General features: G+C 55.1%; 51 protein-coding genes and 1 riboswitch (2 of these 52 only partly in view). Of the genes, 29 read left to right on the forward strand and 22 right to left on the reverse strand.

Annotated features, from left to right (window positions below):
- Positions 1 to 845 carry the 5' portion of an L-arabinose isomerase gene (araA, locus tag IYV58_RS04275; protein ID WP_195729444.1) on the reverse strand. The gene continues 658 nt to the left of window position 1, outside the view, so the window shows 845 of its 1503 coding nt (coding positions 1-845); it begins with the start codon at positions 843 to 845; its stop codon lies off the left edge, out of view.
- A 10-nt stretch (positions 846 to 855) separates the two neighbouring features.
- A complete protein-coding gene (gene araB / locus IYV58_RS04280) occupies positions 856 to 2565 on the reverse strand; it encodes a ribulokinase (RefSeq protein ID WP_004128862.1) in 1710 nt (569 codons plus the stop codon).
- A 337-nt stretch (positions 2566 to 2902) separates the two neighbouring features.
- Here araB and araC point away from each other — a divergent pair, with 337 nt between their 5' ends.
- Together araC and IYV58_RS04290 are read left to right on the forward strand one after the other, a co-directional pair.
- On the forward strand, positions 2903 to 3748 hold the full coding sequence (gene araC, locus IYV58_RS04285) for an arabinose operon transcriptional regulator AraC (protein WP_004128863.1): 846 nt from the start codon (positions 2903 to 2905) through the stop codon (positions 3746 to 3748).
- Between the two features lie 128 nt (positions 3749 to 3876).
- Positions 3877 to 4644: a DedA family protein gene (locus IYV58_RS04290; protein WP_004128864.1), complete on the forward strand. Its 768-nt coding sequence runs from the start codon at positions 3877 to 3879 to the stop codon at positions 4642 to 4644.
- On the opposite strand, the gene thiQ is transcribed toward IYV58_RS04290, so the two are convergent.
- The 4 genes from thiQ to sgrR all read right to left on the reverse strand — a co-directional run bounded on the left by thiQ (position 4631) and on the right by sgrR (position 9772).
- Positions 4631 to 5332 (reverse strand): thiamine ABC transporter ATP-binding protein ThiQ, encoded by a 702-nt coding sequence (gene thiQ / locus IYV58_RS04295; RefSeq protein WP_172879722.1) that lies wholly within the window; start codon positions 5330 to 5332, stop codon positions 4631 to 4633. The genes IYV58_RS04290 and thiQ overlap by 14 nt on opposite strands.
- The gene (gene thiP, locus IYV58_RS04300) at positions 5316 to 6926 is read right to left on the reverse strand and encodes a thiamine/thiamine pyrophosphate ABC transporter permease ThiP (RefSeq protein ID WP_004128869.1); all 1611 of its coding nucleotides are present in this window, start codon (positions 6924 to 6926) and stop codon (positions 5316 to 5318) included. The genes thiQ and thiP overlap by 17 nt, the downstream gene beginning before the upstream one ends.
- The gene (gene thiB / locus IYV58_RS04305) at positions 6902 to 7885 is read right to left on the reverse strand and encodes a thiamine ABC transporter substrate binding subunit (RefSeq protein WP_004128872.1); all 984 of its coding nucleotides are present in this window, start codon (positions 7883 to 7885) and stop codon (positions 6902 to 6904) included. The genes thiP and thiB overlap by 25 nt, the downstream gene beginning before the upstream one ends.
- A 31-nt stretch (positions 7886 to 7916) precedes the next feature.
- Positions 7917 to 8079: riboswitch (TPP riboswitch) on the reverse strand.
- A 37-nt stretch (positions 8080 to 8116) separates the two neighbouring features.
- On the reverse strand, positions 8117 to 9772 hold the full coding sequence (gene sgrR / locus IYV58_RS04310; protein WP_004128875.1) for an HTH-type transcriptional regulator SgrR: 1656 nt from the start codon (positions 9770 to 9772) through the stop codon (positions 8117 to 8119).
- Positions 9773 to 9859: 87 nt separating this feature from the next.
- Here sgrR and sgrT point away from each other — a divergent pair, with 87 nt between their 5' ends.
- Together sgrT and IYV58_RS04320 are read left to right on the forward strand one after the other, a co-directional pair.
- Positions 9860 to 10012 (forward strand): glucose uptake inhibitor SgrT, encoded by a 153-nt coding sequence (gene sgrT, locus IYV58_RS04315; protein ID WP_004128878.1) that lies wholly within the window; start codon positions 9860 to 9862, stop codon positions 10010 to 10012.
- A 231-nt stretch (positions 10013 to 10243) separates the two neighbouring features.
- The gene (locus IYV58_RS04320; protein WP_049123176.1) at positions 10244 to 11428 is read left to right on the forward strand and encodes a sugar efflux transporter; all 1185 of its coding nucleotides are present in this window, start codon (positions 10244 to 10246) and stop codon (positions 11426 to 11428) included.
- A gap of 46 nt (positions 11429 to 11474) precedes the next feature.
- Here IYV58_RS04320 and IYV58_RS04325 read toward each other — a convergent pair whose 3' ends face one another.
- Positions 11475 to 12785, reverse strand: a complete 1311-nt coding sequence (locus IYV58_RS04325) for an MFS transporter (RefSeq protein ID WP_004128885.1) — start codon at positions 12783 to 12785, stop codon at positions 11475 to 11477.
- A gap of 214 nt (positions 12786 to 12999) precedes the next feature.
- Here IYV58_RS04325 and IYV58_RS04330 point away from each other — a divergent pair, with 214 nt between their 5' ends.
- Complete coding sequence (locus IYV58_RS04330) at positions 13000 to 13896, forward strand: LysR family transcriptional regulator (RefSeq protein WP_004128887.1); 897 nt, start codon at positions 13000 to 13002, stop codon at positions 13894 to 13896.
- 38 nt (positions 13897 to 13934) lie between these two features.
- Here IYV58_RS04330 and aroD read toward each other — a convergent pair whose 3' ends face one another.
- The 9 genes from aroD to leuL form a co-directional block, all read right to left on the reverse strand.
- Positions 13935 to 14690 (reverse strand): type I 3-dehydroquinate dehydratase, encoded by a 756-nt coding sequence (aroD, locus tag IYV58_RS04335; protein WP_195729445.1) that lies wholly within the window; start codon positions 14688 to 14690, stop codon positions 13935 to 13937.
- 33 nt (positions 14691 to 14723) lie between these two features.
- Entirely contained in the window at positions 14724 to 15938 is a 1215-nt protein-coding gene (locus IYV58_RS04340) for an MFS transporter (RefSeq protein WP_139529291.1), read from the reverse strand.
- A gap of 11 nt (positions 15939 to 15949) precedes the next feature.
- The gene (locus tag IYV58_RS04345) at positions 15950 to 16813 is read right to left on the reverse strand and encodes a shikimate dehydrogenase (RefSeq protein WP_004128908.1); all 864 of its coding nucleotides are present in this window, start codon (positions 16811 to 16813) and stop codon (positions 15950 to 15952) included.
- Between the two features lie 10 nt (positions 16814 to 16823).
- Positions 16824 to 18857, reverse strand: a complete 2034-nt coding sequence (locus IYV58_RS04350) for an oxidoreductase (RefSeq protein WP_004128911.1) — start codon at positions 18855 to 18857, stop codon at positions 16824 to 16826.
- Positions 18858 to 19262: 405 nt separating this feature from the next.
- Positions 19263 to 19868 (reverse strand): 3-isopropylmalate dehydratase small subunit, encoded by a 606-nt coding sequence (gene leuD, locus IYV58_RS04355; RefSeq protein ID WP_112166662.1) that lies wholly within the window; start codon positions 19866 to 19868, stop codon positions 19263 to 19265.
- A 10-nt stretch (positions 19869 to 19878) separates the two neighbouring features.
- Entirely contained in the window at positions 19879 to 21279 is a 1401-nt protein-coding gene (leuC, locus tag IYV58_RS04360; RefSeq protein WP_004128917.1) for a 3-isopropylmalate dehydratase large subunit, read from the reverse strand.
- A 2-nt stretch (positions 21280 to 21281) separates the two neighbouring features.
- A complete protein-coding gene (leuB, locus tag IYV58_RS04365) occupies positions 21282 to 22373 on the reverse strand; it encodes a 3-isopropylmalate dehydrogenase (protein ID WP_142471709.1) in 1092 nt (363 codons plus the stop codon).
- Entirely contained in the window at positions 22373 to 23944 is a 1572-nt protein-coding gene (gene leuA / locus IYV58_RS04370) for a 2-isopropylmalate synthase (RefSeq protein ID WP_049114385.1), read from the reverse strand. The genes leuB and leuA overlap by 1 nt, the downstream gene beginning before the upstream one ends.
- Positions 23945 to 24039: 95 nt before the next feature.
- Entirely contained in the window at positions 24040 to 24126 is an 87-nt protein-coding gene (gene leuL, locus IYV58_RS28580; protein WP_009654551.1) for a leu operon leader peptide, read from the reverse strand.
- A 603-nt stretch (positions 24127 to 24729) separates the two neighbouring features.
- Here leuL and leuO point away from each other — a divergent pair.
- From leuO to mutT, 23 genes are all read left to right on the forward strand, one after another.
- Positions 24730 to 25698 carry a transcriptional regulator LeuO gene (gene leuO / locus IYV58_RS04380; protein ID WP_195729691.1) on the forward strand — a complete coding sequence of 323 codons (969 nt, stop codon included), beginning with the start codon at positions 24730 to 24732 and terminating at the stop codon, positions 25696 to 25698.
- A gap of 391 nt (positions 25699 to 26089) precedes the next feature.
- Positions 26090 to 27814, forward strand: a complete 1725-nt coding sequence (ilvI, locus tag IYV58_RS04385; RefSeq protein ID WP_004128929.1) for an acetolactate synthase 3 large subunit — start codon at positions 26090 to 26092, stop codon at positions 27812 to 27814.
- A gap of 2 nt (positions 27815 to 27816) precedes the next feature.
- Positions 27817 to 28308 carry an acetolactate synthase small subunit gene (gene ilvN, locus IYV58_RS04390; protein ID WP_004098573.1) on the forward strand — a complete coding sequence of 164 codons (492 nt, stop codon included), beginning with the start codon at positions 27817 to 27819 and terminating at the stop codon, positions 28306 to 28308.
- 180 nt (positions 28309 to 28488) lie between these two features.
- Positions 28489 to 29493, forward strand: coding sequence for a catabolite repressor/activator (cra, locus tag IYV58_RS04395; protein WP_004098577.1), 1005 nt, complete (start codon positions 28489 to 28491; stop codon positions 29491 to 29493).
- A 626-nt stretch (positions 29494 to 30119) separates the two neighbouring features.
- Positions 30120 to 30578 (forward strand): division/cell wall cluster transcriptional repressor MraZ, encoded by a 459-nt coding sequence (gene mraZ / locus IYV58_RS04400; RefSeq protein ID WP_195729446.1) that lies wholly within the window; start codon positions 30120 to 30122, stop codon positions 30576 to 30578.
- A gap of 1 nt (position 30579) precedes the next feature.
- Positions 30580 to 31521 (forward strand): 16S rRNA (cytosine(1402)-N(4))-methyltransferase RsmH, encoded by a 942-nt coding sequence (gene rsmH, locus IYV58_RS04405; protein ID WP_004128935.1) that lies wholly within the window; start codon positions 30580 to 30582, stop codon positions 31519 to 31521.
- Positions 31518 to 31883, forward strand: a complete 366-nt coding sequence (gene ftsL, locus IYV58_RS04410; protein ID WP_002888550.1) for a cell division protein FtsL — start codon at positions 31518 to 31520, stop codon at positions 31881 to 31883. The genes rsmH and ftsL overlap by 4 nt, the downstream gene beginning before the upstream one ends.
- 15 nt (positions 31884 to 31898) lie before the next feature.
- Complete coding sequence (locus IYV58_RS04415; protein WP_004098582.1) at positions 31899 to 33665, forward strand: peptidoglycan glycosyltransferase FtsI; 1767 nt, start codon at positions 31899 to 31901, stop codon at positions 33663 to 33665.
- A complete protein-coding gene (murE, locus tag IYV58_RS04420; protein ID WP_004128941.1) occupies positions 33652 to 35139 on the forward strand; it encodes a UDP-N-acetylmuramoyl-L-alanyl-D-glutamate--2,6-diaminopimelate ligase in 1488 nt (495 codons plus the stop codon). The genes IYV58_RS04415 and murE overlap by 14 nt, the downstream gene beginning before the upstream one ends.
- Positions 35136 to 36494 (forward strand): UDP-N-acetylmuramoyl-tripeptide--D-alanyl-D-alanine ligase, encoded by a 1359-nt coding sequence (gene murF / locus IYV58_RS04425; RefSeq protein WP_004128942.1) that lies wholly within the window; start codon positions 35136 to 35138, stop codon positions 36492 to 36494. The genes murE and murF overlap by 4 nt, the downstream gene beginning before the upstream one ends.
- The gene (gene mraY, locus IYV58_RS04430; protein ID WP_004098585.1) at positions 36488 to 37570 is read left to right on the forward strand and encodes a phospho-N-acetylmuramoyl-pentapeptide-transferase; all 1083 of its coding nucleotides are present in this window, start codon (positions 36488 to 36490) and stop codon (positions 37568 to 37570) included. The genes murF and mraY overlap by 7 nt, the downstream gene beginning before the upstream one ends.
- Before the next feature lie 2 nt (positions 37571 to 37572).
- A complete protein-coding gene (murD, locus tag IYV58_RS04435) occupies positions 37573 to 38889 on the forward strand; it encodes a UDP-N-acetylmuramoyl-L-alanine--D-glutamate ligase (protein ID WP_004128946.1) in 1317 nt (438 codons plus the stop codon).
- On the forward strand, positions 38889 to 40148 hold the full coding sequence (gene ftsW, locus IYV58_RS04440) for a cell division protein FtsW (RefSeq protein WP_004128950.1): 1260 nt from the start codon (positions 38889 to 38891) through the stop codon (positions 40146 to 40148). The genes murD and ftsW overlap by 1 nt, the downstream gene beginning before the upstream one ends.
- Complete coding sequence (gene murG / locus IYV58_RS04445) at positions 40145 to 41215, forward strand: undecaprenyldiphospho-muramoylpentapeptide beta-N-acetylglucosaminyltransferase (protein ID WP_032742037.1); 1071 nt, start codon at positions 40145 to 40147, stop codon at positions 41213 to 41215. Before ftsW ends, murG begins: the two co-directional genes overlap by 4 nt.
- A gap of 47 nt (positions 41216 to 41262) precedes the next feature.
- Positions 41263 to 42738, forward strand: coding sequence for a UDP-N-acetylmuramate--L-alanine ligase (gene murC / locus IYV58_RS04450; RefSeq protein ID WP_004128955.1), 1476 nt, complete (start codon positions 41263 to 41265; stop codon positions 42736 to 42738).
- Positions 42731 to 43651 carry a D-alanine--D-alanine ligase gene (locus tag IYV58_RS04455; RefSeq protein WP_004128959.1) on the forward strand — a complete coding sequence of 307 codons (921 nt, stop codon included), beginning with the start codon at positions 42731 to 42733 and terminating at the stop codon, positions 43649 to 43651. The genes murC and IYV58_RS04455 overlap by 8 nt, the downstream gene beginning before the upstream one ends.
- 1 nt (position 43652) lies before the next feature.
- Complete coding sequence (gene ftsQ / locus IYV58_RS04460; protein WP_004128960.1) at positions 43653 to 44486, forward strand: cell division protein FtsQ; 834 nt, start codon at positions 43653 to 43655, stop codon at positions 44484 to 44486.
- Entirely contained in the window at positions 44483 to 45739 is a 1257-nt protein-coding gene (gene ftsA / locus IYV58_RS04465; RefSeq protein ID WP_004098594.1) for a cell division protein FtsA, read from the forward strand. Before ftsQ ends, ftsA begins: the two co-directional genes overlap by 4 nt.
- A gap of 62 nt (positions 45740 to 45801) precedes the next feature.
- Positions 45802 to 46953 carry a cell division protein FtsZ gene (gene ftsZ / locus IYV58_RS04470; protein ID WP_004098597.1) on the forward strand — a complete coding sequence of 384 codons (1152 nt, stop codon included), beginning with the start codon at positions 45802 to 45804 and terminating at the stop codon, positions 46951 to 46953.
- A 100-nt stretch (positions 46954 to 47053) separates the two neighbouring features.
- Complete coding sequence (gene lpxC / locus IYV58_RS04475; protein ID WP_004098599.1) at positions 47054 to 47971, forward strand: UDP-3-O-acyl-N-acetylglucosamine deacetylase; 918 nt, start codon at positions 47054 to 47056, stop codon at positions 47969 to 47971.
- 247 nt (positions 47972 to 48218) lie between these two features.
- Positions 48219 to 48728, forward strand: coding sequence for a secA translation cis-regulator SecM (gene secM / locus IYV58_RS04480; protein ID WP_195729447.1), 510 nt, complete (start codon positions 48219 to 48221; stop codon positions 48726 to 48728).
- A 59-nt stretch (positions 48729 to 48787) separates the two neighbouring features.
- Complete coding sequence (secA, locus tag IYV58_RS04485) at positions 48788 to 51493, forward strand: preprotein translocase subunit SecA (RefSeq protein ID WP_195729448.1); 2706 nt, start codon at positions 48788 to 48790, stop codon at positions 51491 to 51493.
- 60 nt (positions 51494 to 51553) lie between these two features.
- Complete coding sequence (gene mutT, locus IYV58_RS04490; RefSeq protein ID WP_004128968.1) at positions 51554 to 51955, forward strand: 8-oxo-dGTP diphosphatase MutT; 402 nt, start codon at positions 51554 to 51556, stop codon at positions 51953 to 51955.
- A gap of 56 nt (positions 51956 to 52011) precedes the next feature.
- Here the strand turns inward: mutT and yacG are convergent, their stop codons facing one another.
- The 3 genes from yacG to coaE are packed head-to-tail and all read right to left on the reverse strand — an operon-like array spanning position 52012 to position 53579.
- Positions 52012 to 52206, reverse strand: coding sequence for a DNA gyrase inhibitor YacG (gene yacG / locus IYV58_RS04495; RefSeq protein ID WP_004128970.1), 195 nt, complete (start codon positions 52204 to 52206; stop codon positions 52012 to 52014).
- A 9-nt stretch (positions 52207 to 52215) separates the two neighbouring features.
- Positions 52216 to 52959 (reverse strand): cell division protein ZapD, encoded by a 744-nt coding sequence (zapD, locus tag IYV58_RS04500; RefSeq protein ID WP_004128972.1) that lies wholly within the window; start codon positions 52957 to 52959, stop codon positions 52216 to 52218.
- On the reverse strand, positions 52959 to 53579 hold the full coding sequence (gene coaE / locus IYV58_RS04505; protein WP_004128974.1) for a dephospho-CoA kinase: 621 nt from the start codon (positions 53577 to 53579) through the stop codon (positions 52959 to 52961). The genes zapD and coaE overlap by 1 nt, the downstream gene beginning before the upstream one ends.
- Before the next feature lie 347 nt (positions 53580 to 53926).
- On the opposite strand from coaE, the gene IYV58_RS04510 reads away from it, so the two are divergent.
- On the forward strand, positions 53927 to 54970 hold the full coding sequence (locus tag IYV58_RS04510) for a GMP reductase (RefSeq protein WP_004128976.1): 1044 nt from the start codon (positions 53927 to 53929) through the stop codon (positions 54968 to 54970).
- A gap of 29 nt (positions 54971 to 54999) precedes the next feature.
- Here IYV58_RS04510 and hofC read toward each other — a convergent pair whose 3' ends face one another.
- The 3 genes in view from hofC to ppdD are tightly spaced (at most 10 nt apart) and all read right to left on the reverse strand, a layout consistent with a single transcriptional unit that may run on beyond the window.
- On the reverse strand, positions 55000 to 56205 hold the full coding sequence (gene hofC, locus IYV58_RS04515) for a protein transport protein HofC (protein WP_195729449.1): 1206 nt from the start codon (positions 56203 to 56205) through the stop codon (positions 55000 to 55002).
- The gene (gspE, locus tag IYV58_RS04520; RefSeq protein WP_195729450.1) at positions 56195 to 57580 is read right to left on the reverse strand and encodes a type II secretion system protein GspE; all 1386 of its coding nucleotides are present in this window, start codon (positions 57578 to 57580) and stop codon (positions 56195 to 56197) included. The genes hofC and gspE overlap by 11 nt, the downstream gene beginning before the upstream one ends.
- A 10-nt stretch (positions 57581 to 57590) precedes the next feature.
- Positions 57591 to 57671, reverse strand: partial view of a prepilin peptidase-dependent pilin gene (gene ppdD, locus IYV58_RS04525; RefSeq protein ID WP_195729451.1) — the end only. 351 nt of this gene lie beyond the right edge of the window; the window shows 81 of its 432 coding nt (coding positions 352-432); its start codon lies beyond the right edge, outside the window — the gene reads right to left on this strand; it ends in the stop codon at positions 57591 to 57593.

A 57671-nucleotide genomic window follows, 5' to 3' on the forward strand; every position in this document is an offset into this window, starting at 1 on the left:
AAATCTTCAAAGGTGGTGGTAAACGCGTGGAAGCCGCCTTGTTCCAGGAAGTGCTTCATCCCCAGCTCAATGCGCGCGGCGTCGAGAAGGTTCTGCCGTTTATCGCCGTGGATTTGTACCGCGGGCGTCAGACGATAGCTGCTTTCATACTCATCAATCAGCGCGCTGATTTCGCCGTCGGTGACCGCATTGACGACCTGCACCAGATCGCCCACCGCCCAGGTGTTAACCGAGAAGCCAAACTTGATCTGCGCGGCGACTTTATCCCCGTCGGTAACCGCCACTTCGCGCATGTTATCGCCGAAGCGGCAGACTTTCAGGTGACGGGTATCCTGTTTAGAGACCGCCTGACGCATCCACGCGCCGATGCGCTGATGCGCTTCTTTATCCTGCCAGTGGCCGGTCACCACGCTGTGCTGCTGACGCATTCGGGCGCCGATGAAGCCAAACTCGCGGCCGCCGTGCGCGGTCTGGTTCAGGTTCATAAAGTCCATATCGATGCTGTCCCACGGCAGGGCCGCGTTGAACTGGGTATGGAACTGCATCAGCGGTTTATTCAGGATCGTGAGGCCGTTAATCCACATTTTCGCGGGCGAGAAAGTATGCAGCCACACCACCATCCCGGCGCACTTGTCATCGTAATTGGCGTCGCGGCAGATATGGGTAATCTCATCCGGGGTTGTACCCAGCGGTTTCAGCACCAGTTTGCACGGCAGCTTGGCTTCCGCATTCAGGCTGCTCACCACATGTTCTGCGTGCTTCGTAACCTGACGTAGCGCTTCAGGGCCATACAGATGCTGGCTACCGATGACGAACCACACTTCATAATTATTAAAAATAGTCATTTTTATATCCTTAATGGGTGAGAGCTGCCTGCGATTGCGGCGCGGTTTCCGCCTTTGCAGTCGAAGGGAGATAACGTTGTTCCGCGCTGAGCGACCACTGCTGGTAGCGCTGGTAGAGTTGTTCGAAGCGTTGCGCCTGGGCCGGACGGGGCTGCAGGGTACTTTCCACCTGGCTGGCCATGTTTTCCTGCGCGGCGGGTATATCGCGGTATACGCCCGCAGCGACGGCGGCGAAGATAGCCGCGCCCAGCGCGCAGCACTGATCGGAGGCGACGATTTGCAGCGGGCGATTTAGCACATCGCAACAGGCCTGCATGATCACCGGGTTTTTCCGCGCGATGCCGCCGAGCGCCATCACGTTATTGACCGGGATCCCCTGGTCGGTGAAGCACTCCATAATGGCGCGGGCGCCGAAGGCGGTGGCGGCAATCAGCCCGCCGAACAGCGCCGGGGCGTCGGTGGCGAGATTGAGATCGGTAATGACCCCTTTTAGACGCTGGTTGGCATTCGGCGTACGGCGGCCGTTAAACCAGTCCAGCACGACCGGCAGATGGTCAAGAGACGGATTTTTCGCCCAGGCGTCGGTCAGGGCAGGCAGCAGCTGTTTCTGGCTGGCTTTGATCTGCTCTTTGAGTTCCGGATGCGCTTGCGCCAGCTGCTCCAGTGGCCAGCCGAGGATGCGGCCAAACCAGGCGTAGATGTCGCCAAAAGCGGATTGCCCCGCTTCCATACCGATAAAGTCAGGCACAACGCTACCGTCGACCTGGCCGCAAATACCCTTCACCGTACGCTCGCCGACGCTCTGTTTATCGGCGATCAGAATGTCGCAGGTGGAGGTGCCGATCACTTTGACCAGCGCGTTTGGCTGTGCACCGGCGCCGACGGCGCCCATATGGCAGTCGAAAGCGCCGCCGGAGATGGCGACGGTTTGCGGCAGGCCCAGGCGCGCGGCCCACTCGGCGGTCAGGGTGCCCACCGGGACATCCGCAGTCCAGGTATCGCTGAACATCGGGTAGGCCAGGTTTTGGTTGATAATCGGGTCGAGTTCATCGAAGAAACCGGCTGGCGGCAGGCCGCCCCAGCTTTCGTGCCACAGCGATTTATGCCCGGCGCTGCAGCGGCCGCGACGAATATCCTGCGGGCGGGTGGTCCCGGAAAGCAGCGCGGGTACCCAATCGCATAGCTCAATCCACGACGCGGCGGCCTCGGCGATGGCGCTATCGTGGCGGGTAACGTGGAGGATTTTGGCCCAGAACCATTCACTGGAGTAGATACCGCCGATATAGCGGGAGTAGTCTTCTTTACCCGGCTGGTGGCACAGGCGGGTAATCTCCTCCGCTTCTTCCACCGAGGTGTGGTCTTTCCACAGGACGAACATGGCGTTGGGGTTGCTGGCGAATTCGTCGCGTAGCGCCAGGACGTTGCCGTCGGCGTCAATGGGCGCGGGAGTTGAGCCGGTGCTATCCACGCCGATACCCACCACGGCAGCGCGCTGTTCAGCGCTCAGTGAGGCAAGGACGCTTTTCAGCGCGGCTTCCATCGATTCAATATAGTCGCGCGGATGATGGCGGAACTGGTTGTTCGGGCCATCACAAAACAGCCCCTCCTGCCAGCGCGGATACCACTCGACGCTTGCGGCGAGCTCTTCGCCCGTTGCGCACTCTACCGCCAGGGCGCGTACTGAATCACTGCCAAAATCGAGGCCAATCGCAATTGCCATGCTGTTACTCCATGCTAAAAATCATTCATGGTGAAACAGTAGATATCTGGGCTGAAAACCGTCAGGCTGTATTCGCTAATCTTATGGACTATATTGCTGTGACGTCGCAAAGTGTGACGCCGTGCAAATATTCAATGTGGACTTTCCTGTCGTCTTTATAGACACTTCAGTTATGCGCTAAAAGCGCCTGAATTGTGCGCTGCGCTCAGTTTTAGCCGAGAGGTGGCGGGTTTTAATTCAATTTATAACCCGCGTCGCAGCACGCGCTGTCAGCCAGAGGATAAAATGCAAGGTATGGACAATTGGTGTCCTCAATGTCTCCAGGAGAGCAGAGTTTATGGCCGAAACGCAAAACGATCCTTTGTTGCCGGGTTACTCTTTTAACGCCCATCTGGTGACGGGCCTGACGCCGATTGACGCCGATGGGTATCTGGATTTCTTTATTGACCGTCCGCTGGGGATGAAAGGCTATATCCTGAACCTGACGATTCGTGGCGAAGGGGTGATCAATAACCACGGGGAGCAGTTTATCTGTCGGCCCGGCGACATGCTGCTATTTCCACCGGGAGAGATTCACCATTATGGCCGTCACCCCGATGCTCGCGAGTGGTATCACCAGTGGGTCTATTTCCGGCCGCGCGCCTACTGGCATGAATGGCTAAACTGGCCGACTATTTTCGCCCAGACCGGTTTTTTTCGTCCCGATGAGCAGTGGCAGACGCGCTTTGGCGAACTGTTCGGGCAGATTGTGGAAGCTGGGCAGGGGGCCGGGCGTTACTCTGAACTGCTAGCGATCAATCTCATGGAGCAACTGCTGCTCAGGCGCATGGAGGCCATCAACGAATCGCTGCATCCGCCGCTGGATAATCGGGTGCGCGATGCCTGCCAGTACATCAGCGACCATCTGGCGGACAGTCATTTTGATATCGCCAGCGTCGCCCAGCACGTGTGCCTGTCGCCGTCGCGCCTGTCGCATCTGTTCCGCCAGCAGCTGGGGATCAGCGTGCTGGGGTGGCGGGAGGATCAGCGCATTAGCCAGGCCAAGCTGCTGCTGAGCACCACGCGGATGCCGATCGCCACCGTTGGCCGTAACGTCGGTTTCGAGGATCAGCTCTACTTTTCGCGCGTATTTAAGAAATGTACCGGCGCCAGCCCGAGCGAGTTTCGCGCCGGGTGTGAATAAAAAGTAAAGAAAGTGAAATGATGGCCCGGATTATTAACACAGCCAGTAAACTATACAAACAAATGATGGCTTGACGAAGTATTTACGGCTCCGGAGAATCCGTGCTTCGTTTTTAAACCGGGTACATTATGCAAGCATTGCTGGAACACTTTATTACTCAATCCACGGTCTATTCCCTGATAGCCGTTCTGCTGGTTGCCTTCCTGGAGTCGTTGGCGCTGGTGGGGCTTATCTTACCGGGAACGGTGATGATGGCCGGATTGGGGGCGCTGATCGGCAGCGGCGAGGTTAACTTCTGGCAGGCGTGGCTGGCGGGGATTATCGGCTGTCTGCTCGGTGACTGGATTTCGTTCTGGCTGGGCTGGCGCTTCAAAAAGCCGCTACACCGCTGGTCTTTTTTAAAGAAAAATAAAGCGCTGCTGGATAAAACCGAGCATGCGCTGCACCAGCACAGCATGTTGACCATTCTGATTGGCCGATTTGTCGGGCCGACGCGCCCGCTGGTGCCGATGGTCGCCGGAATGCTCGATCTGCCGGTCGCGAAATTCATCCCGCCAAATATCATTGGCTGCCTGCTGTGGCCGCCGCTCTACTTCTTACCGGGGATCCTCGCCGGGGCGGCCATTGATATTCCGTCCGATGAGAATAGCGCCAGCTTTAAGTGGCTGTTGCTGGGCGCGGCGCTGCTGGCGTGGCTGGCGGCGTGGCTGTGCTGGCGGCTGTGGCGCAGCGCCAAAAATTCCGCCGATCGGTTAACCCGCTTTCTGCCGCGTTCGCGTCTGCTGTGGCTTGCTCCGCTTACGGTGTGCGCCGCCGGGGCCACGCTGGTTTTCACCTTCCGCCACCCGCTGATGCCAGTCTATCTGGAGATCCTACAGAAGGTTATTTTGCGCTAATTCCCAGCAGCGTCGAGGCGCTGCTGTTGCCGCTGAGCAGCGAGGCGGTGTCGCCATCCCAGGCGATTCGTCCCTCAGCCACAACCACCGACCGCGGCGCGATGCGCGCCGCATCTTCTACGCTGTGCGATACCATTAATAGCGTCAGCCGCTGCTGCTGGCAGACGTTGGCAACCAGCGCCAGCATCTCCTGCCTCAGCGCGGGATCGAGCGCCGAGAAAGGTTCATCCAGCAGCAGCACCGGCTGCTTGCGTACCAGACAGCGCGCTAGCGCCGCGCGCTGACGCTGGCCGCCGGAAAGCTCTCCCGGCAGCCGTTCTAGCATCGCGTCGATCCCCATCTGTCCGGCGATGACCCGCAAATGGGCGGTTTGTTCCGGGTTCAGCTTAAGCCCCGGATGCATTCCCAGAGCAATGTTCTGGCGGATTGTGAGGTGGTTAAACAGGTTATTTTCCTGAAACAGCATCGATACCGGACGACGCGCGGGCGGCGTGTGGGTATGAGGCTGGCCGTCGATGTCGATACTGCCGTTGGCGGGAGGCAAAAAACCGGCAATCAGGTTCAGCAGCGTGCTTTTCCCGGCCCCGCTGGGGCCAAGCACCGCGATGCGTTCTCCGCGTTCGACGGAAAGCGTAAAGCGCATCGGCAGATGCTGGTAAAGCCAGGTCACATCATTCAGTTTTAGCATCGCGCCCCGGAAGTTTTTCAATCACGCTAAAGAGTAAAAAGCACAGCAGCAGGAGCAGGAGGGCGGTTACGGCGCCGTCCTGGCTACGATAAGAACCGATCTGCTGATACAGGTAGAATGGCAGGGTACGAAAATCTTCGTTACCAAACAGCGCCACCACGCCGAAGTCGCCAATCGACAGCACGCAGGCGAAGGCCAGCGCCTGGGCCAGCGGGCGCTTTAACGCGCGAAGCTCAACCACCCTGAGACGGGTAAATCCGTGCATCCCCAGCGACTGGCAGAGGGTGCCGTAGCGGGCGGCGATATCGCGCATCGGGTTCTCCAGCACCTTCAGCGCGTAGGGGATCGCCATCAGCGCGTTGGTGAAAATCACGATACCGTCGGCGGACTCGGGCAGGCCCACACTGTTATTGAGCAGCAGGAAGAAGCCGGTGGCCAGCACGATGCCCGGCATAGCGAGGATCAGCATCCCGCTCAGCTCAAGCGCCTGCCCGGCCAGAGGGCGACGGCGGGCGCGAAGCTCGCGGCTGCTCCACAGCAGCATCATGGTCAGGATAACGCTCAAGAGCCCGGCGGCAACCGCGATGCGCAGCGATGTCCCCAGCGCCTGCCACAGCGCGGGCTGATGCAGCACGCGAAACAGATTGCTATTCAGACCGTCAAGTATCACCGCCAGCAGCGGCGGCAGCAGCAGCAAAAGCGCTGCGCCAATCAACGCCATGTCACACAACCGGCTGTACCGCCGGTCGTCGGGATCGCGCCAGCCGCGAATATGACTGGCCCCGATGGCGAGGGCTTTGCTCAGCCGTTGGCTAAGCAGCACCAGCCCAAGGCAGCAGATCATCTGGATCAGCGCCAGCATCGCCGCGCGGCCCGGGTCGTAGTCGAAATTAAGGGCCTGGTAAATCGCCAGTTCGATGGTGGTTGCCCGTGGGCCGCCGCCCAGCGACAGCACGGTTGCAAAGCTGGCGAAACAGAGCATAAAGATCAGCGCCGCGACCGGAGCAATTTGCCTGCGCAGCCACGGCCACTCGACCAGACGGAAGAAAACGTAGCCGCGCATGCCGAGCTGGGCGGCGATTTGCCGCTGCTCGCCGGGGATATTTTCCAGCGTTTGCAGCAGCAGGCGCGTGGCCATGGGCATATTAAAGAATACGTGCGCCAGCAGGATCCCCTGTAGCCCGTAAGGCGAGAACGACCACTGCCAGCCGAAAGCGTTAAATAATTCGGCCAGCCAGCCCTGACGGCCGTAGACGCTAAGGATGCCGAAGACCGCCACCAGCACCGGCAGAATTAAGGTCATTGCGCAAAGGCGCAGCAGCAGCGTTCGCCCGGGGAATCGACGCCGGTAGAGGGCGCGGGCGAGAAATATCGCCGGCAGCACCGAAAAAAGCGCCGAAAGAAAGGCCTGCCAGAAAGAGAAACGTACGACGTGCCAGAGATAGCTATCGCTGATCAGCACGCCCCAGGCCGCTTCCGGCGCGCTGAACCACAGCGCCAGAAAGGCGGCCAGCGCCACGACGACCAGAATGATGGCCGCCGTGACTCCCGGCAGTAGCCAGCCGAAAGCTAGCGGCTGACGGCGCGTTGCCATGCGCTGATCCAGTTCTGGCGTTCGGTAGCCACCTGCTGCGGGGTAAATTCGAGGGTCGTTTGTGGTTTCATCAGCGCGTCAAAGCCTGACGGAAGCGCAACCTGAGTGACCGGATACATCCAGTTGCCGGTCGGGATCGCGTTCTGGAAGCCAGGGGATACCATAAATTTGAGGAATTTTTCCGCCAGCTCCGGCTGTTTGCTGGCTGCAGTGCGGGCGGCAACCTCGACCTGCAGGTAGTGGCCTTCAGCAAAGTTTGCCGCGGCATAGTTCTCTTTCTTCTCTGCAATAATGTGATAAGCCGGGGAGGTGGTATAGCTCAGCACCAAATCGCTCTCGCCTTTCAGGAACAAGCCGTAGGCTTCGCTCCAGCCTTTGGTGACGGTGACGGTTTTCGCCGCTAGCTTCTGCCAGGCCTCCGGCGCTTTATCGCCGTAAACTTTTTGCATCCACAGCAGCAGCCCCAGTCCCGGCGTGCTGGTGCGCGGATCTTCATAAATCACCCGCCATTTCTGCTCGCCCTCAACCAGCTCTTTCAGGCTTTTCGGCGGATTTTTCAGCTTGTTTTTATCGTAAACAAAAGCGAAGTAGCCGTAATCGAACGGGACGAAGGTGTCGTTGTCCCAGCCGCCGGGCACGCTGACCGCGCTGGCCGGTACGCCGCTTTTGGCGAACAGGTTGCTCTGCGAGGCGGCTTCCAGCAGGTTGTTATCCAGCCCAAGCACCACGTCGGCTTTGCTGTTTTTGCCTTCCATGCGCAGACGATTGAGCAGCGAGACGCCGTCTTCCAGCGCCACGAACTTCAGTTCGCAGCCGCAGTCGGCTTCAAAGGCTTTTTTAACCGCCGGGCCGGGGCCCCAGTCGGCGGAGAACGAGTCGTAGGTATAAACGGTGAGCAGCGGTTTGGCAAAAACGGGCGCGGCGACCAGCGCCAACAGCGGGAGTAATTTTTTCAACACTTTGCACCTCAGAAAAAGGGGGGGCAAAGGATTTTGAGTGGGCCTCAAATCCCTTCGCCGGCGTTATCCGGATCAGGTTCGACGGGTATTTTCTCAGCCCATACGCTTTATCTTCGGGTTGCTTCTGCGCTAACCGCGCCTTGAGGCAACTTGAATGAGATTGCGTATGTTTATTAGCACCCCGTTGAGAACGGCAGTTAGTGTAATGATTTTGTCTGCGGACTGAAAGTATTACGGCTCCGGCGGCGCGAACCACGCGGATTTAAAGTCAAACCAGCCAAGCGTGTTCATGCGTACGCCGCGCATGCTGCGCTGTCCCTGGATCATCAGCCAGTGGTGAATGAGCGGCACTACGGTTTGATTGGCCAGCAGCTTCTGGCTCCAGGTGGCGGGGTTAAGCTCTCCCGCACGCCAGAGGCTTGCGTCCTCCTCCCAGTCGATGGGAATACAGTTGCGAATCAGCGGGACTTCATACAGCCAGGCAAACAGGGAAAAATCGATCGGCAGGGTAAAGTTGGCGCTGTTGAGCCACACGTCGCTGACCGCTTCACCGCGGTGCCACTCCTGGTATTCCAGTTCCTGAATTTCCAGCTTAACCTGATGCTCGGCCAGCAACGTCGCCATGATTCCGCCGATCACGCGATGTTCGACGTGGTCCTGGTAGTAGGTCAGCCTGACCGTTTCCAGGCCCGGCGGTTTTTCGCAGGCGTGGCTGCGCGCGTGATGCCAGCGGGGCAGCAGGCCATAGGCCGGGAACCAGTTACCCTGATAGTGCTCGCCGGCGTGGTAGAGCAGGCTGGCGGGCTGGAACAGATAACTCAGCCACTGGCGTACCGACGCGTTGGCGCCGAGCGGGCTGCGGGCATCGAACAGCAGGTAATAACAACCTTCTTCCAGACGGCTTTCTACCGCTTTCTCGCTTTGCGTGGTGCCCTGTAACGTTAACCCGCCGTTGGGCTCTTCGCTGATTTCCGGCAGGACCCAGACGTTCACTTCATCGATTAGCGCCCTGTAGCCGAAATAGTCGTCAAAGGCGTGAATTTTGAGCTGATTCTGGTTATTGCGCACCACCGAGTAGGGCCCGGTGCCGACGGGGATGCTGGAGAAATTATCCATCGACTGCCACTCGTGCGGCAGGATCATGGCCGGAACCTGGCTTAACAACCACGGCAACCAGCGGTCAGGTTGGGCGAGATGAATATCGAGGGTCCAGGCAGTAGGGGAGTCGATGCGCTCGATATGTGAGAACAGCGGCAGGGCGTTGCTGCGCTGCAGGGAGGTGATGACATCCTCCATCTCCAGTTCGCGTCCATGATGAAAATGAATCCCCGGACGCAGGAAAAAGCGCCAGTGGGTCGGGGTGATCTGCTGCCAATGGTGAGCAATATCGGCCTCCAGTTCCCCATTTTCCTCATTTACCCGAGTGAGAGCGCTAAAAATCTGCCGGGCGATGTGGGTTTCCGAGCGGCGCAGCGCGCTGCCGGGCAGCAAATTTTTCATCGGACGATAGTAGAGCACGCGCAGAATATGCCGTCCCTGACGAAAGCTGCGGCCCAAATGGGAAACCAGCATTTGTCGGACGGCGGCTTTATCGCCAACCAACTGCACCAGCTGATCGATTCTGTCCTGTTCCAGCAGGTCTTCCGCTCGCTGCTGCTGCAGCGCGAGGCCGGTATAGAGAAATGAGAGCTGGGAACGTTTGCCGCGTCCGGCTTCCGCCGCCCAGGTTAGCCAACCGCGCTCCTCCATCATGTTCAGTAAGGTTCGCATATGGCGGCGCGAGCAGCTCAGCATAGTGGCCAGATCGTTGAGCGTGGTCTCCTGCGACTTGCCGTCGCAGCACTGCCACAGGCGGATGAACTGCTGTTGTAAACGACCGGAAGACATAAAAGGGGAACTCCTGATAAAAACTCAGCAATTTATTACTCCCTATATTAAGGCAATAATCAACGCCGATGAAGCGAGGAGGTGGATATGATGAGGTCAACTGCAAAACAGTTCTACCAACGCTACTTTTCTGCGACGCAGGATGCGTCCTGGCTGGCCCGCCTGATGGCAGGAAGACAGCAGGAAATTCTCGGTGAACTGATGCAGTGGGGAGTTACGTCGCAGACCTCTGAACATTGACTTGCAGACATCATGTGTGACTGAGTATTGGTGTTATACTCGTCGTCTTTCAAGCTGCAGGTGCGTTGGCTGCGCCCGCTCGCCCAGGTCACATAGTTATCTATGTTCCCAGGGACTTACGTTCTGGCCGCCTGCCCGCAACTCGAAATCCATAGAGTATAGAATCACCCGCCAGCAGAAAACTTCTGCTGGCTTTTTTCGTTTTCTTCTTCGCGTGTTTAAGGATATTTCATGCTGTGGTTAATGACGATGGGGCGTCGGCTTAACGGCGTTTACGCCGCTTTTATGCTTGTCGCTTTCATGATGGGGATCGCAGGCGCGCTGCAGGCGCCGACGCTCAGCTTATTTCTTAGCCGCGAAGTCGGTGCGCAGCCTTTCTGGGTGGGGCTGTTCTATACCGTTAACGCCATTGCCGGGATTCTGGTCAGCCTGGCGCTGGCTAAACGCTCCGATAGTCGGGGCGATCGTCGACGGCTGATAATGTTTTGCTGCCTGATGGCGGTGGGAAACGCGCTGCTGTTTGCGTTCAATCGCCACTATCTGACGCTGATAACCTGCGGGGTTATGCTGGCCTCCGTGGCGAATGCCGCGATGCCGCAACTCTTCGCTCTGGCGCGGGAATATGCCGATAGCTCGGCGCGCGAAGTGGTGATGTTCAGTTCGATAATGCGCGCGCAGCTCTCGCTGGCGTGGGTCATTGGCCCACCGCTGGCGTTTATGCTGGCGCTGAATTATGGCTTCACCACCATGTTCTCCATTGCCGCCGGGATCTTTGTTATTAGCCTGGTGCTGATCGCTTTTAAGCTACCGTCGGTCGCCCGCGTTGAACAACCCTCGGAAGGGGCCGAAGTGTTGGTGCAGGCCGGAGGGTGGCACGATAAAAACGTACGGATGCTGTTTATCGCTTCCACGCTGATGTGGACCTGCAATACCATGTATATCATTGATATGCCTTTATGGATCAGCAGCGATCTTGGTCTTCCCGACAGCCTTGCTGGGATCCTGATGGGCACCGCTGCTGGGCTGGAGATCCCGGCGATGATTCTGGCGGGCTACTACGTTAAGCGCTGGGGCAAACGCAATATGATGGTGACGGCGGTTGCGGCGGGCGTGCTGTTTTATATTGGTCTGATTCTGTTTCACGACCGCGTTGCGCTGCTGATTTTACAGCTGTTTAATGCCGTCTTTATCGGCATTGTGGCCGGGATTGGCATGCTGTGGTTTCAGGATCTGATGCCAGGAAGGGCGGGGGCCGCGACGACGCTGTTTACCAACAGTATTTCCACCGGAGTCATTCTGGCCGGGGTCATTCAGGGGGCGCTGTCGCAAAGCTATGGGCACGCCAGCGTCTACTGGACGATTGCTGCGATTTCTCTGGTGACGCTGTTTATGACCAGCAGGGTGAAAGATATCTAAGCGTTTTCATTGCCCCGGTATCCTGCCGGGGCAATGTCTGGGGCGGTTATTTCAATTCAATTCTTTTTATATCGCCGATAATAAAAATATAAGCGATAACGCCAACCAGCGCGGTTAAACCGATATAAATCAGCGCGTAGAAAAAATTACCGGTCATGGATATGATGACCCCTATAATTAAAGGGGCAATAATTGATGCCATATTCGCACAGAAGTTAAAAATGCCACCGGTAAGCCCGGCCATATTTTTTGGGGCGATATCAGAGATAAGCGTCCAGCCCAGGCCAACCATCCCCTGACCAAAAAATGCGATCGACATAATAATAATCACCGCGGTATTGCTGTCGACCCAGTTTGCAAGGATGATGCTGCTCGAAAGTAGCAGCCCTGAAATAATCGGCAGCTTCCTGCTAATATTAACCGAACGGGTTTTCTTTAATATTCTATCGGATGTCCAGCCGCCGAAAAATATCCCGATAGCGGCGGCCAGGAACGGCCAGGAGGCGAAGAAACCCACGTGCAGCCACGGTAAGTGGCGCTCGTTGGCCAGATAAGTCGGGAACCATGTCAGGAAGAATACCAGCGTGGTGTTACCGGCAAATTGCCCAAGGCTAGCGCCAATGATTTGTCGGCAGCACAGTAAACGTTTCGCATCAGGCCAGTTGAAAGGGATGTTTTCATTGGCGGCAGCCGTATTTTCTACGCCGATATACTCCAGTTCTGCTTTATTTGCCGTTGTTGATTGATGCGGTTCGTGATAAAACCTCCACCATACAAAAGTAAACGCGATGCCCAGTCCGCCGGTCAGAATAAACAACGTTCGCCAGCCATGATGTTCAAGAATTAAAAAAAGTAGCGGGGAGAATGCGGCCAGACCAATATATTCACCGACGGTGTAAGTTGCCGTCGCGCGGGCGCGTTCATGCTGGGGAAACCATTTACTGACGACTCGGCTATTAACCGGGAAGCAGGGGGCTTCGCTGATACCTAAGCCTAAACGCAGCAGCAGCAGAGACTTTAGCCCGACAGAAAAGCTTTGTAATAAGGTAAAGGTTGACCAGAAGAAAATAGAAAGCGCGTAGGTCAGTTTATTACCAAAGCGATCTAAAAACATCCCGCCAGGAATTTGTGCCAGCGCGTAGGTCCAGGCGAAAGCAGAAAAAACGATCCCCATCATCGCTGGGTCAATATGTATTTCGCTTGTTAACTTGGGAGCAACAATACCTAAAATAGTACGATCGAGATAATTTATCATCGTCCCTATCGATAGTAACATTAAAATTACAATTCGCGTTTTAGTTCGCTTCTGCGTGGCCGACGGCAAAATCGGCCGTTCCTGAGCATCGATCGTCCTCATAGTAATTTCCTTTAAAGTTTAAAATATTTTTGCATGTATTTATGCATGCAGAAATATTCTAATTAAGTATTGACTCTATCGATGAGAAGTCACGCTTTGCTACGTAAACAATATTTGATATAACTCCGGTATTTCTCCCTTTTGGCTCATCATAGATGGCTTGTATGGTATATTAGGTCATTAGTTTTATTCTTATATTATACGAGCAAAAATAATGAACCTAAAGCAACTTTATTATTTTAAGCGGCTGGCAGAAACCGAGCACTACACTGAAGCAGCCTCCAGCCTTTTTATCACTCAACCCTCGCTGAGCCATGCCATATCTGAACTGGAGAAAGAGCTGGGCGTGGCGCTATTCGCCAGGCAAGGGCGCAATATCAAGATTACGCAGAACGGTAAGCGATTTCTTCCCTACGTGGAAGATGCGCTGGCCTCGTTAGAAAATGGCCGCATGACGTTGCAAAAAAATAGCGCAGAGAACAAAGAAAATATACGCATTGCGTTTATTTATACCATGGGGGAGTATGTTGTTCCGCAGTTAATTAATAAGTATTCACTTTCACCATCTCGTCACAATGTGACATTTTCCTTTACGCAGGGCACGTCGTTAACGCTTCTGCAGGAACTCAAGGCCGGGAAAAGCGATCTGGCTATTTGTTCTTATATTGCAGATGAACCAGATATCGATTTTATTCCTATTATTCAGCAAGAATTAGTGGTGGTGACGGCGAAAGATCATCCTCTGGCCAGACTCTATGAAAATGAAGTCGACCTGGTGGAGACAATCCACTATCCCTACATCTATTTTTCGGAAAATAGCGGTCTTCGCCCTTTTATTGATAACGTGTTTATGCAGCAAAAGCTGGTCCCGGATATTGCCTGCTACGTTGATGAGGATACGGCGATGGCGGGGCTGGTCAGTATTGATTATGGGATTGCGATTATGCCGCGAATTTCCGCACTCTCGTATTACAACGTGCATATCATGACGATCAAAAATGCGATTCCACCACGTTATATCTACCTGGCAACGATGAAAGAACGGGTACTTTCTCCCGCTATTCAGTCATTTAAAGATGTCATTATTAATGACAGCCAAAAAATCCGCTAGCAACATCGCCCGGAGGGTGACCCCCGGGCGATGTTTTATCAGGAAAGAATATCCATCAGTTCACGCAGTTGGGTAATGGCGATTTGCCCTGGCGCAGAAGCCTGGCCGACGGTACCGAAGGTCATTGCTGAACCGAACAAACGGCCGGTTACCCGGCTCACGCCGCCGGATTTACCCATCGACATGGTGATTAACGGCCGAGTCGCGTACTTCTCTTTCATCGTCAGGGTTGCCGAGAGCAGGGTCAGGACATCCTGCGGCGACTGCGGCATGACCGCGATCTTCGGCAGATCGGCGCCAAGATCCTGCATGCGGCGCAGGCGGTAGATGATATCTTCCTGAGCCGGCGTTTTATGGAAATCATGATTGCTCATGATAACTTTGACGCCCGCAGCGTGGGCATCGCTCACCAGCGAGCGAATTTGCGCTTCGTCGTTGAACAGCTCGATATCAATCACGTCGGTCAGACCGCTAACGGCCACCCGGCGATTTAGCTCAAAGTAGGCTTCATCGCTGATTTCCGTTTCGCCCCCCTCTTTTTTGCTGCGGAAGGTAAACAGCAGAGGCATCTCTTTCAGCAACTGGCGAATTTCGCCCAGCGCCAGCAGAACCTGCTCAGTTTCTCTGACCTGGGTGAAGTGATCGACGCGCCATTCGATAATATCGGCTCCGGCGGTAGCCAGCTCGCGTGCGTTAGTCTGCAGTTCGGCAAGCGTTTTGCCGATCAGCGGTACGCAGATTAAGGTTTCCCCTTCCTGGAAGGTGATGTTTTTTACTGTTATTGCTTGAGTCATGTTGGTATCCATTATTCTTTTTGTCATTGACCATCAGGCGGTTGCTGCAACATGGGATGTTCTTGCAGCGGCGCGAACCTGAAGCTGACGATAACCGATGTACAGGGCGATCACAAAGCCGACGATAGCGATCAGAAGATCAAACCACATAATGCTGGCGATACCCATCTTCGACAGTTTTGCGGTGATCAACGGGATCGTAAAGCTGGCCAGACTGCCTGCGGTATAAAAGATCCCGGTGGCTTTGCCTTTCCCGTTCGGGAAGCTCATGGCCATAATGGTCGCGCCTATCTGCAGTACGCCGCCGGCGGCGGAGAATCCGATGATAAAGGCGAAGCCGGTAACCACCATTGGCGTCGGGAACAGGCAAACGATCAGCAATGAAATCATCGACAGGAAGGTGTAGACGATCATGGCGACGGCTGAACTAAATACCTCTTTAACAAAGGCGGCGGTGACGAATACGCACGTCAGGGAACCCGCAGTATAGACGCTCAGCAGTTTAATGGCTGACTCATGCGGGATACCGGCAACGAACTCGCCGTACTGCGCTAGCCACTGGCTGACCAGATAAAACGTCGCCATACCGATATAGCCGTACAGGGTAAAGATAACCATATCCAGTTTGCTGGAGTCCGCCTGTGGGGCAGCGGCGGCGGCCGACGATTTTTCTGCGCTCTCTTTTTTCGCCCGATGGTCCGGGAACGGCATTTTTATCAGGTAGATAGCGCTCAGGAGCATCAATGCCGCGGCAATAATAAACGACCATCCGTACCACATATTCGCCCAAATCAGCAGGCTGATAATGAACGGCAGCAGGAACTGTCCGGCAGAGACGAAGGCTTTGATCAGCACATTTGCCCGGCTGGCGGAGTTAGGGAAAGACTCCATCAACGCCGGATAGGTTCCGGAATCGAGGAAGCTGTTTGCCAGACCGGCCATAATGCCGAAGAAGTAGGCCATATAAATGTTTTTCGTCAGTAAAATACCGAGGAAAAACACCAGATAGCTGGCGATGCCGAGATAGATAAAGGGTTTACGGCCAAAACGGTCGGACAGGAATCCTGTGACGATTGTGGCGAGCTTACCGATCCCGAGCGACGAAATGACGATGGAGACGCCGGCAGCGTCGGTTCCCCATTGCGTCTGTAAATTCGCCATATTGAGGGTAATTAATAATACCCCCATGCCATGGATCAGGTAGTTAAGATAGAGCCCAGCTGCCGTTGGGACATATGGATTTTTCATCGCGCCCATCCTTAGAACAGGATACTTTTGATGTGTTCAACCGGCATTTCTTTGCCTGTCCAGATTTCAAAAGCGCGCGCGCCTTGCCAGAGCATCATCCCCAGACCGTTGATGGTGCGGCAGCCTTTTTTCTCGGCCACTTCCAGCAGATAGGTTTTGCGCGGGTTATAGACCACGTCAGATACGATCAGGTCCGGGCGCAGGAAGCTGTCGTCAGGCAGCAGCATCTGGCCTTCAAACGGTTTCATGCCAACACCGGTCGCATTAGTAAGAATGACGCTGCTGTCGATCTCGGCGCGCAGTTTGTCATGATCGTCCAGATCAAACAGGTGGATCGCGCAGTTGGTGTTGTTACGGATTTTAGCGACGGTCTGTTCTGCGTTGGCGAAGAACTTATCTTTGCGGTTGAAGATGGAGATCTCTTTGACGCCGTCCAGCGCGGCCTGGACGCAGAGTGCGGTTGCTGCTCCGCCAGCGCCCAGCACGGTCATTTTTTTGCCGATAATGTCGATGCCCGCTTCTTTAAGAGCGCGCATATATCCGGTGCCATCGGTGATATGGCCGGTCAGTACGCCATTGTCGTTCACCACGGTATTCACCGCGCCAACCAGCTCTGCAGCCGGAGAGAGTTTGTCCAGATACTGGCAAATCTCCGTTTTGTTCGGCATCGAGACGTTACAGCCGCGCAGTTTTAACGCGCGAAAGCCCTGTACCACGTCTTTCAGCTCTTCGTTACCGACTTCGAACGCCAGGTAAACATAGTCCAGCCCCAGATGAGCAAAAGCTTCGTTATGCATGGTTGGCGACATGCTGTGACGAATCGGGGTCGCAATCAGGCCAATCAGCTCGGTATGTCCGGTAATACGTTCTGCCATGATAAAATCCTCAATATGTTAGAAATGGAATTTTTGTCGATTCGCGGTTGCCGAGAGCCCCCATATCTTCGAGGGTATCCAGCACGTTGCGCCCTTCGCGCACGCCATCAATAATTCGCCGGGCCATCAGGCTGTCGCCGATGTTCATTATTTTTACGTTATTGGCTCTGGCCCATTGCTCAATCTCATTGAGACCGGCGGTGTTGGCGCGCATTCCCAGACAGACGAAGCCGTAATCAAAAGGAATGTTGAAGGCGCCATCCGCATTTTTAACGGTGAAATGCGTTGGGGTGACGGCAACCAGCTGCGTACGCATGTGCTGTTCCACGTGATGTTCATCGAGCATGGTCAACATGGCATTTTTAGTAATGATGTCCAGGTCGCGTCCCGGCGCGTCCTGCATCTCGATAAGCACGGCGCTGGCACCGCGCGCGGAGAAGTATTCAATAACGTCCAGACCCACGGCGCCCGCGCCGACGACGGCGATGCGTTTACCCGTGGCATCGGCAAACTGGTCCAGATGATGAATCATGTTGGTAATGGAGAAGACGTTGCCGCCTTCGACGTCGATGTTCTCGCGCAGCCCTTCAATCGGCGGCAGCAGGGGAACTGAGCCGGTGGCGTTGACGATTAAATTCGGGCGCAAAGCGGAAACGGACGCCACGGTGGCGCGCTTGCCGACCTGAAGCATCAGGTTATCGAGGGAGGCGATACGGTTTTTCATAAACTGCGGAAAATCAGCGATACGCTTTTTCTCCGGCAGCAGGGAGATCTCGCTGGCCAGCCCGCCGATGCTGTGTTTCTCTTCCAGCAGCCAGGTATGGCAGCCGACTTCAGCTGCGGTGCAGGCGGCTTCCATCCCCGCCGTACCCGCGCCGATAACCACAACGTTGGTATCACGGATCACGCGCTGCTGTTTGTAAGCGTCGCCGTGGATGATGTCCGGGTTGATCGAACAGCGCAGAGGGCGCGAGCGGGCAATGCGGTGATCCGCGCAGCCAATGTTGCAGGAGATGCATTTCCGCATCAAACGTTCGTTACCGCTCTGAACTTTTTGCACCCACTCCGGCTCGGCGATCAGTCCGCGACCGATGGCAATCAGGTCGGCATCGCCGCTGGCGATAATATCTTCTGCGACTTTCGGGGTACGGATGTTGCCGGCAATCACCGTGGGTTTGTGGAACTTGTCACGTACCGCGCGGGAGAGGTAGCGCTTCCAGCCATCTTCCAGAGACATCTGGTCAATCTGGAAATTCAGGTTGTCGTTTTGCGCCGCGGAGACGTTGATAATATCCACTTTTTCCTGGCACAGTTCGAGGATCCGCAGTGAATCTTCAAGCGTATTCCCGCCCTCCAGGAAATCATCGGCGCTAATACGCAGGCTGACCGGGAAACGCGGACCTACGCAGGCGCGTACCTTATCGACGATTAAGGTTAATACTCTGGCGCGATTCTCTACGCTACCGCCAAATTCATCGGTGCGCTTATTAAACAGCGGTGATAAAAACTGGCTAATTAAATAAGAGTGGCCGGCGTGAATTTCCACGCAGTCGAATCCCGCGCGGCGTACGCGTTCCGCGGCATCACCAAATTTATCGACGGCATGATAAATCTCGTCGTGCGTCATCGGGCGGGGAATATTACCGTTCTTTTTGGATGGGGTGCTTGAAGAAGAAAGCGGCATTTCACCGTTCAGGCGATACGCATAGGCCGACGCGCCAGCGTGGTTTAATTGAATACTGACGCAGGCGCCGTGTTTATGTAAGGTTTCGGTTAATTTGAACAGGCGCGGAATATATTGATCGTTATCGATACGCAGCTGCGTTGTGCCGTTAGAGGCGAAAGGAAAATCGATACAAATATTCTCGATAGTGATGAGTCCTGTGCCGCCCCGCGCCCGTAGCTCATAGTAGTCAATCTGTTCCTGGGTGACTTCACCGTTCAGACTCGCCAGGTTGGTCCCCATTGGCGGCATGATGATGCGGTTTTTTATTGTCATCCCGTTAATGGTCAACGGGGAAAAAAGATGGGGATAGTGGCTCATATGCTCTCTCCACTGGATGCCCGATGGCCGCGATACGGCGATTCTGGCCTGTCCAAAGTTAATATTTCTCTGTGGGGAAAGATAACGAGGCGTTTAATAGAAAAATAATGCTTTTTTTTGCGCGGAGCTATAGCGGGATTCTATGGGATTAACAATCAATTTACATATTCATGGTTTTATCTTAAATATTTCAATCGATTTTTTACTTGTACTTGTGGAATGACACAAAAAGAGTGGGGGAATGATTGAATAGATGCCCAATTGATAATGATTTATATTTTTTACGGATAAAAATTTGTTCTGACAGGGCGACCAAAAATGATATATGTGCGCCAGATCTCATTTTTGCCCGATGAAAAAAAGCCCGAAGCGAAGTTCGGGCTGGGTTATTAGCTGCGGTTCGCCTTAATTCATAAAGGCCGGTAGTTTTTGCTCATAGGCTGAAATAGCTTCTTCGTGCTGCAGAGTCAGGCCGATGCTGTCCAGGCCGTTAAGCATGCAGTGACGGCGGAAAGCCTCAATTTTAAAGCTGTAGGATTTATCGCCAGCTTTAACCACCCCGGCTTCCAGATCGACTTCAAATTTAATGCCGGGCCGAGAGTGGACCAGATTAAACAGCTCATCGACCTGCGCTTCGCTCAGCGTGACCGGCAGCAGCTGATTGTTAAAGCTGTTGCCGTAGAAGATATCGGCGAAGCTGGGGGCGATAACGACTTTAAAGCCGTAATCGGTCAGCGCCCACGGCGCGTGCTCGCGCGAAGAGCCGCAGCCGAAGTTTTCCCGCGCCAGCAGGATAGAGGCGCCTTTATACTCCGGGAAGTTCAGCACGAATTCCGGATTAGGCTGTTCGCCTTTATCGTCCAGGAAGCGCCAGTCGTTAAACAGATGGGCGCCAAAACCGGTACGCGTAACTTTCTGCAGAAACTGCTTTGGAATGATTGCATCGGTATCGACGTTCGCGGCGTCCAGCGGAACCACCAGGCCGGTATGTTGGGTAAATTTCTCTGCCATGATGGTTTCCTTATTTCAAGCTACGGATATCGGCGAAATGACCGGTCACGGCCGCCGCGGCTGCCATTGCCGGACTAACCAGGTGAGTGCGTCCGCCGCGGCCCTGACGGCCTTCAAAGTTACGATTGCTGGTGGAGGCGCAGCGCTCGCCCGGATTAAGACGGTCGTTGTTCATCGCCAGGCACATGGAGCAGCCGGGTAAACGCCACTCAAAACCGGCTTCAATAAAGATTTTATCCAGGCCTTCTGCTTCAGCCTGCGCTTTCACCGGACCGGAACCCGGTACGACCAGCGCCTGAACGCCCGGCGCGACTTTGCGGCCTTTAGCGATCTCGGCCGCCGCGCGTAAGTCTTCGATACGTGAGTTGGTGCAGGAACCGATAAAGACTTTATCAATGGCGACTTCGGTTAACGGCACGCCAGATTTCAGCCCCATATAGGCCAGCGCTTTCTCGGCGCTCGCGCGTTCTACCGGGTCGGAGAATGAGGCCGGATCCGGAATGATGTCGGTAACGGAGATCACCTGGCCTGGGTTAGTGCCCCAGGTGACCTGCGGGGCAATCTCTTCCGCCTGCAGGGTGACAACGCTGTCAAACGTTGCGCCATCGTCGGTGGTCAGGGTTTTCCAGTAAGCGACGGCGTCGGCAAAATCTTCGCCTTTCGGCGCGTGCAGACGGCCTTTGACGTAATCAAATGTGGTCTGGTCCGGCGCCACCAGGCCCGCTTTAGCCCCCATTTCGATAGCCATATTACACAGGGTCATACGGCCTTCCATGCTTAAATCGCGAATGGCTTCACCGCAGAACTCCACGACGTGACCGGTCCCGCCAGCGCTGCCGGTTTTACCGATAATCGCCAGGACGATATCTTTGGCAGTGATACCCGGCGCGGCTTTGCCTTTGACTTCGATCTTCATGGTTTTAGCGCGACCCTGCTTCAGGGTCTGTGTCGCCAGAACGTGCTCGACTTCAGAGGTGCCTATACCGAAGGCCAGCGCGCCGAATGCGCCATGGGTTGCCGTGTGGGAGTCCCCGCAGACGATGGTCATACCCGGCAGGGTGACGCCCTGTTCCGGCCCCATCACGTGGACGATCCCCTGGAAAGGGTGGTTCAGGTCATACAGCTCAACGCCGAACTCTTTGCAGTTTTTAATTAACTCCTGCATCTGGATACGCGCCATCTCGCCGGACGCATTGATGTCTTTCGTCTGCGTCGAAACGTTGTGATCCATCGTGGCGAAGGTTTTACCCGGCTGACGCACCGGGCGTTTATGCGCGCGCAGGCCGTCAAACGCCTGCGGCGAGGTCACTTCGTGAACCAGATGACGGTCAATGTACAGCAGCGGGGTTTCGTTTTGCGCTTCATAAACTACGTGAGCATCAAACAACTTTTCGTATAACGTCTTCGCCATGATTACACCCCTTCAGCGACATAGCGGGCAATGATATCGCCCATTTCATCGGTACTGACCGCCGCCGCGCCGCGCGCTAAATCGCCGGTACGCACGCCTTCTTCTAATGCACGGTTGATCGCATTTTCAATCGCTGTTGCCGCGCTATCGGCATCCAGGCTGTAGCGCAGCAGCAGCGCCAGCGAGAGGATCTGCGCGATCGGGTTAGCGATGTTCTTACCGGCGATGTCCGGCGCGGAGCCGCCTGCGGGCTCATATAAGCCGAAGCCCTGCTCGTTGAGGCTGGCGGACGGCAGCATCCCCATTGAACCGGTGATCATGGCGCATTCGTCAGACAGAATGTCGCCGAAAAGGTTGGAACACAGCAGAACGTCGAACTGGGACGGATCTTTAATCATCTGCATGGTGGCGTTGTCGATATACATATGCGACAGCTCAACGTCAGGATACTGTTTGCTGATTTCGCTGACGATTTCACGCCACAGAATAGAAGACTGCAGCACGTTTGCTTTATCAATTGAGGTCACTTTGTGGCGACGCTTGCGGGCGGACTCGAAGGCGATATGGGCGATACGCTCAATCTCAAAGCGATGATACACCTCGGTATCAAACGCTTTCTCGTGCTGGCCGCTGCCTTCGCGGCCTTTCGGCTGGCCGAAGTAGATGCCGCCCGTCAGCTCGCGGACGCATAAAATATCAAAGCCGTTGGCGGCGATATCGGCGCGCAGCGGACAGAATTCTTCCAGACCCTGGTACAGCTTAGCCGGACGCAGGTTGCTGAATAATTTGAAGTGCTTACGCAGAGGCAGCAGCGCTCCGCGCTCCGGCTGTTCCGCGGGCGGCAGATGCTCCCATTTCGGTCCGCCAACGGAGCCGAACAGAATCGCGTCGGCCTGCTCGCAGGCTTCGACGGTAGTCTGCGGCAGCGGGGTGCCCTGACGGTCAATGGCGATACCGCCCACGTCATGCTGGCTGGTGGTAATGCTCATATCAAAACGGTGGCGAACGGCTTCCAGTACTTTCATCGCCTGGTTCATCACTTCCGGGCCAATACCATCACCTGGTAAAACAGCAATATGGTAATTCTTCGACATTACACGGTTTCCTTATTGTTCTCTTTATTCTGAGCTTTGCGTTGCAACTCTTTTTCGACTTCAGCGGCGCGCCAGATGTTGTTCAGGACGTGAACCATGGCTTTCGCGGACGATTCCACGATATCCGTCGCCAGACCAACGCCGTGGAAACGGCGGCCGTTGTAATTAGCCACGATGTCAACCTGACCCAGCGCGTCTTTACCCTGGCCTTTAGCATTCAGGTCATATTTAACCAGCTCAATCTCATAGCCGGTGATGCGGTTAATGGCTTGATAAATGGCGTCCACCGGTCCGTTACCGTTGGCGGCCTCAGACTTTGTCTCATCGCCGCAGGCCAGCTTCACGGACGCGGTTGCTATATCGCTGGAACCGGACTGCACGCTGAAGTAATCGAGGCGGAAATGCTCCGGTTCTTCCTGCTGTTTGTTAATGAAAGCTAACGCCTCCAGGTCATAGTCAAACACCTGGCCCTTCTTATCCGCCAGCTTCAGGAACGCATCATACAAATGGTCCATGTTGTAGTCGGTTTCTTTATAGCCCATCTCTTCCATACGATGTTTCACCGCAGCGCGACCGGAGCGGGAAGTCAGGTTCAGCTGTACCTGGTTCAGCCCGATAGATTCCGGCGTCATGATTTCGTAGTTTTCGCGATTCTTCAGCACGCCGTCCTGGTGAATACCGGAAGAGTGGGCAAAAGCGCCGGTTCCGACGATAGCTTTGTTGGCAGGGATCGGCATATTGCAGATCTGGCTCACGGTCTGGCTGGTACGCCAGATTTCCTGGTGATTAATGCGGGTGTGCACATTCATAATGTCTTTGCGCACTTTGATGGCCATGATCACCTCTTCCAGCGAGCAGTTACCGGCGCGTTCGCCGATACCGTTCATCGCACCTTCCACCTGACGAGCGCCTGCGTGGACCGCTGCGAGGGCGTTACCGACCGCGATACCCAGGTCGTCATGGGTATGGACGGAGATAATGGCTTTGTCGATATTGGGGACGTGTTCGTACAGACCGGTGATAATGTTGGCGAATTCGAAAGGCATGGTGTAGCCAACGGTATCCGGAATATTGATGGTCGTTGCGCCTGCATTAATGGCGGCTTCAACGACGCGAGCCAGATCGGCGATCGGCGTACGGCCAGCGTCTTCACAGGAAAACTCGACATCGTCAGTGTAGTTACGTGCGCGTTTCACCATATAGATCGCCCGTTCGATAACCTCGTCCAGGTTACTGCGCAGCTTGGTCGCGATATGCATCGGAGAGGTGGCAATAAAGGTGTGAATACGGAACGCCTCTGCGACTTTTAATGATTCCGCCGCGACGTCGATATCTTTTTCTACGCAGCGGGCCAGCGCGCAAACGCGGCTGTTTTTGATTGTGCGCGCAATGGTTTGTACGGACTCAAAGTCGCCAGGGGATGAGACAGGAAAACCAACTTCCATCACGTCAACGCCCATCCGCTCAAGGGCCATAGCAATCTGCAGTTTTTCTTTCACGCTCAGGCTGGCTTGTAACGCTTGTTCACCGTCGCGTAAGGTCGTATCGAAAATAATGACTTGCTGGCTCATGGTTTAGATCCTTGTTCTCTGTCCTGGCGCCTTGCTTGCGAGCATAAAAAAACCCGCGCATTGGCGCGGGTTTTATAGTCTTGCTGGAAGATGACTTAACGATGAACGTCGCCCAACAGCCTACCGCGCAAAATGGATGCGTTTAGTAGTAGTAGGCTGAGAAAGCGAATGCTGCGAATCATTGCGTCATGCTCCAGATGAAATCGTTATGCTTTTAGAGTTACTGGATATGGGGTTTGATGTCAACCCTTGGGTGAAGAAAAGGCCTTTTTACCTGAGAGATGAATTAGCTAATTGTGCTGACAATCGCGCTTTTTTACCGATGATCTTTTTTAGGGTGCCGCGGCATGTTGAGATAATTTCACCATTTGATAATTTTTATTTTCGCTGAAAGCCACAAGGATAGGGCGCTTGGCTGGAATCATATCTTAATGAAATGGCTGGGATTATTTGTTTGCTGAATGCGTCCAAGTTTGTAAGGGGGAATTATCAATGATAATGAAATGTGAATGTTAAGGGCAGCTTAAATCGATATTGTAATAGTGCTTAAATTATAATTAATCGCTGCTGTTATTGTTTATTTTTAATATTTATGGGTACACTTGGTTTTATCAAGTAAACAATATATTTAGGGGGGTTGCGGGTCCGTTCGGCTGCAGATTTTTCGTCGCCACTCATAACCTTGATATATTCCTAAAATTCATCTTTGCTCTTTTGCAAATGTCATATGCATGATAAATGATATTTCAGAATTAATTACTGCACTTTGGCAAAGGGAATTTAGCGTGACAGTGGAGTTAAATATGTTAAAAGAAGATACTGAATATAAACCAACCTCTGAGGTAGAAAACACCAAACCTCAGCTGCGGATGGTCGACCTCAATCTGCTAACCGTATTCGATGCGGTCATGCAGGAACAAAATATCACTCGTGCGGCACATTCCCTGGGAATGTCGCAGCCGGCGGTCAGCAATGCCGTATCAAGACTGAAAGTGATGTTTAATGATGAGCTGTTTGTTCGTTATGGACGCGGCATCCAGCCAACGGCACGTGCTTATCAGCTTTTTGGTTCTGTGCGGCAGGCATTGCAATTAGTGCAGAACGAATTGCCGGGCTCGGGCTTTGAGCCGCTTAGCAGCGAGCGGGTGTTTAATTTATGCGTTTGCAGCCCGCTGGATAACGCATTGACTTCGGTTATTTTCAATAAAGTTGGTGAGATTGCGCCCAACATTCATTTGGTCTTTAAATCGGCATTGAATCAAAACACGGAACATCAATTACGTTATCAGGAAATTGAATTCGTTATTGGCTATGAAGAGTTTCGTCGCCCTGAGTTTGCCTGCGTGCCTTTATTTAAAGATGAAATGGTGCTGGTGGCGAGCCGGAAACATCCGCGTATTTCTGGCCCAATGATGGAAAATGATATTTATCAGGAGGAGCACGCGGTTGTCGCTCTCGAACGATACGCTTCATTTAGCCAGCCATGGTATGACACTGCGGATAAACAATCGCGTATTGCTTATCAGGGGAACGCGATGGTTAGCGTATTAAATGTGGTTTCCCAGACCAACATGGTTGCTATCGCGCCACGCTGGTTAGCCAGCGAGTTTGCCGATAAGCTGGATTTGCAAATATTACCTTTGCCGCTGAAAGTGAATAGCCGTACCTGCTATCTTTCCTGGCATGAAGCGGCAGGCCGCGATAAAGGCCATCAGTGGATGGAAGAATTGCTGGTCAATATCTGCCAGCGATAAACGGTCGCAATACAAACGGGGGCTTCGGCTCCTGCTTTGTGTGACAAAAATCACTAAACGTAGAATTTTATTCTGTTTGCGATTGTCCGCTCCCGGCGCTGTCCGTTAAAAAATGGATGATTTGCTGTAGTTGGTTATTTTCCCCGAGTATTGACTATCATATTTTCTTATCTCCGAAGTTTTTCACCGTGTTTTACCTGCGAACCTTTCTTTTATCCTTTTAATGCCTCTTATGTGCCGACAGTCGCCAATTGCCTGCCCGTTAGCGAGCAGTTATGGTAACGCCATGCAGTCTATTCACCTCACTACGAAGCCATTGCGCTTCGTCATGTGCGAGCGCGCGGAAATCGGATTCCGCTGTCGTTAAAAACAATAAGCCGGGAGGCAAACCATGGAGATGTTGTCAGGAGCCGAGATGGTCGTCCAGTCGCTGGTCGATCAGGGCGTCAAGCAGGTATTCGGTTATCCCGGGGGCGCTGTCCTCGATATTTATGATGCGTTACACACCCTGGGCGGTATCGATCACGTTCTGGTCCGCCATGAGCAAGCTGCCGTTCACATGGCGGATGGCCTTGCCCGCGCAACCGGCGAAGTTGGAGTGGTGCTGGTCACCTCCGGTCCGGGGGCGACTAACGCGATAACCGGTATTGCGACGGCTTATATGGATTCCATTCCGTTGGTGATTCTTTCCGGTCAGGTCGCGACCTCCTTAATCGGCTACGATGCGTTCCAGGAATGCGACATGGTGGGTATCTCCCGACCGGTGGTCAAACACAGCTTCCTGGTTAAGCAAACCGAAGATATTCCTGGCGTGCTGAAAAAAGCCTTTTGGCTGGCGGCCAGCGGGCGTCCCGGCCCGGTTGTCGTCGATTTACCGAAAGATATCCTCAATCCGGCCAAAAAGCTGCCGTACGTTTGGCCGGATACGGTTAGCATGCGCTCGTATAACCCGACAACGTCGGGCCATAAAGGGCAAATTAAACGCGCGTTACAGACGCTGGTTTCGGCAAAAAAACCGGTGGTTTATGTCGGCGGCGGGGCGATTAACGCCCAATGTGAACCGCAGCTGTATACACTGGTTGAGAAGCTGAAGCTGCCGGTGGCGTCTTCGCTGATGGGGCTCGGCGCCTTTCCGGCATCGCATCAGCAGGCGCTGGGGATGCTGGGCATGCATGGCACTTATGAAGCCAACATGACCATGCACAATTCCGACGTGATTTTCGCCGTTGGCGTGCGCTTCGACGATCGTACGACGAATAATCTGGCCAGGTACTGTCCGAACGCGACGGTACTGCATATCGATATCGATCCCACTTCAATATCTAAGACGGTGCCTGCCGACGTGCCTATCGTTGGCGACGCCCGCCTGGTGCTGGAACAGATGCTGGAGCTGCTCGAACACGAGGAGACCCAGCAGCCGCTGGATGAAATCCGTGACTGGTGGCAGCAGATTGAACAGTGGCGCGCGCGTCACTGCCTGCAATACGACACGCAAAGCGGCAAGATTAAACCGCAGGCGGTAATTGAAACCATCTGGCGGCTGACTCACGGCGATGCGTACGTGACGTCAGATGTTGGTCAGCATCAGATGTTCGCGGCGCTTTATTATCCTTTCGACAAACCGCGGCGTTGGATTAACTCTGGTGGTCTGGGGACCATGGGATTTGGTCTTCCTGCCGCGCTGGGCGTGAAGATGGCGCTGCCGGAAGAAACGGTGATTTGCGTGACCGGCGACGGCAGTATCCAGATGAATATTCAGGAGCTTTCTACCGCGCTGCAGTACGAGCTGCCGGTACTGGTGCTGAACCTTAATAACCGCTATCTCGGGATGGTGAAGCAGTGGCAGGATATGCTCTATTCTGGCCGTCATTCGCAGTCCTATATGGAGTCATTGCCCGATTTTGCTCGCGTAGCGGAAGCCTACGGCCATGTGGGAATTCGTATTAGCGACCCGCAGGAGCTGGAAGCGAAGCTAGCCGAGGCGCTGGAGCAGGTGCGTAACAATCGACTGGTTTTTGTCGATGTCACGGTTGACGGCAGTGAGCATGTATACCCCATGCAGATTCGTGGCGGCGGTATGGACGAGATGTGGCTGAGCAAAACGGAGAGGACCTGATTATGCGCCGGATATTATCAGTATTACTGGAGAACGAATCGGGCGCTTTATCCCGCGTGATCGGCCTCTTTTCACAGCGCGGTTATAATATTGAAAGCCTGACGGTAGCGCCGACGGACGATCCGACGTTATCCAGAATGACGATTCAGACCGTTGGCGATGAGAAAGCGATTGAGCAGATAGAAAAGCAGCTGCACAAGCTGGTGGACGTGCTGCGCGTTAACGAACTCGGGCAAGGCGCGCACGTAGAGCGCGAGATTATGCTGGTGAAGGTCCAGGCCAGCGGCTATGGGCGCGATGAGGTAAAGCGCAATACGGAAATCTTCCGCGGGCAAATTATCGACGTCACGCCGTCTATCTATACCGTTCAATTGGCGGGAACTAGCGACAAGCTGGATGCGTTTTTAGCGTCGCTGCGCGATGTGGCCCGTATTGTTGAGGTTGCCCGCTCCGGCGTTGTCGGATTGTCGCGCGGCGACAAAATCATGCGCTGAGCAGCGCAAACTGACGTAAAAATAGCCCGACACCCCCTGTCGGGCTATTTTTTTGCGAAATCGGTGGGAACTGTAGACTAAAGCGGTTGCTGCACTTACTTTTCTGCGCTTAGATGTTATAAAAACGAATCCATACCTGAAGAATGGTTATGTTCTGTACTTATTACCCAAGGGGCAATTGTGAAACTGGATGAAATCGCCCGGCTGGCCGGTGTCTCGCGAACTACCGCTAGCTATGTGATTAATGGTAAAGCGAAGCAGTATCGCGTCAGCGATAAAACTGTTGAAAAGGTGATGGCGGTCGTTCGTGAGCACAACTATCACCCGAATGCGGTTGCTGCAGGCTTGCGTGCAGGACGTACGCGGTCCATTGGTCTGGTTATCCCGGACCTGGAAAACACCAGCTATACGCGCATCGCTAATTACCTGGAGCGTCAGGCCCGCCAGCGCGGCTACCAACTGCTGATCGCCTGTTCCGAAGATCAACCGGATAACGAAATGCGTTGTATAGAGCATCTGCTGCAGCGTCAGGTCGATGCGATTATCGTTTCCACCTCATTACCTCCTGAGCATCCGTTCTATCAGCGCTGGGCTAACGATCCGTTCCCGATTGTTGCTCTTGACCGCGCGCTCGATCGTGAGCACTTCACCAGCGTTGTCGGCGCCGATCAGGACGATGCTGAAATGCTCGGCGCGGAGTTACGTAAATTCCCCGCTGAAACGGTGCTTTACCTTGGCGCCCTGCCGGAGCTTTCGGTGAGCTTCCTGCGTGAGCAGGGGTTCCGTACGGCGTGGAAGGACGATCCGCGAGAGGTGCATTTCCTCTACGCTAACAGCTACGAGCGCGAAGCTGCGGCGCAGCTATTTGAAAAGTGGCTGGAAACCCATCCGATGCCTCAGGCGCTGTTCACGACTTCGTTTCCGCTGCTGCAGGGTGTGATGGACGTGACGCTGCGCAGGGAAGGGAAGTTGCCTTCGGAACTGGCTATTGCCACTTTTGGCGATAATGAACTGCTGGATTTTCTCCAGTGCCCCGTTTTAGCCGTTGCTCAGCGTCATCGCGACGTTGCGGAACGCGTGCTGGAGATTGTGCTCGCCAGCCTTGATGAACCGCGGAAGCCGAAACCGGGGTTAAGCCGCATTCGGCGCAATCTTTATCGTCGCGGCAGCCTGAACCGTCGCTGAGCGCAATACCGGGATTATTCGTAGGAAATTCGCCAGACGGAGACACGTCTGGCGATAATCTGGATAAATGACGTAAAAATTGCAGGGTTAAGCATCTTTCAGACAAATCCTTAATCTTCCTGACATCTCTTTTAATTCTATTCTTAGCGCCATTTATTTAGTGGTTTAATTAACCGATAAAAGGATTAACGTATTTATTTGTATTATTTTGTTACATTCGGCGGGTGAGTTGCTGAATTAACGCCCGTTTCCTCACTATTATGAGTGCCATAAGCGCTATGCCCCGCAGTAAGAGAGCCTCTCCTGCGAAAACTGGTACTGTTAACGGTCATCAGAATGACCTAAAATGCCGCTCGCGTCGCAAACTGACACTTTATATTTTCCCCGCGAAGATATTTTGCTGCTTTAACTGTTACAAGTTTGTTGGTTGTTTTCTTACCGATATTCATAACGTTAATTTGCCTCGTTTGTTGGTTGATTTTTCCTCAGGGCAAATATCGGCTGTAAATAATGGGTTTTTGAGCTCTGTTGGCATTCGTGCTGGCTTGACAAGCTTTTCCTCCGCTCCGTAAACTCCTTCTTGTGGGAATTTGTGGGGTAAAGTGGCGAAAAGGGGTGAGGCTGGCATGTTCCGTGGGGCAACGTTAGTCAATCTCGACAGCAAAGGCCGTCTGGCCGTACCGACGCGCTACCGCGATGGGCTGATCGAGGACGCTTCCGGTCAATTGGTGTGCACCATTGACATCCATCACCCGTGCCTGCTGCTTTACCCTTTGCCTGAATGGGAAATCATCGAGCAAAAATTGTCGCGTTTATCGAGCATGAACCCCACCGAGCGGCGCGTACAGCGTTTGCTTTTGGGACATGCCAGCGAATGTCAGATGGATAGCGCCGGGCGGCTATTAATAGCGCCGGTGCTGCGGCAACATGCCGGGCTGACAAAAGAAGTGATGCTGGTCGGGCAGTTCAATAAGTTTGAGCTGTGGGATGAAACGACCTGGTATCAACGGGTCAAGGAAGATATCGACGCTGAGCAGTCCGCTTCCGGGGAACTGTCGGAGCGCCTGGAGGATTTGTCTTTGTAAAATGATGGAAAATTATAAACACACTACGGTACTGCTGGATGAAGCCGTTAACGGCCTGAATATTCGTCCAAATGGTATCTACATTGATGGTACCTTTGGTCGCGGCGGCCACTCGCGCCTGATTCTCTCCCAACTGGGAGCGGAGGGACGTCTGCTGGCGATCGATCGCGATCCGCAGGCTATCGCCGTCGCGAAAACTATCGATGATCCCCGCTTTTCCATCGTTCATGGTCCTTTTTCTCAGCTGGCCGACTATGTTGGCGAGCGCAATCTAACCGGTAAGATCGACGGTATTTTGCTCGATCTTGGCGTCTCCTCGCCGCAGCTGGATGACGCTGAACGTGGTTTTTCGTTCATGCGCGATGGCCCGCTGGATATGCGTATGGATCCGACGCGCGGTCAATCTGCCGCTGAATGGCTACAAACCGCCGACGAGGCGGACATCGCCTGGGTCATTAAAACCTTTGGCGAAGAGCGCTTTGGTAAACGCATCGCCCGCGCCATCGTCGAACGCAACCGCATCGAACCGATGACGCGCACCAAAGAGCTGGCGGAAGTCGTTGCGGCGGCGACGCCGGTGAAAGACAAATTCAAACATCCCGCGACCCGTACCTTCCAGGCGGTGCGCATTTGGGTGAACAGTGAACTGGAGGAGATAGAGCAGGCGCTAAAAAGCTCGCTCAGCGTGCTGGCCCCAGGCGGGCGGCTCTCAATCATCAGTTTCCACTCGCTGGAAGACCGTATTGTGAAGCGCTTTATGCGCGAGCAAAGCCGCGGTCCGCAGGTTCCAGCCGGCTTACCGATGACCGAAGAGCAGCTTAAAAAACTGGGCGGTCGTGAGTTAAGAGCATTAGGCAAGTTGATGCCGGGCGAAAAAGAGGTAGCTGAAAATCCTCGTGCCCGTAGTTCAGTTCTGCGTATTGCAGAGAGGACGAACGCATGATCGGCAGAGTGACAGAAGCCCTAAGCAAGGTGAAAGGGTCGATAGGAAGCAACGAGCGCCATGCTTTGCCTGGCGTGATCGGAGACGACCTTCTGCGGTTTGGGAAGCTGCCACTCTGCCTGTTCATTTGCATCATTATCACGGCGATTACGGTGGTGACAACGGCGCACCATACTCGCCTGTTAACCGCGCAGCGTGAACAGCTGGTGCTGGAACGCGACGCGCTGGATATTGAATGGCGCAACCTGATCCTCGAAGAGAACGCTCTCGGCGATCACAGTCGGGTTGAGCGGATCGCGACCGAGAAGCTGCAGATGCAGCACGTCGATCCATCACAAGAAAATATCGTTGTACAGAAATAAGGATTATTGCGACGCATGAAAGCAGCGCCGAAAACGCCAAAAGCAAAACGTCAGGAAGAACAGGCCAACTTTATCAGTTGGCGTTTTGCGTTGCTGTGCGGCTGTATTCTGCTGGCGCTGGGCTTCCTGCTGGGTCGCGTGGCCTGGCTACAGGTGATTAGTCCGGACATGCTGGTACGTCAGGGCGATATGCGTTCTCTGCGCGTGCAGGAGGTCTCCACCGCGCGCGGCATGATAACCGATCGTTCCGGCCGCCCGCTGGCGGTGAGCGTGCCGGTAAAAGCTATCTGGGCTGACCCGAAAGAGCTGCATGAAGCCGGCGGCGTGACGCTCGACAACCGCTGGAAGGCCCTGGCCGATGCGCTGAATATGCCGCTGGATCAGCTGGCATCGCGCATCAATACCAATCCGCGGATGCGCTTTATCTATCTGGCGCGTCAGGTGAATCCTGATATGGCCGATTATATCCGCAAACTTAAGCTGCCGGGGATTCATCTGCGGGAAGAGTCCCGCCGCTATTATCCGTCGGGCGAAGTAACTGCTCACCTCATTGGCTTCACTAACGTCGATAGCCAGGGGATTGAGGGGGTTGAGAAGAGCTTCGATAAGTGGCTCACCGGCCAGCCCGGCGAGCGTATCGTGCGTAAAGACCGCTATGGGCGTGTCATCGAAGATATCTCATCTACCGATAGCCAGGCCGCGCATAACCTGGCGCTGAGCATTGATGAGCGCCTGCAGGCGCTGGTGTATCGCGAGCTTAATAATGCGGTGGCGTTTAACAAAGCGGAGTCCGGCACTGCGGTTCTGGTTGACGTCAACACCGGCGAAGTACTGGCGATGGCCAATAGCCCATCCTACAACCCGAACAATTTCGCGGGCACCTCCAAAGATACTATGCGTAACCGCGCCATTACCGACGTGTTTGAGCCGGGTTCAACGGTGAAGCCGATGGTGGTGATGACGGCGCTTCAGCGCGGTATTGTTAACGAAAATACCGTACTGAACACCATTCCCTATCGAATTAACGGCCACGAAATCAAAGACGTGGCGCGCTATAGCGAATTGACCCTGACCGGGGTGCTACAGAAGTCGAGTAACGTCGGTGTTTCCAAGCTGGCGTTAGCGATGCCGTCCTCAGCGTTAGTAGACACTTACTCACGTTTTGGACTTGGAAAAGCGACCAATTTGGGGTTGGTCGGAGAACGCAGTGGCTTATACCCTCAAAAACAACGGTGGTCTGACATAGAGAGGGCCACCTTTTCTTTCGGCTATGGGCTAATGGTAACCCCGTTACAGTTAGCGCGAGTCTACGCAACGATCGGCAGCTACGGCATCTATCGCCCGCTGTCGATTACCAAAGTTGATCCACCGGTTCCGGGCGAGCGCGTCTTCCCGGAATCACTCGTTCGTACCGTTGTTCATATGATGGAAAGCGTGGCGCTGCCCGGCGGCGGCGGCGTGAAGGCGGCGATCAAAGGCTATCGCATCGCCATTAAAACCGGTACGGCGAAGAAAGTAGGGCCTGATGGTCGCTACATCAACAAATATATTGCTTACACCGCAGGCGTTGCGCCCGCCAGCCATCCACGCTTCGCGCTGGTGGTGGTGATCAACGATCCGCAGGCAGGTAAATACTACGGCGGCGCCGTTTCCGCGCCGGTCTTCGGTGCCATCATGGGCGGCGTACTGCGTACCATGAACATTGAACCGGATGCGCTGGCAACGGCTGAAAAAAGTGAATTAGTGATTAATCAAGGCGAGGGAACAGGTGGCAGATCGTAATTTGCGCGACCTTCTCGCTCCGTGGGTGCCAAATGCGCCGGAGCGAATTCTGCGAGAAATGACGCTGGACAGCCGGGTGGCTGCTTCAGGCGATCTTTTTGTCGCGGTTTTAGGTCATCAGGCGGACGGGCGTCGTTATATCCCGCAGGCGATAGCGCAAGGTGTTGCTGCCATTATTGCTGAGGCCAAAGATGAGGCTCATGACGGTGAAATCCGTGAAATGCACGGTGTGCCGGTTATCTATCTGAGCCAACTCAACGAGCGCTTATCCGCGCTGGCCGGACGTTTTTACCATCAGCCTTCGGAGCAATTGCGCCTGGTTGGCGTCACCGGGACTAACGGCAAGACCACCACCACCCAGCTGCTGGCGCAATGGGCGCAGCTGCTGGGGGAAACTAGCGCGGTAATGGGAACCGTAGGCAATGGCCTGCTGGAGAAAGTTATCCCCACGGAAAACACCACCGGTTCGGCGGTTGATGTTCAACACGTACTCTCTGGCCTGGTAGGGCAGGGGGCGACGTTCGCCGCGATGGAAGTTTCCTCTCACGGCCTGGTACAGCACCGCGTCGCCGCGCTGCAGTTTGCCGCGTCGGTCTTCACCAACCTGAGCCGCGATCACCTTGATTACCATGGTGATATGGAGCATTACGAAGCGGCGAAATGGCTGCTCTACTCAACCCACCATTGCGGACAGGCGATCGTCAACGCGGACGATGAGGTTGGTCGCCGCTGGCTGGCGAAGCTGCCGGATGCGGTTGCCGTATCAATGGAAGACCATATTAATCCGAACTGCCGGGGGCGTTGGCTGAAAGCAACCGCCGTGAACTATCACGACAGCGGCGCCACCATTCAGTTTGCCTCCAGCTGGGGGAACGGCGAGATCGAAAGCCGCCTGATGGGCGCCTTTAACGTCAGCAATCTGCTGCTGGCGTTAGCCACTCTGCTGGCGCTGGGCTATCCGCTGGCCGAACTGCTGAAAACCGCCGTGCGCCTGCAGCCGGTTTGCGGGCGTATGGAAGTGTTCAGCGCGCCGGGTAAACCGACCGTCGTGGTTGATTATGCTCACACGCCCGACGCGCTGGAAAAAGCGCTGCAGGCGGCGCGTCTGCACTGCAACGGTAAACTGTGGTGCGTGTTCGGCTGCGGCGGAGATCGCGACAAAGGCAAGCGTCCGCTGATGGGCGCTATCGCCGAAGAGTTTGCCGATATCGTGGTTGTCACCGATGACAACCCGCGTACCGAAGAGCCGCGGGCGATTATCAACGATATCCTGGCCGGTATGCTCGATGCGGGCCATGCCAAAGCGGTGGAAGGGCGCGCGGAGGCGGTGACCAACGCGGTGATGCAGGCGAAAGAAAACGACGTCGTTCTGGTGGCGGGTAAAGGCCACGAGGATTATCAAATTGTCGGCAATCGCCGACTCGATTACTCCGATCGCGTCACCGTGGCGCGTCTGCTGGGGGCGGTAGCATGATTCGCTTGACTCTCAGCCAGCTGGCCGACATCACGCGCGGCGAGCTGCACGGCAACGATGTGGCGATCGAAGACGTCACCACTGACACCCGTAAGGTCACGGCAGGCTGCCTGTTTGTGGCGCTAAAAGGCGAGCGCTTTGACGCTCATGACTTTGCCGAACAGGCTAAGGCTGCCGGCGCGGGCGCATTGTTGGTCAGCCATCGACTGGCCTGCGATTTGCCGCAGGTGGTGGTAAAGGATACGCGTCTGGCGTTCGGCGAACTGGCCGCGTGGGTGCGCCAGCAGGTTCCGGCGCGGGTGGTCGCGCTGACCGGATCTTCCGGAAAAACCTCGGTCAAAGAGATGACCGCCGCGATTCTGAGCCAGTGCGGTAATACGCTGTATACCGCTGGCAACCTGAACAACGATATCGGCGTGCCGATGACGCTGCTGCGTCTCACCAAAGAGCATGACTACGCGGTCATCGAGTTAGGCGCTAATCACCAGGGGGAAATTGCCTGGACCGTTAGCCTGACCCGTCCCGACGCCGCGTTAGTGAATAACCTGGCCGCCGCGCACCTGGAGGGTTTTGGTTCCCTGGAAGGCGTAGCGAAAGCGAAGGGCGAAATTTACACCGGTCTACCGCTCAACGGCATCGCAATTATGAATGCCGACAATAATGACTGGCTGAACTGGCAAAACGTCATTGGCGAGCGTAAAACCTGGCGCTTCTCGCCGAATGCCGCCAATAGCGACTTCACGGCAACTAACGTTCATGTGACTTCGCACGGGACCGAATTTACTCTGCGAACCCCAACCGGCAGCGTTGATGTGCTGCTGCCGCTGCCGGGGCGCCATAACATCGCCAACGCGCTGGCCGCAGCGGCGCTCTCTATGGCGGTAGGCGCGACGCATGAGGCAATTAAAGCGGGGCTGAAAGATCTGAAAGCGGTGCCGGGGCGTTTATTCCCGATTCAACTCACCGATAGCCAGCTCCTGCTGGATGACTCCTATAACGCCAACGTCGGCTCGCTGACCGCCGCGGTACAGGTGCTATCTGAGATGCCGGGCTACCGGGTGCTGGTTGTCGGCGATATGGCTGAACTCGGTGCGGAAAGCCAGGCGTGCCATCGTCAGGTGGGCGAAGCGGCAAAAGCGGCCGGGCTCGATCGCGTATTGAGCGTAGGCTCCTTGAGCGCGGAGATTAGCGGCGCCAGCGGCGTCGGTGAACACTTTAACGATAAAGCGCTGCTGGTAACGCGGCTGCAAGCGCTGCTGTCAGAACATAAAATTATGACCATTTTAGTGAAGGGTTCACGTAGTGCCGCCATGGAAGTGGTAGTACGCGCATTACAGGAGAACGGAACATGTTAGTATGGCTGGCCGAACATTTGGTCAAATATTACTCAGGCTTTAACGTCTTTTCTTACCTGACGTTTCGCGCCATTGTCAGCCTGCTGACCGCGCTGTTCATCTCTTTGTGGATGGGCCCGCGCATGATTGCCCGTCTGCAAAAACTCTCTTTTGGCCAGGTTGTACGTAATGATGGCCCGGAATCTCACTTTAGCAAGCGCGGTACGCCAACGATGGGCGGGATTATGATCCTGACTGCCATTGTTGTCTCCGTTCTACTATGGGCCTATCCTTCCAACCCCTACGTCTGGTGTGTGCTGACGGTTCTGGTCGGCTACGGCATCATCGGTTTTGTTGACGACTACCGTAAGGTAGTACGTAAAGACACCAAGGGGCTGATTGCCCGCTGGAAATATTTCTGGATGTCGGTGATTGCGCTGGGCGTTGCCTTTGCGCTGTACATGGCGGGTAAAGATACGCCAGCGACTCAGCTGGTAGTGCCGTTCTTCAAAGACGTCATGCCGCAGCTGGGCCTGTTCTACGTCCTGCTGGCCTACTTTGTCATCGTCGGAACCGGGAATGCGGTCAACCTGACCGACGGCCTCGATGGGCTGGCGATTATGCCGACCGTATTTGTTGCCGCCGGATTCGCGCTGGTCGCGTGGGCGACGGGTAACATGAATTTCGCCAACTACCTGCATATCCCTTATTTGCGTCACGCTGGTGAACTGGTGATCGTCTGTACGGCGATTGTCGGCGCGGGGCTGGGCTTCTTGTGGTTTAACACCTATCCGGCGCAGGTCTTTATGGGCGATGTGGGTTCTCTGGCGCTCGGCGGCGCGCTGGGTATTATCGCCGTGCTGCTGCGCCAGGAGTTTCTGCTGGTGATTATGGGCGGCGTATTCGTAGTGGAAACGCTCTCGGTGATTCTGCAGGTCGGCTCCTTCAAGCTGCGCGGTCAGCGCATCTTCCGCATGGCGCCGATCCACCATCACTATGAACTGAAAGGCTGGCCGGAACCGCGCGTGATCGTGCGCTTCTGGATTATTTCGCTGATGCTGGTGCTGATAGGCCTGGCGACGCTGAAGGTACGTTAATCATGGCAGATTATCAGGGTAAAAAAGTCGTCATTATTGGGCTGGGTATGACCGGCCTGTCATGCGTGGACTTTTTCATGGCTCGCGGCGTGACGCCGCGGGTGATGGATACCCGCGTTGCGCCTGCGGGACTGGATAAACTGCCGGAAGCCGTTGAGCGCTATGTCGGCGGTCTGAACGAAGATTGGCTGTTGACGGCTGACCTGATTGTCGCCAGCCCGGGCATCGCGCTGGCGCATCCTTCCCTGAGCGCGGCGGCGGATGCAGGCGTAGAAATTGTCGGCGATATCGAACTTTTCTGCCGCGAGGCGCAGGCGCCGATTATAGCTATCACCGGGTCTAACGGTAAAAGCACCGTAACTTCGCTGGTAGGGGAAATGGCGAAGGCGGCGGGTCTGAACGTCGGCGTAGGCGGCAATATTGGTCTGCCGGCGCTGATGCTGCTGGATCCTGAGCGCGAACTTTATGTTCTTGAGCTTTCCAGCTTCCAGCTGGAAACCACTTCGAGCCTGCGAGCGGTAGCGGCGACGATCCTTAACGTCACCGAAGATCATATGGACCGCTACCCGCTGGGGCTTCAGCAGTACCGCGCCGCCAAACTGCGAGTTTACGAAAATGCGCGGGCCTGTATCGTCAACGCCGACGATGCGTTAACCATGCCGGTACGCGGTGCTGACGATCGTTGCATTAGCTTCGGCGTGGACGTTGGCGACTATCACCTGAATCGTCAGCAAGGGGAAACCTGGCTGCGCGTCAAAGGCGAGAAAGTGCTCAACGTCAAAGAGATGAAGATTAGCGGCCAGCACAACTACAGTAACGCCCTGGCTGCGTTGGCCCTGGCTGATGCCGCTAGTTTGCCGCGCGCCAGCAGCTTGAAAGCGCTGACTACATTTACCGGCCTGGCCCATCGTTTCCAGCAGGTGCTGGAGCACAACGGCGTGCGCTGGATCAATGATTCTAAAGCGACGAATGTCGGTAGTACCGAAGCGGCGCTCAATGGGCTGCACCTTGACGGAACGCTGTATCTGCTGCTGGGCGGCGATGGTAAATCGGCTGATTTCACGCCGTTAAGCCGTTACCTGACCGGCGACAACGTCCGCCTGTACTGCTTTGGCCGCGACGGCGCGCAGCTGGCCGCCCTTCGCCCGGATGTCGCTGTGCAAACGGAAACCATGGAGCAGGCAATGCGCCAGATTGCGCCGCAGGTTGTCCCGGGCGATATGGTTCTGCTATCTCCAGCGTGCGCCAGCCTCGATCAGTTTAAAAACTTTGAACAACGCGGCGACGTCTTTGCTCGCCTGGCGAAGGAGTTAGGTTGATGCGTTTATCACTCCCGCGCCTGAAAATGCCACGGCTGAGACTGCCGCGTCTGCCGGGAATGTTTATTTTCGCATGGCTGTTCGCCGCGCTGAAAGGCTGGGTGATGGGCTCGCGGCAAAAAGATACCGATAGCCTGGTGATGTATGACCGGATGCTGCTGTGGCTGACCTTTGGCCTGGCCGCGATCGGCTTCATTATGGTGACCTCGGCGTCGATGCCGGTAGGTCAGCGTCTGGCTAACGACCCGTTTCTGTTTGCCAAACGCGATGGTTTATACATCCTGCTGGCTCTCGGGCTGGCGATGGTGACACTGCGCCTGCCGATGGAGTTCTGGCAACGCCATAGTACCGCGATGCTGATCGCCTCTATCGTCATGCTGCTGATCGTTCTGGTGGTTGGCAGCTCGGTCAACGGCGCATCGCGCTGGATTGCGCTGGGACCGCTGCGTATCCAGCCTGCGGAGTTCACCAAGCTGTCGCTGTTCTGCTACATCGCCAACTACCTGGTGCGTAAAGGCGACGAAGTGCGTAACAACCTGCGCGGCTTCCTGAAGCCGATGGGCGTGATTTTCGTACTGGCGATTTTACTGCTGGCGCAGCCTGACCTCGGGACCGTCGTCGTGCTGTTTGTGACCACCCTGGCCATGCTGTTTCTGGCAGGGGCCAAGCTGTGGCAGTTCATCGCCATTATCGGTATGGGGATCTCGGCGGTCGTACTGCTGATTCTCGCCGAGCCGTATCGTATTCGCCGCGTAACCTCTTTCTGGAACCCGTGGGAAGATCCGTTTGGCAGCGGCTATCAGTTGACCCAGTCGCTGATGGCCTTTGGTCGCGGCGAAATGTGGGGGCAAGGCCTGGGCAATTCGGTGCAGAAACTGGAGTATTTGCCGGAGGCGCATACCGATTTCATCTTCGCCATTATCGGCGAAGAGCTCGGTTATATCGGTGTGGTACTCGCTCTTTTAATGGTATTCTTCGTCGCTTTTCGCGCCATGTCCATTGGCCGTAAGGCGCTGGAGATTGACCATCGTTTCTCCGGATTTCTGGCCTGCGCCATTGGGATTTGGTTTAGCTTTCAGGCGTTGGTAAACGTCGGCGCGGCGGCGGGTATGCTGCCAACTAAAGGCCTGACGCTGCCGCTGATCAGCTACGGCGGATCGAGCTTGCTGATTATGTCGACGGCCATCATGTTGCTGTTACGAATTGATTATGAAACGCGCCTGGAAAAAGCCCAGGCGTTTACACGGGGTGTTCGATGAGCGGTCAGGAAAAGCGGTTAATGGTGATGGCGGGCGGTACCGGCGGACATGTGTTCCCGGGACTGGCGGTTGCGCACCATTTAATGGACCAGGGCTGGCAGGTTCGCTGGCTGGGCACCGCGGATCGTATGGAAGCGGATTTAGTGCCGAAGAACGGCATTGAAATTGATTTCATTCAGATTTCCGGCCTGCGCGGCAAGGGCCTTAAGGCGCAACTGCTGGCGCCGGTGCGCATTTTCAACGCCTGGCGTCAGGCGCGGGCGATTATGCGGCGTTTTCAGCCGGACGTGGTTCTGGGTATGGGCGGATACGTTTCCGGCCCCGGCGGTCTGGCGGCATGGTCGCTGGGGATCCCCGTTGTTCTGCATGAGCAGAACGGGATTGCCGGCCTGACGAATAAATGGCTGGCGAAAATCGCTAAAAAAGTGATGCAGGCGTTCCCCGGCGCTTTCCCGCATGCCGATGTTGTGGGCAACCCGGTTCGCACCGATGTGCTGGCGCTGCCGCTGCCGGAGCAGCGCTTAGTCGGACGTCAGGGACCGATTCGCGTATTGGTCGTGGGCGGTTCGCAGGGCGCGCGCGTGCTCAATCAGACGATGCCGCAGGTGGCGGCGAAGCTCGGTGTTTCTGTCACCATCTGGCACCAGAGCGGTAAAGGCGGTCAGGAAACCGTGCAGCAGGCCTACTCCGATGCCGGGCAGCCGCAGCATAAAGTTACCGAATTTATCGACGACATGGCGGCGGCATATGCCTGGGCCGATGTTGTTGTGTGTCGTTCCGGTGCGCTGACGGTGAGCGAAATTGCCGCCGCTGGTTTACCCGCGCTGTTTGTGCCTTTTCAGCACAAAGATCGTCAGCAGTACTGGAATGCGCTGCCGCTGGAGAAGGCCGGGGCAGCGAAGATCCTTGAGCAGCCGCAGTTCACCGTGGAGGCCGTCGCGCAGACCCTGGCAAGTTGGGATCGCGTAACGCTGCTGGATATGGCGGAGCGAGCGCGTAGAGCCTCGATTCCGGATGCGACCGAACGGGTAGCTGAAGAAGTGAGCGCCGCAGCACTGGCGCGCTAATCGCGGTGATAATCACCGTCCGAATAAAGAAGTTGATGGCGTAAAGAATGAATACACAAGATCTGGCAAAACTGCGTTCCATAGTGCCCGAGATGCGTCGCGTCCGGCACATTCACTTTGTTGGCATTGGCGGTGCCGGCATGGGCGGTATTGCCGAAGTTCTGGCCAACGAAGGTTATCAGATTAGCGGCTCCGACCTGGCGCCGAATCCGGTGACTCAGCAGCTGGCTCAGCTTGGCGCTACGATTTATTTCAACCATCGCCCTGAGAACGTGCGCGATGCGAGCGTTGTCGTCGTTTCCAGCGCAATTTCTGCGGATAACCCGGAGATTGTCGCTGCCCACGAAGCACGTATTCCGGTTATTCGTCGCGCCGAGATGCTGGCGGAGCTGATGCGTTTTCGTCACGGCATTGCCATTGCCGGCACGCACGGAAAAACCACGACTACGGCGATGGTATCGAGCATTTATGCTGAAGCGGGACTTGATCCAACCTTCGTTAACGGCGGTCTGGTGAAAGCCGCTGGCGTCCACGCCCGTCTTGGCCACAGCCGCTACCTGATTGCCGAAGCGGATGAAAGCGACGCTTCGTTCCTGCATTTACAGCCGATGGTTGCTATCGTGACCAATATCGAAGCCGATCATATGGATACCTACCATGGCGACTTCGAAAACCTGAAGCAGACGTTTATTAACTTCCTGCACAATCTGCCGTTCTATGGTCGTGCGGTGATGTGCGTGGACGATCCTGTTATCCGTGAACTGTTGCCGCGCGTTGGTCGCCAGATAACCACTTACGGATTTAGCGATGATGCCGATGTTCGCGTTGAAGATTATCGCCAGCTCGGCGCTCAGGGCCATTTCCGTCTGGTTCGCCAGGATAAAGAAGTCATTCAGGTGACACTGAACGCTCCGGGTCGCCACAATGCGCTGAACGCGGCGGCGGCGGTGGCCGTTGCGACGGAAGAGGGCATTGATGATGCTGCTATCCTGCGCGCACTGGAAAGCTTCCAGGGCACCGGCCGTCGCTTTGATTTCCTTGGCGAATACCCGTTAGCTGAGGTTAACGGTAAAAGCGGCACCGCGATGCTAATCGATGATTATGGTCATCATCCTACGGAAGTGGATGCCACCATTAAAGCAGCGCGGGCGGGCTGGCCGGATAAAAACCTGGTGATGCTGTTTCAGCCACACCGTTTTACCCGTACGCGCGATCTGTACGATGATTTCGCCAACGTACTGACCCAGGTTGACGCGCTGCTGATGCTGGACGTTTATTCCGCGGGGGAAGCCGCTATTCCTGGCGCCGACAGCCGCTCGCTGTGCCGTACGATCCGCGGTCGCGGTAAAGTTGACCCAATTCTGGTTTCCGACCCGGCGCAGGCGGCAGAGATGCTGGCTTCAGTGTTGACCGGCAACGATCTGGTGCTGGTTCAGGGGGCGGGAAATATCGGTAAAATCGCCCGTCACCTGGCGGAAATCAAATTGCAGCCGCAAAAATCGCAGGAGGAGCGCCATGGCTGATAAAATCGCGGTCCTCTTTGGCGGAACCTCCGCTGAACGTGAAGTCTCTCTCAATTCAGGTTCGGCGGTGCTCGCTGGCCTGCGTGAAGCCGGGGTCGATGCACACCCGGTAGACCCGCGCGACGTGGATATTACCCAATTGAAAAATATGGGGTTTCAGAAAGCGTTTATTGCCCTGCATGGTCGTGGCGGTGAAGATGGAACATTGCAGGGGCTGCTGGAGCTGATTCACCTGCCCTATACCGGCAGTGGCGTAATGGCTTCGGCTATCTCAATGGATAAACTGCGCAGCAAATTGCTGTGGCAGGGGGCTGGGCTGCCAGTTGCGCCATGGGTTGCGCTCACGCGTAAACAGTTCAGCGCAGGACTTTCTGCTGAGTTAGAACAGCAAATCGCCGCCCTCGGACTGCCGTTGATTATTAAACCGAGTCGGGAAGGCTCAAGTGTCGGTATGTCTAAAGTCAGCGAAAGTTGCGCATTGCAAGATGCATTGACGCTGGCTTTTCAGCACGATGACGAAGTTCTAATCGAAAAATGGCTCAGTGGGCCGGAATTTACCGTCGCTATCGTCGGAGAAGAAATTTTACCGTCAATACGTATCCAGGCGGCTGGAACCTTCTATGATTATGAAGCAAAGTATCTCTCTGATGAAACGCAATATTTCTGCCCAGGTTTTGAAGATCCCGCGCGCGAGTCAGAAATTCAGGCTCTGGTGCAAAAAGCCTGGGATACTCTTGGCTGTTACGGCTGGGGACGAATTGATGTGATGCTGGACAGCGATGGCCAGTTTTATCTGCTGGAAGCAAACACCTCTCCTGGCATGACCAGCCATAGCCTGGTGCCAATGGCGGCGCGTCAGGCCGGGATGAGCTTCTCGCAGCTTGTTGTACGAATTCTGGACCTGGCGGGGTGATATGTCGCAGGCTGCGCTGAATACGCGGAACCACGAAGAGGAAGAAGAAACTTCTTCGCGTCGAAGTAATGGCTCTCGTCTGGCAGGTATTTTCTTCCTGCTGGCGGTGCTCTGTACCGTGCTGGTCAGCGGATGGATGGTTCTGGGCTGGATGGAAGATGCACAGCGATTACCGCTGTCAAAGATGGTGGTCACCGGTGAGCGTCACTACACGCGCAACGATGATATCCGTCAGGCGATTCTGGCATTAGGGTCGCCGGGCACCTTTATGACGCAGGACGTCAATATAATTCAAAGCCAGATTGAACGTCTGCCCTGGATTAAGCAGGCGAGCGTCAGAAAGCAGTGGCCGGACGAATTGAAGATTCATCTGGTTGAATATGTGCCGATTGCGCGCTGGAATGATCAGCATATGGTAGACGTGGACGGAAATTCTTTCAGCGTGCCGTCAGATCGCACCAGTAAACAGAATTTACCGATGTTGTACGGCCCGGAAGGCAGCGAGAACGAAGTTCTTCAGGGCTATCGCGACATGGGGCAGGTGCTGGCAAAGGATAAGTTCACGTTGAAAGTGGCGGCAATGACCGCGCGTCGTTCCTGGCAGTTGACGCTGAATAACGATATTAAGCTCAACCTTGGCCGGGGTGACACCATGAAACGGCTTCAGCGCTTTATGGAACTCTACCCGGTTCTTCAGCAGCAGGCGCAGACCGACGGCAAACGGATAAGCTACGTTGATTTGCGTTATGACTCGGGAGCGGCAGTCGGTTGGGTACCGGCTCCCGTAGAGGAAGCTCAACAACAACAGAATCAGGCACAGGCAGAACAACAATGATCAAGGCGACGGACAGAAAACTGGTAGTTGGACTGGAGATTGGCACCGCTAAGGTTGCCGCTTTAGTAGGGGAAGTTCTGCCCGACGGTATGATTAATATCATTGGCGTGGGCAGTTGCCCATCGCGTGGTATGGATAAAGGCGGAGTGAACGACCTGGAATCCGTGGTGAAATGCGTACAGCGCGCCATTGACCAGGCCGAACTGATGGCGGATTGCCAGATCTCGTCAGTCTATCTGGCGCTTTCAGGCAAACATATCAGCTGTCAAAATGAAATCGGCATGGTGCCGATTTCAGAAGAAGAAGTGACGCAGGACGACGTTGAAAACGTGGTACATACCGCGAAATCGGTTCGCGTGCGCGACGAACATCGCGTTCTGCACGTTATCCCGCAGGAGTACGCTATCGATTACCAGGAGGGGATCAAAAACCCCGTCGGATTGTCTGGCGTACGTATGCAGGCGAAAGTGCATTTGATTACCTGCCATAACGATATGGCGAAAAATATTGTCAAAGCGGTGGAACGTTGCGGTCTGAAAGTTGACCAGCTCATTTTCGCCGGTTTAGCCGCCAGCTATTCCGTATTAACGGAAGACGAACGTGAACTGGGTGTCTGCGTGGTGGACATCGGCGGTGGTACAATGGATATAGCGGTATATACCGGCGGCGCGCTGCGTCATACCAAAGTGATCCCGTACGCGGGCAACGTGGTGACCAGCGATATTGCCTACGCTTTCGGTACGCCGCCGAGCGACGCGGAAGCCATTAAAGTGCGTCACGGCTGTGCGCTGGGCTCCATCGTTGGTAAAGACGAAAATGTAGAAGTACCCAGCGTGGGTGGGCGTCCACCTCGCAGCCTGCAGCGTCAGACGCTGGCAGAGGTGATTGAGCCACGTTATACCGAATTGCTCAACCTGGTTAATGAAGAGATTCTGCAACTGCAGGAACAGCTGCGTCAGCAAGGTGTGAAGCACCACCTGGCGGCAGGCATTGTATTAACCGGCGGCGCGGCGCAAATTGAAGGACTTGCCGCCTGCGCGCAGCGCGTATTCCATACGCAGGTGAGGATTGGCGCGCCGCTGAACATTACCGGATTAACGGATTATGCCCAGGAGCCGTATTACTCGACGGCGGTTGGGCTGCTGCACTACGGGAAGGAATCTCATCTCAGTGGTGAAGCAGAAGTGGAAAAACGCGTAACGGTCGGGTCGTGGATCAAACGACTCAACAGTTGGTTGCGAAAAGAGTTTTAATTTTTTAAGAGAACGCAGAAAATTAGCGATCTCAGGCGACAGGCACAACGGAGAGAGAAATTATGTTTGAACCTATGGAACTGACCAACGACGCGGTGATTAAAGTCATCGGCGTCGGCGGCGGCGGCGGTAACGCCGTTGAGCACATGGTGCGCGAGCGCATTGAGGGTGTTGAGTTTTTCGCGGTGAACACCGACGCGCAGGCTCTGCGCAAAACGGCTGTTGGCCAGACTATCCAGATCGGTAGCGGTATTACTAAAGGTCTGGGCGCAGGCGCAAACCCGGAAGTCGGCCGTAACGCAGCGGATGAAGACCGTGAAGCGCTGCGTGCCGCTCTTGACGGCGCCGACATGGTGTTTATCGCAGCCGGCATGGGCGGCGGTACCGGAACCGGTGCTGCGCCAGTGGTTGCTGAAGTCGCAAAAGATTTAGGTATCCTGACCGTTGCCGTCGTGACTAAGCCTTTCAATTTTGAAGGCAAGAAACGTATGGCGTTCGCTGAGCAGGGTATCACCGAGCTATCCAAGCACGTTGACTCGCTGATCACCATCCCGAACGACAAACTGCTGAAAGTACTGGGTCGCGGCATTTCTCTGCTCGACGCCTTCGGCGCTGCAAACGACGTGCTGAAAGGCGCGGTGCAGGGTATCGCTGAACTGATCACCCGACCTGGCCTGATGAACGTCGACTTTGCGGACGTGCGTACCGTGATGTCTGAAATGGGCTACGCCATGATGGGTTCCGGCGTGGCGAGCGGTGAAGACCGTGCGGAAGAAGCGGCTGAAATGGCGATTTCTTCTCCGCTGCTGGAAGATATCGATCTGTCCGGTGCGCGTGGCGTTCTGGTCAACATCACCGCGGGCTTCGACCTGCGTCTGGATGAGTTCGAGACCGTGGGTAATACTATCCGCGCATTTGCTTCGGATAACGCCACCGTGGTTATCGGTACTTCTCTGGACCCGGATATGAACGACGAACTGCGCGTAACCGTTGTTGCCACCGGTATCGGTATGGACAAACGTCCAGAAATTACTCTGGTGACTAACAAACAGGTGCAGCAGCCAGTGATGGATCGTTACCAGCAGCACGGTATGTCTCCATTGACTCAAGAGCAGAAACCGGCCGCAAAAGTGGTCAACGACAATACGCCGCAGGCGGCGAAAGAGCCGGATTATCTGGATATCCCAGCCTTCCTGCGTAAGCAAGCCGATTAAGAATTGGCTGGAAGTTGGGCATCTGCGCTCTTTGTGCTAAACTGGCCTGCCGAATGTGTAGTACACTTCGGTTGGATAGGTAACTTGGCGAGATTATACGATGATCAAACAAAGGACTCTTAAACGTATCGTTCAGGCGACTGGCGTCGGTTTGCATACCGGCAAGAAAGTCACCCTGACGTTACGCCCTGCGCCGGCAAATACCGGGGTCATCTATCGTCGCACCGACTTGAATCCACCGGTTGATTTTCCGGCTGATGCCAAATCTGTGCGTGATACCATGCTCTGTACTTGCCTGGTCAACGAGCATGACGTGCGGATATCGACGGTCGAGCACCTCAATGCTGCATTGGCTGGCTTGGGTATCGACAACATTATTATTGAAGTCGATGCGCCGGAAGTTCCGATTATGGACGGTAGTGCGGCTCCGTTCGTTTATCTGTTGCTGGATGCCGGCATCGATGAACTGAACTGCGCTAAGAAATTTGTGCGTATTAAAGAGACGGTTCGCGTTGAAGATGGCGATAAATGGGCTGAATTCAAACCGTACAATGGTTTTTCACTGGACTTCACCATTGATTTTAACCATCCGGCGATTGATTCCAGTAGCCAGCGCTACGCAATGAACTTCTCGGCTGATGCGTTTATGCGCCAGATTAGCCGCGCGCGTACCTTCGGTTTCATGCGTGATATCGAATATCTGCAGTCCCGCGGCCTGTGCCTGGGCGGCAGCTTCGATTGTGCCATCGTTGTTGACGATTATCGCGTACTGAACGAAGACGGTCTGCGCTTTGAAGATGAGTTTGTCCGTCACAAAATGCTGGATGCCATTGGCGACCTCTTTATGTGTGGTCACAATATTATCGGTGCATTTACGGCGTACAAATCCGGTCACGCGCTGAATAACAAATTGCTGCAGGCTGTTCTGGCAAAACAGGAAGCCTGGGAGTATGTGACCTTCGAGGACGACGCAGAAATGCCGCTGGCGTTCCGCGCTCCAACGCTGGTTCTGGCATAAGTCAGACCCGATAGTAAATTCGACTGGTAACCTGGTACTCTCTCCGGCCAGGGAGCCAGTCGTTTTCTTTTTTATATTCCCGCTGCGCCCTGCTTTGATTTTTAACTGCATTTTTTACGCGTTCGTTCCTTTTTTAAACGTTTTTACCCCGCCTGAGACTTCATTCCTGCTGCCGTGACGACGTATTAATGTTAGTATTTGAACGCAAAATATTTCTTAGGGTTGCTACCAACAAAAGGTAACGTAATTGAGTGGATTGCTGACGCGCTGGCGACAGTTTGGCAGACGGTATTTCTGGCCGCATCTCCTGTTGGGGATGGTCGCGGCTAGCCTTGGCCTGCCTGCGCTTAGCAATGGTCATGAGCATGAGACCGCGTCGCCCGCAAAAACGACGTCCAGCAATCATCATCCTGCGAAAGTCAATTTTTCCCAGCTTGCGCTGCTGGAAGCTTCTAGCCGTCGACCCAATTTCACCGTTGATTACTGGCATCAGCACGCCATTCGTACGGTTATTCGCCATCTCTCTTTTGCGATGGCGCCGCAGACGCTGCCGGTAGCGGAAGAGTCTTCACCGCTTCAGGCGCAGCATCTGGCTCTTCTCGACACGCTTAGCGCGCTGTTGACGCAGGATAGTACTCCTCCTGCCATTGTTCACCTGGCGGCATACACCCCCTCTTTTTCCCACCGCGCGTTTCGCGTCTGTACCTGGATTAGCCAGGTTACCGGCATTCGCGCCGGGCCTCAACGCCTCAGCTAAACCAAAAACGGACCATTCTATTTTTTGACTCCGCACCGCGGGGCGTTTGAGATTTTATTATGCTAATCAAATTATTAACGAAAGTATTCGGTAGCCGTAACGACCGTACGCTGCGTCGTATGCGCAAAGCCGTCAACGTGATCAACGCCATGGAACCGTCCATGGAAAAACTGTCCGACGACGAACTGAAAGGGAAAACTGCTGAGTTCCGCGCTCGCCTGGAAAAAGGTGAAGCCCTGGAGAGTCTGATCCCGGAAGCCTTTGCCGTCGTGCGTGAAGCCAGTAAGCGTGTCTTCGGTATGCGTCACTTTGACGTTCAGCTGCTCGGCGGCATGGTTCTCAACGACCGCTGTATTGCAGAAATGCGTACCGGTGAAGGTAAAACGCTGACCGCAACGCTGCCTGCCTATCTGAATGCGCTGACCGGTAAAGGTGTTCACGTGGTGACCGTTAACGACTATCTGGCGCAGCGTGATGCCGAGAACAACCGCCCGCTGTTTGAATTCCTGGGTATGACCGTTGGCATTAACATGTCCGGCCTGCCTGCGCCGGCCAAGCGTGAAGCCTACGCAGCCGATATTACTTACGGTACCAACAACGAATACGGCTTTGACTATCTGCGCGACAATATGGCCTTCAGTCCTGAAGAGCGCGTGCAGCGCAAACTGCACTATGCGCTGGTGGATGAAGTCGACTCCATTCTGATCGATGAAGCGCGTACTCCGCTTATTATTTCCGGCCCGGCTGAAGACAGCTCGGAAATGTATAAGAAAGTGAACAAGATCATTCCGCACCTGGTACGTCAGGATAAAGAAGACTCTGAGACCTTTACCGGCGAAGGACACTTCTCCGTCGATGAGAAAGCGCGTCAGGTAAACCTGACCGAACGGGGTCTGGTGCTGATTGAAGAGCTGCTGGTAAATGAAGGTATTATGGAAGAAGGCGAGTCGCTGTACTCACCGACTAATATCATGCTGATGCACCATGTGACTGCCGCGCTGCGCGCGCACGTGCTGTTCACCCGCGATGTTGATTACATCGTTAAAGATGGCGAAGTGATTATCGTCGACGAACATACCGGTCGTACGATGCAGGGGCGTCGCTGGTCCGATGGTCTGCACCAGGCCGTTGAAGCAAAAGAAGGCGTTGATATTCAAAACGAAAACCAGACGCTGGCTTCAATTACCTTCCAGAACTATTTCCGCCTGTACGAGAAGCTGGCGGGGATGACCGGTACTGCCGATACCGAAGCGTTTGAATTTAGTTCGATCTACAAGCTGGATACCGTTGTGGTCCCGACCAACCGCCCGATGATTCGTAAAGACATGGCGGACCTGGTTTATATGACTGAAGCGGAAAAAATCCAGGCCATTATCGAAGATATCAAGCAGCGTATCGCCGCGGGCCAACCGGTGCTGGTGGGGACCATTTCTATCGAAAAATCAGAAGTGGTCTCTAATGAATTGACGAAGGCGGGTATCAAGCACAACGTGCTGAACGCGAAATTCCACGCCAGTGAAGCGGATATCGTCGCTCAGGCGGGCTATCCATCTGCGGTGACCATTGCGACCAACATGGCCGGCCGTGGTACCGACATTATGCTCGGCGGTAGCTGGCAGGCCGAGGTCGCCCAGCTGGAAGACCCGACTCCGGAACAGATTGCGCAGATCAAAGCCGACTGGCAGGTTCGTCACGATGCGGTACTGGCTGCGGGCGGTCTGCATATCATCGGTACCGAACGCCATGAATCTCGCCGTATTGATAACCAGCTCCGCGGTCGTTCAGGCCGTCAGGGGGACGCCGGTTCTTCCCGTTTCTATCTGTCGATGGAAGATGCCCTGATGCGTATCTTCGCGTCTGACCGCGTGTCCGGCATGATGCGTAAACTGGGTATGAAGCCGGGTGAGGCTATCGAACATCCGTGGGTGACCAAAGCGATTGCCAACGCGCAGCGTAAAGTCGAGAGCCGCAACTTCGATATCCGTAAGCAGCTGCTGGAATATGACGATGTGGCCAACGACCAGCGTCGCGCTATTTACACCCAGCGTAATGAGCTGCTCGACGTGACCGACGTGAGCGAGACGATTAATAGCATTCGTGAAGACGTATTTAAAGCGACCATCGATGCCCATATTCCTCCGCAGTCGCTGGAAGAGATGTGGGATATTGAAGGCCTGCAGGAGCGTCTGAAAAATGATTTCGACCTCGATCTTCCGCTCAAAGAGTGGCTGGATAAAGAGCCGGAGCTTCATGAAGAAACGCTGCGTGAGCGCATTCTGCAGAGCGCCATTGAAACCTATCAGCGTAAGGAAGAAGTGGTTGGCGCTGAGATGATGCGTCACTTTGAAAAAGGCGTCATGCTGCAAACGCTGGACTCCCTGTGGAAAGAGCACCTGGCGGCGATGGACTATCTGCGTCAGGGCATCCATCTGCGCGGCTATGCGCAAAAAGATCCGAAGCAGGAATATAAGCGTGAATCTTTCTCCATGTTCGCTTCAATGCTGGAATCCCTGAAGTATGAAGTGATCAGTACGCTGAGTAAGGTTCAGGTGCGGATGCCGGAAGAGGTGGAAGCGATGGAGCAGCAGCGTCGTGAAGAAGCTGAGCGTCTGGCGCAGATGCAGCAGTTGAGCCACCAGGACGATGATACCGCTGCCGCGGAGGCGTTGGCTGAACAAACTGGCGAGCGTAAAGTGGGTCGTAACGATCCGTGTCCGTGCGGCTCCGGCAAAAAATATAAGCAGTGCCACGGTCGCCTGAGCTAAGCTTTACAATCTTGAATACCAGGGCGCAGATATCTGCGCCTTTTTTATGGAACAAAGACAATGAAAACGCTGCAAATTTCAGTGGGTATTATCCGTAATTCGCAAGGGGAAATTTTTATAACGCAGCGCGCTGCCGACGCGCATATGGCGAATAAACTTGAATTCCCTGGTGGAAAAATCGAAGCAGGAGAGTCGTCAGAGCAGGCCTTAGTTCGCGAATTGCAGGAAGAGGTCGGCATTACGGTACGTGCTTCCCGTCTGTTTGATAAGCTGGAGTATCAGTTTCCCGATCGTCATATCACGCTGTGGTTCTGGCTGGTGGAAAGCTGGGATGGCGAGCCGTGGGGTAAAGAAGGGCAACCGGGTCGCTGGATTGCGCAGAGCGTGCTTGTTGCAGAGGATTTTCCGCCGGCAAACGAACCCGTCATTACGAAGTTAATTCAATGTTCTCAGATCGGGTAGGGTGCGTCTGCATCCGGCAAATCAGGGCGGGCCTGCACATGCCCGCCCGAAATCCGTTACTCTTTTTCTTCGCTCCAGCCGTCGCTATCTGATAGATCGCTACTGCTCGGGATACGTTTCTCTTCCGCTGCCCATTCGCCTAAATCGATAAGCTGACAGCGCTTGGAGCAGAACGGGCGATACGGGCTCTGCTCATTCCAGACCACAATTTTGCCGCAGGTTGGGCAGTTGACGGTTATCTCTTCGGACATAATGACTCCTTAACAGCAGGCCAGTTCAAAATCAAAACGCTCCGGCACGATGCCATGTTCGCTGTCCAGCGGCATAAAGCGGATGGCAAAGCGGCTCTTGTGGCCTGATATTTGGGGGTAGAGCTGGCTGGCAAGATCCAAACGCAGACGCAGCAGATCGGCATCTTCGCCGTTGTCCTGATAAAAACCGTTCAGGCTGGTCTGCTTACGGAAGGGGGCCGAGTTACGGATGAGATCGAGAATGAGCATCAGCGATTGCGTCAACGGTTCCAGGCTGGCCAGCCACTTACCGACCTGCTCATCACGATATTCCTGCGGCATATGCAGCCAGATGTGCAGCGTCGGAAGATCGAAGCTACAGCAGCCGCCCGGGATGCTCAGGCGTTGGCGTACCAGGGCGATCAGGCGATCCTCTCGCAGGTACTGGCCGATACGTGGCGCCGACATTAACGTACTGCCTGATTGCTTCAGCTGCTGACGGAGTTCGTTGATACGATCCTGATCAACCCCAGGGACTTCCGCCCAGGATTGCAGCTTCCTCTGCTGGCGATCCAGCTCTTTCATCAGATCGGTACGCACTTCACCGCGTTCAAAAACATCTAAAAGGTCGCCGATATTGCGGAAAAAATGCAGCGCATCAGCATGGCTGGTAATGGCGGGATGTACGGCCAGCTGCTGGAGCAAAAACTCAATACGCAGCCAGGTACGCATTTTTTCATTAAGCGGATGTTCAAATAGAACAGGGGTAGACATTACGGTTTTTCCTGTGAGGCGGCCTGCGTTGCCAGCTGTTGATACTTTGCATGCAGGCGGGCGACAGCTGATGCGATGGCACCAGGTGAACCCATATTTTCAATAACATCATCCGCAACGGCAAGGCGCTGCTCGCGCGTGGCCTGAGCGGCAAGAATATGTTCCGCATGTTGTCGGCTGACCCGATCGCGAAGCATCGTGCGCTCTATCTGCGTCTCTTTAGGTACATCAACAACAAGGACGCGATCGGCTTTAGCGGACAAACGGTTTTCGACCAATAAAGGTACAACCCAGAGAATATAAGATGAGGTGGCAAGCTGCATCTGGCGACGCGTTTCCTGCTGAATTTGTGGATGCAGCAGCGCGTTTAGCCAGCTCTTATCCTCTGCATGAGCGAAAATTTGCTCACGCAGAGCACGACGGTTGAGGGTGCCATCTTCATTGAGTATCTGCGGACCGAAGCGTTGAACAATCGCGCTTAGCCCCGGAGTGCCGGGCTCTACTACCTGGCGCGCGATTATGTCAGCATCAATAACGTTAACCCCGAGGTGTGAGAATGCATCGGCTACAGTACTTTTACCACTGCCGATGCCGCCTGTTAACGCTACCGTGTATGCCATACACCTCAATCCTGAAACTGACTACATGCACATTTTTCAATAATAGCGCCGTTATTTACGACGCGACGACGCCACTGCGACAGTTGGTTTATCGGTCTGATATCAACCAATAAAGCGCTGTCACCACCTATTCTGGTTTTTTTGTGCATGCAAATCAAATGGTTAAAAATGATACGCCAGCGATGGGATATCGCAAATTCGCTTTTGGCTATTCACCAGGTAAATTTATACGATTGTAGCGTAAAAAAAGTGAAAATCGCAGTCTTGCGCGGCCATGATTCGTGCGTATGATAGCGTCACTGGAGTTGTGCTCTCACAATAATGCAATTAACCCCAGGAATTCGCACATGCGTATTGAAGAAGATTTGAAGCTTGGTTTTAAAGACGTTCTTATCCGCCCGAAACGTTCTACCCTCAAAAGCCGTTCTGACGTACAGCTGGAACGTGAATTCACTTTCAAACACTCTGGCCTGGCCTGGACTGGCGTGCCGATTATTGCTGCTAATATGGACACCGTTGGCACGTTTGCTATGGCTAAAGCTCTGGCTTCGTTCGGCGTTCTGACTGCGGTACATAAGCATTACAGCGTTGAACAGTGGCAGGCGTTTGTTCAGAGCGTATCGGCAGATGTCGTGCAGCACGTCATGGTCTCTACTGGGACCTCCGACGCGGATTTCGAAAAAACCAAACAGATTCTGATCCAGAACCCGCAGCTTAGCTTCGTATGCATTGACGTGGCGAATGGCTATTCCGAGCACTTCGTGCAGTTTGTCGCGAAAGCGCGTGAAGCCTGGCCGCAGAAAACCATCATTGCAGGTAACGTTGTTACCGGCGAAATGTGTGAAGAGCTGGTTCTTTCGGGCGCCGATATCGTGAAGGTTGGCATCGGCCCGGGTTCCGTATGTACAACCCGCGTGAAAACCGGTGTCGGCTATCCGCAACTTTCCGCCGTGATTGAATGTGCCGACGCGGCGCACGGCCTGGGCGGGCAGATTATCAGCGACGGCGGATGTACTATGCCCGGGGATGTGGCTAAAGCATTCGGCGGCGGCGCAGATTTTGTGATGCTTGGCGGTATGCTGGCCGGGCACGAAGAGAGCGGCGGTACCGTAGTTGAAGAGAACGGTGAAAAATTCATGCTGTTCTACGGCATGAGCTCCGAGTCGGCGATGACCCGTCACGTTGGCGGCGTAGCCCAGTACCGTGCGGCGGAAGGCAAAACCGTTAAGCTGCCGCTGCGCGGCCCGGTTGAAAACACCGCGCGCGATATTCTTGGCGGCCTGCGCTCCGCATGCACCTACGTTGGTGCTTCACGCCTGAAAGAACTGACTAAACGTACGACTTTTATTCGCGTACAGGAACAAGAGAACCGCGTGTTCAACAGTCTGTAATGCCGCTCGCTGGCGCGTTTGCGCCAGCGTTATCCCCCCATTCCGCTAATGGCGTCGCCCAGATGAAAAATGGGTAAATACATCGCCACCACCAGCACGCCGACAATCGTTCCTGTTACAACCAGCATCATCGGCTCCAGTAAGGTGGCCAGATTATCTGCCTGCTGATGCGTCTGCTCGCTATGGTGACGAGCCAGATTGGCCAGCATAGTATCCAGCGAACCCGAAGCTTCACCGGTACGAATCAGCTGTAGACACAGCGGCGTAAATCCTCCGCTGTTGGCGAACGCCTGCCAGATGGGATCGCCGTGGGTAATTTGCCGGCAAACCTGGCGGAGTCTCTGTCGCCACAGCGGACAATTCAGCGTTTCCTCTACGCTTTGCAGCCCTTGCAGAAAGCTGATACCGGCGCTTTGCGTCAATGCGAGTACGGTAAAAATCTGGCTAAGCCGCTGGCCGCATAGCAGTTTGCCAAACACCGGCAGCGTATGGAGCAGCTTCTGACGATACAGTAGCCAGCCTGGCCGCTGGCAAATCAGCCGGTTGAGTATCGCAGGTAAAATTACCAGCGCCGCGAGTAATGGCCAAAAGCGAGTTAGCCCCTCGCCGACGCTCATTACCGCGCGGGTCAACCACGGCAGCGGGGTGTTGAAAGTTTGATATATAGCGGCAAACTCCGGTAAGACGAAGCACAGCATTCCCATGACCACCAGCAGCGCCAGAGTCAAAATAATCAGCGGGTAGCGCAGCGCTTTTTTCACTTTCTCGGTGAGAAGCAGCTGTTCTCGCTGCTGCTGGGCCAGCTCGGCGCAGCATAGCTCCAGTTTACCGGTAAGCTCACCGGTGCGGATCATGGCCAGATATAACGGGGGGAACGCTTCAGGCCATTTTTCCAGGGAGCCTGAAAGCGAAATGCCCTGCGCCAGATCTGCTGCCAGGGTTTGCAGCAACGCTTGCCATTGCGCATTGGGCTGCTGCTGCGCCAGCAGTTCCAACCCCTCAGCCAGCGGGAGGCCGGCCTGAAGAAGGGCCGCCAACTGGCGGATGATTTCACCGCTGTAGCGCGGATGCCAGAGGGCGTTTTGCACGCTACAGCAGCGCAGCGTCAGCGGGATAATTCGTTGTCGCTGTAGAGCCTGCAATGCCTCGGGGCGATTATCCTGCCAGAGCGTTCCCTGGCAGGGAGCGCCCTGGAGAGTGATACCGCGCCAGCGCCACAGTCGTTTAGTCGCCATGCGGTATCCCCAACACGCGTACCACTTCTTCCAGACTGGTCATCCCACGTTCGACGGCCAGGCAACCGCTCTCAAATAGCGTCATCATTCCGGATTCCCGTGCCAGGGACTCGATCTCCCCGGCGCTAAGACCCTGAGTTATCGCCTGCCGTAACGCGGTATTGACGGGTAGCAGCTCAAAGAGCGCCAGGCGACCGTAGTAGCCGTGATAGCAGTGCTGACAGCCCGGAGCCTGCCAGCGAGGAAGCGCCCGCGGCCACAGGCTGTGCGGAACATCAGCCGAACTGCCGGTTTCCCGCCGGCAGTGGGGGCACAGCTTGCGTACCAGACGTTGAGCAACCACCAGCGAAAGCGCGGATGAGATCATCCAGCGCGCAACGCCCATCTGCTGCAGACGAACCAGCGTTTCACTGGTTGAATTGGTGTGCAGCGTTGAGAGCACCAGGTGCCCGGTCTGCGCTGCTTTTATCGCAATTTCAGCGGTTTCCGCATCGCGTATTTCTCCCACCATTACGATATCGGGATCCTGACGGAGCAGGGCGCGCAGTACGCTGTGAAAAGTTAAACCCGCCCGGGGGTTAATCTGCGTCTGATTCATCCCCACAATGGGGATCTCCAGCGGATCTTCAACGCTGCATATATTGACTTCGTCGCGGTTCCGCGCCTGCAGCGCGCTGTATAAAGTGACGGTTTTCCCACTCCCCGTCGGACCAGTGACCAGCATCAGGCCCTGGGGTTGGTTTAGCGCCGAACGGAAGGCGGCAAGCTGCTGGGCGGAGAGCCCCAGCGCCTCCAGGTCCAGCGCTTGTTCGACCTGATGTAGTAAACGCAGAACGATTTTCTCCCCTCCGCGGCAGGGAAGCGTGGCGATCCGAAACGAGACCGGGCGATCGGAGAGCGTGAGGGTGAACTGACCGTCCTGCGGCACCCGGTGTTCGGCGATATCCAGATTGCCGAGCACCTTAAGTCGGGCGGTGATGGGGGCGGCGAGTTCCGCGGCGAGCGGAGCAAGAGAATGGAGGACGCCGTCTACCCGCAGGCGAATTCTCAGGCGATCGTCGCCTGGTTCGATATGAATATCGGATGCGCGCTGGCGCAGGGCTTGTTCGAGAAGGTTATTTACCTGTTCAACGATGCTGGCCGACGCTTCAACAGGTGGGGTGAGTGTTGATATTCCCGGCGTCTGCAGCCGTTTGTCCATCCGGTCCTGGTTCCAGCATTCGATATCAATCCTTTTCTGAGTCGCGAAGCGCAGGGCTTCCATGAGTTCCGGCGCAGGGGCATCGACTACGGCGATGGCAATGGTGTTTTCATCGCTATCGAGCAGCAATGCCTTGTAGCGCTGGCACAGTGGGATCAATTGTTCAGTTTTCATTGCTGCCCTCTCAGTTAAAACGGAACACATCTTCACAGGCCTGCTTAAGTGCGCTATCGCCAGTAATATTGCAAACGCGCTGCCAGCCGGT

This window comes from Klebsiella sp. BDA134-6, from assembly GCF_015601345.1.
GTDB lineage: Bacteria > Pseudomonadota > Gammaproteobacteria > Enterobacterales > Enterobacteriaceae > Klebsiella > Klebsiella grimontii.

Bases quoted from the DNA above. Each gene is read 5' to 3' on its own strand.
- rsmH (WP_004128935.1), top strand. From the start codon at position 30,580: ATGATGGAAAATTATAAACACACTACGGTACTGCTGGATGAAGCCGTT.
- IYV58_RS04510 (WP_004128976.1), top strand. From the start codon at position 53,927: ATGCGTATTGAAGAAGATTTGAAGCTTGGTTTTAAAGACGTTCTTATC.
- ftsW (WP_004128950.1), top strand. From the start codon at position 38,889: ATGCGTTTATCACTCCCGCGCCTGAAAATGCCACGGCTGAGACTGCCG.
- coaE (WP_004128974.1), bottom strand. From the start codon at position 53,579: ATGGCATACACGGTAGCGTTAACAGGCGGCATCGGCAGTGGTAAAAGT.
- leuA (WP_049114385.1), bottom strand. From the start codon at position 23,944: ATGAGCCAGCAAGTCATTATTTTCGATACGACCTTACGCGACGGTGAA.
- IYV58_RS04415 (WP_004098582.1), top strand. From the start codon at position 31,899: ATGAAAGCAGCGCCGAAAACGCCAAAAGCAAAACGTCAGGAAGAACAG.
- gspE (WP_195729450.1), bottom strand. From the start codon at position 57,580: ATGAAAACTGAACAATTGATCCCACTGTGCCAGCGCTACAAGGCATTG.
- sgrT (WP_004128878.1), top strand. From the start codon at position 9,860: ATGATGAGGTCAACTGCAAAACAGTTCTACCAACGCTACTTTTCTGCG.
- IYV58_RS04455 (WP_004128959.1), top strand. From the start codon at position 42,731: ATGGCTGATAAAATCGCGGTCCTCTTTGGCGGAACCTCCGCTGAACGT.
- ftsZ (WP_004098597.1), top strand. From the start codon at position 45,802: ATGTTTGAACCTATGGAACTGACCAACGACGCGGTGATTAAAGTCATC.
- mraZ (WP_195729446.1), top strand. From the start codon at position 30,120: ATGTTCCGTGGGGCAACGTTAGTCAATCTCGACAGCAAAGGCCGTCTG.
- leuB (WP_142471709.1), bottom strand. From the start codon at position 22,373: ATGTCGAAGAATTACCATATTGCTGTTTTACCAGGTGATGGTATTGGC.
- IYV58_RS04325 (WP_004128885.1), bottom strand. From the start codon at position 12,785: ATGAGGACGATCGATGCTCAGGAACGGCCGATTTTGCCGTCGGCCACG.
- sgrR (WP_004128875.1), bottom strand. From the start codon at position 9,772: ATGTCTTCCGGTCGTTTACAACAGCAGTTCATCCGCCTGTGGCAGTGC.
- murF (WP_004128942.1), top strand. From the start codon at position 35,136: ATGATTCGCTTGACTCTCAGCCAGCTGGCCGACATCACGCGCGGCGAG.
- leuL (WP_009654551.1), bottom strand. From the start codon at position 24,126: ATGATTCGCAGCATTCGCTTTCTCAGCCTACTACTACTAAACGCATCC.
- IYV58_RS04345 (WP_004128908.1), bottom strand. From the start codon at position 16,813: ATGGCAGAACGTATTACCGGACATACCGAGCTGATTGGCCTGATTGCG.
- mutT (WP_004128968.1), top strand. From the start codon at position 51,554: ATGAAAACGCTGCAAATTTCAGTGGGTATTATCCGTAATTCGCAAGGG.
- aroD (WP_195729445.1), bottom strand. From the start codon at position 14,690: ATGACTCAAGCAATAACAGTAAAAAACATCACCTTCCAGGAAGGGGAA.
- leuC (WP_004128917.1), bottom strand. From the start codon at position 21,279: ATGGCGAAGACGTTATACGAAAAGTTGTTTGATGCTCACGTAGTTTAT.
- thiP (WP_004128869.1), bottom strand. From the start codon at position 6,926: ATGGCAACGCGCCGTCAGCCGCTAGCTTTCGGCTGGCTACTGCCGGGA.
- murD (WP_004128946.1), top strand. From the start codon at position 37,573: ATGGCAGATTATCAGGGTAAAAAAGTCGTCATTATTGGGCTGGGTATG.
- IYV58_RS04290 (WP_004128864.1), top strand. From the start codon at position 3,877: ATGCAAGCATTGCTGGAACACTTTATTACTCAATCCACGGTCTATTCC.
- IYV58_RS04350 (WP_004128911.1), bottom strand. From the start codon at position 18,857: ATGAGCCACTATCCCCATCTTTTTTCCCCGTTGACCATTAACGGGATG.
- mraY (WP_004098585.1), top strand. From the start codon at position 36,488: ATGTTAGTATGGCTGGCCGAACATTTGGTCAAATATTACTCAGGCTTT.
- secA (WP_195729448.1), top strand. From the start codon at position 48,788: ATGCTAATCAAATTATTAACGAAAGTATTCGGTAGCCGTAACGACCGT.
- murC (WP_004128955.1), top strand. From the start codon at position 41,263: ATGAATACACAAGATCTGGCAAAACTGCGTTCCATAGTGCCCGAGATG.
- ftsQ (WP_004128960.1), top strand. From the start codon at position 43,653: ATGTCGCAGGCTGCGCTGAATACGCGGAACCACGAAGAGGAAGAAGAA.
- araB (WP_004128862.1), bottom strand. From the start codon at position 2,565: ATGGCAATTGCGATTGGCCTCGATTTTGGCAGTGATTCAGTACGCGCC.
- zapD (WP_004128972.1), bottom strand. From the start codon at position 52,959: ATGTCTACCCCTGTTCTATTTGAACATCCGCTTAATGAAAAAATGCGT.
- murG (WP_032742037.1), top strand. From the start codon at position 40,145: ATGAGCGGTCAGGAAAAGCGGTTAATGGTGATGGCGGGCGGTACCGGC.
- ftsA (WP_004098594.1), top strand. From the start codon at position 44,483: ATGATCAAGGCGACGGACAGAAAACTGGTAGTTGGACTGGAGATTGGC.
- lpxC (WP_004098599.1), top strand. From the start codon at position 47,054: ATGATCAAACAAAGGACTCTTAAACGTATCGTTCAGGCGACTGGCGTC.
- yacG (WP_004128970.1), bottom strand. From the start codon at position 52,206: ATGTCCGAAGAGATAACCGTCAACTGCCCAACCTGCGGCAAAATTGTG.
- IYV58_RS04340 (WP_139529291.1), bottom strand. From the start codon at position 15,938: ATGAAAAATCCATATGTCCCAACGGCAGCTGGGCTCTATCTTAACTAC.
- ilvI (WP_004128929.1), top strand. From the start codon at position 26,090: ATGGAGATGTTGTCAGGAGCCGAGATGGTCGTCCAGTCGCTGGTCGAT.
- IYV58_RS04320 (WP_049123176.1), top strand. From the start codon at position 10,244: ATGCTGTGGTTAATGACGATGGGGCGTCGGCTTAACGGCGTTTACGCC.
- araC (WP_004128863.1), top strand. From the start codon at position 2,903: ATGGCCGAAACGCAAAACGATCCTTTGTTGCCGGGTTACTCTTTTAAC.
- ftsL (WP_002888550.1), top strand. From the start codon at position 31,518: ATGATCGGCAGAGTGACAGAAGCCCTAAGCAAGGTGAAAGGGTCGATA.
- ilvN (WP_004098573.1), top strand. From the start codon at position 27,817: ATGCGCCGGATATTATCAGTATTACTGGAGAACGAATCGGGCGCTTTA.
- thiQ (WP_172879722.1), bottom strand. From the start codon at position 5,332: ATGCTAAAACTGAATGATGTGACCTGGCTTTACCAGCATCTGCCGATG.
- IYV58_RS04330 (WP_004128887.1), top strand. From the start codon at position 13,000: ATGAACCTAAAGCAACTTTATTATTTTAAGCGGCTGGCAGAAACCGAG.
- leuD (WP_112166662.1), bottom strand. From the start codon at position 19,868: ATGGCAGAGAAATTTACCCAACATACCGGCCTGGTGGTTCCGCTGGAC.
- hofC (WP_195729449.1), bottom strand. From the start codon at position 56,205: ATGGCGACTAAACGACTGTGGCGCTGGCGCGGTATCACTCTCCAGGGC.